The 54406-nt window shown below is 29.0% G+C and carries 56 protein-coding genes (1 of these 56 only partly in view); 9 read left to right on the top strand and 47 right to left on the bottom strand.

Annotation, left to right across the window (positions count from 1 at the left end):
- Window positions 1–518: 518 nt before the first annotated feature.
- From EG57_RS0210705 to EG57_RS0210680, 6 genes are all read right to left on the bottom strand, one after another.
- Window positions 519–755, bottom strand: a complete 237-nt coding sequence (locus EG57_RS0210705; protein ID WP_032077202.1) for a hypothetical protein — start codon at window positions 753–755, stop codon at window positions 519–521.
- A 460-nt stretch (window positions 756–1215) separates the two neighbouring features.
- Window positions 1216–1677: a hypothetical protein gene (locus EG57_RS0210700; protein ID WP_032077201.1), complete on the bottom strand. Its 462-nt coding sequence runs from the start codon at window positions 1675–1677 to the stop codon at window positions 1216–1218.
- Window positions 1678–2675: 998 nt separating this feature from the next.
- The gene (locus EG57_RS0210695) at window positions 2676–3497 is read right to left on the bottom strand and encodes a hypothetical protein (protein ID WP_032077200.1); all 822 of its coding nucleotides are present in this window, start codon (window positions 3495–3497) and stop codon (window positions 2676–2678) included.
- A gap of 734 nt (window positions 3498–4231) precedes the next feature.
- The gene (locus EG57_RS25415) at window positions 4232–5461 is read right to left on the bottom strand and encodes a GH25 family lysozyme (RefSeq protein WP_052037832.1); all 1230 of its coding nucleotides are present in this window, start codon (window positions 5459–5461) and stop codon (window positions 4232–4234) included.
- Between the two features lie 417 nt (window positions 5462–5878).
- Window positions 5879–6145 (bottom strand): hypothetical protein, encoded by a 267-nt coding sequence (locus EG57_RS0210685; RefSeq protein ID WP_032077199.1) that lies wholly within the window; start codon window positions 6143–6145, stop codon window positions 5879–5881.
- Between the two features lie 231 nt (window positions 6146–6376).
- Window positions 6377–7069, bottom strand: coding sequence for a hypothetical protein (locus EG57_RS0210680; protein WP_032077198.1), 693 nt, complete (start codon window positions 7067–7069; stop codon window positions 6377–6379).
- A gap of 961 nt (window positions 7070–8030) precedes the next feature.
- Between EG57_RS0210680 and EG57_RS0210675 the strand changes: the two genes are divergently transcribed.
- The 3 genes from EG57_RS0210675 to EG57_RS0210665 all read left to right on the top strand — a co-directional run bounded on the left by EG57_RS0210675 (window position 8031) and on the right by EG57_RS0210665 (window position 10315).
- Window positions 8031–8276, top strand: a complete 246-nt coding sequence (locus EG57_RS0210675; protein ID WP_242859836.1) for a hypothetical protein — start codon at window positions 8031–8033, stop codon at window positions 8274–8276.
- A 247-nt stretch (window positions 8277–8523) separates the two neighbouring features.
- Window positions 8524–8952, top strand: coding sequence for a hypothetical protein (locus EG57_RS0210670; RefSeq protein WP_032077196.1), 429 nt, complete (start codon window positions 8524–8526; stop codon window positions 8950–8952).
- 295 nt (window positions 8953–9247) lie between these two features.
- Window positions 9248–10315, top strand: coding sequence for a M20 family metallopeptidase (locus tag EG57_RS0210665; RefSeq protein ID WP_032077195.1), 1068 nt, complete (start codon window positions 9248–9250; stop codon window positions 10313–10315).
- 163 nt (window positions 10316–10478) lie between these two features.
- Here the strand turns inward: EG57_RS0210665 and EG57_RS0210660 are convergent, their stop codons facing one another.
- Window positions 10479–10691, bottom strand: a complete 213-nt coding sequence (locus EG57_RS0210660; RefSeq protein WP_032077194.1) for a zinc ribbon domain-containing protein — start codon at window positions 10689–10691, stop codon at window positions 10479–10481.
- A gap of 190 nt (window positions 10692–10881) precedes the next feature.
- Window positions 10882–11760: a triphosphoribosyl-dephospho-CoA synthase CitG gene (gene citG, locus EG57_RS0210655; RefSeq protein ID WP_032077193.1), complete on the bottom strand. Its 879-nt coding sequence runs from the start codon at window positions 11758–11760 to the stop codon at window positions 10882–10884.
- A 403-nt stretch (window positions 11761–12163) separates the two neighbouring features.
- On the opposite strand from citG, the gene EG57_RS0210650 reads away from it, so the two are divergent.
- From EG57_RS0210650 to EG57_RS0210640, 3 genes are all read left to right on the top strand, one after another.
- Window positions 12164–14467, top strand: coding sequence for a hydratase (locus EG57_RS0210650; protein WP_032077192.1), 2304 nt, complete (start codon window positions 12164–12166; stop codon window positions 14465–14467).
- A gap of 491 nt (window positions 14468–14958) precedes the next feature.
- Window positions 14959–15234, top strand: coding sequence for a Nif11 family protein (locus tag EG57_RS0210645; protein ID WP_032077191.1), 276 nt, complete (start codon window positions 14959–14961; stop codon window positions 15232–15234).
- 39 nt (window positions 15235–15273) lie between these two features.
- Window positions 15274–15840 carry an isochorismatase family protein gene (locus EG57_RS0210640; protein WP_032077190.1) on the top strand — a complete coding sequence of 189 codons (567 nt, stop codon included), beginning with the start codon at window positions 15274–15276 and terminating at the stop codon, window positions 15838–15840.
- Window positions 15841–16037: 197 nt separating this feature from the next.
- Here the strand turns inward: EG57_RS0210640 and EG57_RS0210635 are convergent, their stop codons facing one another.
- The 7 genes from EG57_RS0210635 to EG57_RS0210605 form a co-directional block, all read right to left on the bottom strand.
- Window positions 16038–17024 carry a sugar-binding transcriptional regulator gene (locus tag EG57_RS0210635; RefSeq protein WP_029162388.1) on the bottom strand — a complete coding sequence of 329 codons (987 nt, stop codon included), beginning with the start codon at window positions 17022–17024 and terminating at the stop codon, window positions 16038–16040.
- A 180-nt stretch (window positions 17025–17204) separates the two neighbouring features.
- Window positions 17205–18173, bottom strand: coding sequence for an aromatic acid exporter family protein (locus EG57_RS0210630; protein WP_029162389.1), 969 nt, complete (start codon window positions 18171–18173; stop codon window positions 17205–17207).
- Window positions 18174–18390: 217 nt separating this feature from the next.
- Entirely contained in the window at window positions 18391–19470 is a 1080-nt protein-coding gene (locus tag EG57_RS0210625; protein ID WP_032077188.1) for a methyl-accepting chemotaxis protein, read from the bottom strand.
- 118 nt (window positions 19471–19588) lie between these two features.
- Complete coding sequence (locus EG57_RS0210620) at window positions 19589–20287, bottom strand: RraA family protein (RefSeq protein WP_007063467.1); 699 nt, start codon at window positions 20285–20287, stop codon at window positions 19589–19591.
- Between the two features lie 52 nt (window positions 20288–20339).
- The gene (locus tag EG57_RS0210615; RefSeq protein WP_032077187.1) at window positions 20340–21323 is read right to left on the bottom strand and encodes a hydroxyacid dehydrogenase; all 984 of its coding nucleotides are present in this window, start codon (window positions 21321–21323) and stop codon (window positions 20340–20342) included.
- A 43-nt stretch (window positions 21324–21366) separates the two neighbouring features.
- The gene (locus tag EG57_RS0210610; protein ID WP_032077186.1) at window positions 21367–22506 is read right to left on the bottom strand and encodes an amidohydrolase family protein; all 1140 of its coding nucleotides are present in this window, start codon (window positions 22504–22506) and stop codon (window positions 21367–21369) included.
- Window positions 22507–22541: 35 nt separating this feature from the next.
- Window positions 22542–23954 carry a DASS family sodium-coupled anion symporter gene (locus tag EG57_RS0210605; RefSeq protein WP_032077185.1) on the bottom strand — a complete coding sequence of 471 codons (1413 nt, stop codon included), beginning with the start codon at window positions 23952–23954 and terminating at the stop codon, window positions 22542–22544.
- A gap of 478 nt (window positions 23955–24432) precedes the next feature.
- On the opposite strand from EG57_RS0210605, the gene EG57_RS0210600 reads away from it, so the two are divergent.
- On the top strand, window positions 24433–26310 hold the full coding sequence (locus tag EG57_RS0210600; RefSeq protein WP_032077184.1) for a sigma 54-interacting transcriptional regulator: 1878 nt from the start codon (window positions 24433–24435) through the stop codon (window positions 26308–26310).
- Between the two features lie 192 nt (window positions 26311–26502).
- Here the strand turns inward: EG57_RS0210600 and EG57_RS0210595 are convergent, their stop codons facing one another.
- The 12 genes from EG57_RS0210595 to EG57_RS27265 form a co-directional block, all read right to left on the bottom strand.
- On the bottom strand, window positions 26503–27384 hold the full coding sequence (locus tag EG57_RS0210595) for an AraC family transcriptional regulator (RefSeq protein ID WP_032077183.1): 882 nt from the start codon (window positions 27382–27384) through the stop codon (window positions 26503–26505).
- A 27-nt stretch (window positions 27385–27411) separates the two neighbouring features.
- Window positions 27412–28329: an alpha/beta fold hydrolase gene (locus tag EG57_RS0210590; RefSeq protein WP_032077182.1), complete on the bottom strand. Its 918-nt coding sequence runs from the start codon at window positions 28327–28329 to the stop codon at window positions 27412–27414.
- 218 nt (window positions 28330–28547) lie between these two features.
- Window positions 28548–29000 carry a peptide deformylase gene (gene def / locus EG57_RS0210585; protein WP_029162395.1) on the bottom strand — a complete coding sequence of 151 codons (453 nt, stop codon included), beginning with the start codon at window positions 28998–29000 and terminating at the stop codon, window positions 28548–28550.
- Window positions 29001–29014: 14 nt separating this feature from the next.
- Window positions 29015–29674 (bottom strand): PilZ domain-containing protein, encoded by a 660-nt coding sequence (locus EG57_RS0210580; RefSeq protein ID WP_242859835.1) that lies wholly within the window; start codon window positions 29672–29674, stop codon window positions 29015–29017.
- Between the two features lie 209 nt (window positions 29675–29883).
- Window positions 29884–30018, bottom strand: coding sequence for a hypothetical protein (locus tag EG57_RS27275; protein ID WP_278246459.1), 135 nt, complete (start codon window positions 30016–30018; stop codon window positions 29884–29886).
- Window positions 30019–30061: 43 nt separating this feature from the next.
- Entirely contained in the window at window positions 30062–30205 is a 144-nt protein-coding gene (locus tag EG57_RS26725; RefSeq protein WP_200880544.1) for a hypothetical protein, read from the bottom strand.
- A gap of 15 nt (window positions 30206–30220) precedes the next feature.
- On the bottom strand, window positions 30221–30379 hold the full coding sequence (locus EG57_RS26720; RefSeq protein ID WP_200880543.1) for a hypothetical protein: 159 nt from the start codon (window positions 30377–30379) through the stop codon (window positions 30221–30223).
- 13 nt (window positions 30380–30392) lie between these two features.
- A complete protein-coding gene (locus EG57_RS0210575; protein ID WP_032077181.1) occupies window positions 30393–30593 on the bottom strand; it encodes a small, acid-soluble spore protein, H family in 201 nt (66 codons plus the stop codon).
- Between the two features lie 120 nt (window positions 30594–30713).
- Complete coding sequence (locus EG57_RS0210570; RefSeq protein WP_029162398.1) at window positions 30714–30932, bottom strand: hypothetical protein; 219 nt, start codon at window positions 30930–30932, stop codon at window positions 30714–30716.
- A gap of 115 nt (window positions 30933–31047) precedes the next feature.
- Window positions 31048–31242: a hypothetical protein gene (locus tag EG57_RS0210565; protein ID WP_032077180.1), complete on the bottom strand. Its 195-nt coding sequence runs from the start codon at window positions 31240–31242 to the stop codon at window positions 31048–31050.
- Between the two features lie 14 nt (window positions 31243–31256).
- Window positions 31257–31391, bottom strand: a complete 135-nt coding sequence (locus EG57_RS27270; RefSeq protein WP_278246458.1) for a hypothetical protein — start codon at window positions 31389–31391, stop codon at window positions 31257–31259.
- Between the two features lie 27 nt (window positions 31392–31418).
- Window positions 31419–31547, bottom strand: coding sequence for a CPC_1213 family protein (locus EG57_RS27265; protein WP_278246457.1), 129 nt, complete (start codon window positions 31545–31547; stop codon window positions 31419–31421).
- Between the two features lie 256 nt (window positions 31548–31803).
- On the opposite strand from EG57_RS27265, the gene EG57_RS26715 reads away from it, so the two are divergent.
- Both EG57_RS26715 and EG57_RS0210555 read left to right on the top strand, forming a co-directional pair.
- Window positions 31804–32889, top strand: a complete 1086-nt coding sequence (locus EG57_RS26715; protein WP_032077179.1) for a putative NPN-dependent ornithine cyclodeaminase — start codon at window positions 31804–31806, stop codon at window positions 32887–32889.
- 32 nt (window positions 32890–32921) lie between these two features.
- The gene (locus EG57_RS0210555) at window positions 32922–33581 is read left to right on the top strand and encodes a DUF6483 family protein (protein WP_032077178.1); all 660 of its coding nucleotides are present in this window, start codon (window positions 32922–32924) and stop codon (window positions 33579–33581) included.
- Between the two features lie 92 nt (window positions 33582–33673).
- Here EG57_RS0210555 and EG57_RS0210550 read toward each other — a convergent pair whose 3' ends face one another.
- From EG57_RS0210550 to EG57_RS0210455, 20 genes are all read right to left on the bottom strand, one after another.
- The gene (locus EG57_RS0210550) at window positions 33674–35050 is read right to left on the bottom strand and encodes an APC family permease (protein WP_032077177.1); all 1377 of its coding nucleotides are present in this window, start codon (window positions 35048–35050) and stop codon (window positions 33674–33676) included.
- Window positions 35051–35542: 492 nt separating this feature from the next.
- Window positions 35543–37318 (bottom strand): aspartate--tRNA ligase, encoded by a 1776-nt coding sequence (aspS, locus tag EG57_RS0210545; protein ID WP_032077176.1) that lies wholly within the window; start codon window positions 37316–37318, stop codon window positions 35543–35545.
- Between the two features lie 45 nt (window positions 37319–37363).
- Window positions 37364–38611: a histidine--tRNA ligase gene (hisS, locus tag EG57_RS0210540; protein ID WP_032077175.1), complete on the bottom strand. Its 1248-nt coding sequence runs from the start codon at window positions 38609–38611 to the stop codon at window positions 37364–37366.
- A 24-nt stretch (window positions 38612–38635) separates the two neighbouring features.
- Window positions 38636–40066, bottom strand: coding sequence for a coproporphyrinogen III oxidase (locus EG57_RS0210535; RefSeq protein ID WP_032077174.1), 1431 nt, complete (start codon window positions 40064–40066; stop codon window positions 38636–38638).
- Between the two features lie 57 nt (window positions 40067–40123).
- The gene (locus EG57_RS0210530) at window positions 40124–40723 is read right to left on the bottom strand and encodes an MBL fold metallo-hydrolase (RefSeq protein ID WP_032077212.1); all 600 of its coding nucleotides are present in this window, start codon (window positions 40721–40723) and stop codon (window positions 40124–40126) included.
- Between the two features lie 29 nt (window positions 40724–40752).
- Complete coding sequence (gene dtd, locus EG57_RS0210525; protein ID WP_029162407.1) at window positions 40753–41202, bottom strand: D-aminoacyl-tRNA deacylase; 450 nt, start codon at window positions 41200–41202, stop codon at window positions 40753–40755.
- A 27-nt stretch (window positions 41203–41229) separates the two neighbouring features.
- Window positions 41230–43404 carry a RelA/SpoT family protein gene (locus EG57_RS0210520; RefSeq protein WP_032077173.1) on the bottom strand — a complete coding sequence of 725 codons (2175 nt, stop codon included), beginning with the start codon at window positions 43402–43404 and terminating at the stop codon, window positions 41230–41232.
- A 98-nt stretch (window positions 43405–43502) separates the two neighbouring features.
- Window positions 43503–44021 carry an adenine phosphoribosyltransferase gene (locus EG57_RS0210515; protein WP_032077172.1) on the bottom strand — a complete coding sequence of 173 codons (519 nt, stop codon included), beginning with the start codon at window positions 44019–44021 and terminating at the stop codon, window positions 43503–43505.
- A gap of 107 nt (window positions 44022–44128) precedes the next feature.
- The gene (locus tag EG57_RS0210510) at window positions 44129–45001 is read right to left on the bottom strand and encodes a DHH family phosphoesterase (protein WP_032077171.1); all 873 of its coding nucleotides are present in this window, start codon (window positions 44999–45001) and stop codon (window positions 44129–44131) included.
- Window positions 45002–45165: 164 nt separating this feature from the next.
- Window positions 45166–46050, bottom strand: coding sequence for a protein translocase subunit SecF (secF, locus tag EG57_RS0210505; RefSeq protein WP_032077170.1), 885 nt, complete (start codon window positions 46048–46050; stop codon window positions 45166–45168).
- A complete protein-coding gene (secD, locus tag EG57_RS0210500) occupies window positions 46043–47320 on the bottom strand; it encodes a protein translocase subunit SecD (RefSeq protein WP_032077169.1) in 1278 nt (425 codons plus the stop codon). The genes secF and secD overlap by 8 nt, the downstream gene beginning before the upstream one ends.
- 113 nt (window positions 47321–47433) lie before the next feature.
- On the bottom strand, window positions 47434–48798 hold the full coding sequence (gene scfB, locus EG57_RS0210495; RefSeq protein ID WP_032077168.1) for a thioether cross-link-forming SCIFF peptide maturase: 1365 nt from the start codon (window positions 48796–48798) through the stop codon (window positions 47434–47436).
- A gap of 220 nt (window positions 48799–49018) precedes the next feature.
- Window positions 49019–49156, bottom strand: coding sequence for a six-cysteine ranthipeptide SCIFF (scfA, locus tag EG57_RS0210490; RefSeq protein WP_007062455.1), 138 nt, complete (start codon window positions 49154–49156; stop codon window positions 49019–49021).
- A gap of 74 nt (window positions 49157–49230) precedes the next feature.
- Window positions 49231–49605, bottom strand: a complete 375-nt coding sequence (locus tag EG57_RS0210485; RefSeq protein ID WP_032077167.1) for a TIGR04086 family membrane protein — start codon at window positions 49603–49605, stop codon at window positions 49231–49233.
- Between the two features lie 70 nt (window positions 49606–49675).
- The gene (gene yajC / locus EG57_RS0210480) at window positions 49676–49996 is read right to left on the bottom strand and encodes a preprotein translocase subunit YajC (RefSeq protein WP_032077166.1); all 321 of its coding nucleotides are present in this window, start codon (window positions 49994–49996) and stop codon (window positions 49676–49678) included.
- 102 nt (window positions 49997–50098) lie between these two features.
- Window positions 50099–51229, bottom strand: coding sequence for a tRNA guanosine(34) transglycosylase Tgt (tgt, locus tag EG57_RS0210475; protein WP_032077165.1), 1131 nt, complete (start codon window positions 51227–51229; stop codon window positions 50099–50101).
- Window positions 51230–51241: 12 nt separating this feature from the next.
- Entirely contained in the window at window positions 51242–52267 is a 1026-nt protein-coding gene (queA, locus tag EG57_RS0210470) for a tRNA preQ1(34) S-adenosylmethionine ribosyltransferase-isomerase QueA (RefSeq protein ID WP_032077164.1), read from the bottom strand.
- A 19-nt stretch (window positions 52268–52286) separates the two neighbouring features.
- Entirely contained in the window at window positions 52287–53351 is a 1065-nt protein-coding gene (gene ruvB, locus EG57_RS0210465; protein WP_032077163.1) for a Holliday junction branch migration DNA helicase RuvB, read from the bottom strand.
- A 15-nt stretch (window positions 53352–53366) separates the two neighbouring features.
- Window positions 53367–53960: a Holliday junction branch migration protein RuvA gene (gene ruvA / locus EG57_RS0210460; protein WP_032077162.1), complete on the bottom strand. Its 594-nt coding sequence runs from the start codon at window positions 53958–53960 to the stop codon at window positions 53367–53369.
- 134 nt (window positions 53961–54094) lie between these two features.
- Window positions 54095–54406 carry the 3' portion of a hypothetical protein gene (locus EG57_RS0210455; RefSeq protein WP_032077161.1) on the bottom strand. 309 nt of this gene lie beyond the right edge of the window, so only the last 312 of its 621 coding nucleotides appear in the window; its start codon lies beyond the right edge, outside the window — the gene reads right to left on this strand; the stop codon is at window positions 54095–54097.

Raw genomic sequence — 54406 nt, 5'->3', positions numbered from 1 at the left:
AAACGATTATAATAAAGATGTCAATTGAAATATTTTCTAAAAATTAAACACTAGTGATAATATATATTAAAATTTTGCCTATACTCAGAAATTATATACTCTATGATATATTTTCACTAGTAAAATTTAATTTACTTTTAAAATCCTTATATTCATAAAACAAGTATTTACCTAACCTCCATACACTATTTTTGGTCCTCACGATGTCCTCCAACACATAAAAACATAGTAATTCATATCGGTAAATTATTACATGCTTTTTTCTATAATCCTTAATATTACTGAGTTTAAGAGTTAAGAGTTACTAAAAATTTACCTTCAATATTTTTTAGTAACTCTCATAATCTTTTTAAGCTTTTGTATGTACACTTGTAATCATTAGTACCGCTAGAATTACGCATATTTTTTAAGTAGTATACTATACAAATGATTTTCTATGTTTAATCACTCTTTTCTAAATAGCATAGTTTTCTGAAAAGAAAATAATTTTTCTACCCTTTCCAGTACGACACAAAAATCTATACCTTTACATTCCAATTCCATCTTGCATTTATTGTATCTATAAATTTATTGACTTGTTCTTCTGTTAAATCTTTCTCTCCAGTTACTACGTTAATGTATCCTTCAAGTTTCCAAGTTTCATCATAAGGTTTTTGAGGTACTTTCCATCTAACCGAAAATCTATAATTGTCTTCATTAATTTTTACTTGTAATGACAATATATCTCCATTAAGTATAAAATCTTTCATTTCCATCTTACAAATACCTCTTAATTGTTTATTTCACATAAGATTACGACTATAGTTCAATATTACCATTTATTAGTACAAAAATAAAGATTAAGTAAACTTCAGTCTTCATTTTATATAACTTTTCTATTTACAAATATATCTACAAATAGCCATTTATAAAGCTTCATGGATAATCGTAAATAGTAATATTTTATCATAATTCATATATCACCTTCTATATAAAACATAAGTAAGATAACAAAATTGTTTCTAGTCATATTTTATTACCACAATTTACTTGTTTACAACTCTATTTACTAAATTTATAATAAAACCACTAAGGAACTTTTATACCATCAATTAATATATCAACACAATAAGAAAGAGTAGAAATAATTGAGAACCATCCAAATCTCATTATCTACTCTTTTTTATTATATAATTTTTATAACATAGTCACATAAGATTTCTACCTAATACAAAGTTACTTTATCTTCAATTGATCTTTAATACCATCTTCTAACTGTTTTTGAATATCGTTCTGAGAAGATTGAATTTTACTGTTAACTTTATCTGTTATTTCTTTTTTTGCTTTTGATTTCTCATTATCAATAGCAGCACCAGTTTCTTTCTTTAAATTTTCTGTATAATCTTTCAGTTCCTTATCAGACCTACTACTTTCACTTTTCTCGTAATTTTGCAAGTCTTTAACAGTTTCAATACTTTTTGAATTAATATAATTTCTAATATCTTCCTTATATTTATTTAAATTGCTATTCACATCTGTATCAGCTTGTCCCAATAAATGTTGTTTTATAGATGAAATACCATTTTGAATTAAATTTATTATATTAGAATTTATTGATGTTGCATAAACTTGTCCTGCTCCTAAAAATATTCCACCTACTAATGCTGTAACTATACTTACCTTTTTAAACTTATTCATGCTCAATCTCCTCCCAATTATACTCAAATATGTTTAATGCTATTTTATATCCATTTAATGCTCCTATTTTAGAGTACAATAAAATATTATCATATGAATGTAAACTTAACAAATGTAATTGTTGGACAAGTAAGTAAATTCATCCTAACTAAGCAGAACATACACTAATTGTTACTTTAAAAACTATAGTATTAACTAAATCTTTATCTTCAATGATATTTATGCAATAATTTTTGAAAAATGTAGTTTAAAAAAGAAAGTATAAAAATTTTATAATAAAAAAGACTTAAATTAATAAATCTTTAGCTAATTGAAAACATCTCTTAATAAATTCTTGAAAATCCTTATTCATAAAATTATATCCGATTCTTTGTGTTTAAGTTAGATCATATAAGTTTTTCAATACAACTTAAAAAGCTATACCTTTTAGAAATGACTTTTTATTATGATTGATTTATATAATAAGAAAAATATGTCTTAATTGCTGTTGTATCCACTTGTAGAAGTGAATTTACCCACCCACACAAATTGGTATTCATCCTTAAATCTATTATATTAGATTGAATTATACTTATAGCTCCTTCGCCAATATAAGTATCTGCACCTCTTTGAAGTTCAAGGGCTACTAGATTACTAGTAAATATGCCTTTTTTATACTAGTCTTAATCTCTCTATTAAAAAAATCCAGTTTTATAACTATTCTGTCAATTCTATTAAGTACTCCATCAGTTACATCTACATTTAATATCAAATTATCTGTGTTAATATAAACATAACCATTAATCTAAGTCTTACCTGGTTTAACGGTTACTATCATATTTATTGCTATTTGTTACTACTTGTAAATTTGTATTTGATTAGGAAACATATCATTAGTAACTAAACTATTGAAAAACTCTGCAAAATCACTTGCTTTATATTTTCTATCACTATTATACTAAATCACTTTTTTTAAATTTAAAAAGAGCTTGAACTAAGTTCAAACTCTTTTAATAATTTTATCTTGATTGGCGAGTTATTGTAACTCTTTGATTGTCATCACTTATTAAAACAAGTAAATTTTCATTTGCTGTTTTTAAATCGTTCATAACATAATCTCTGTATTCTATTAGGTTATAAAGATTGTTTCCTATTTTTCTTGCCATATCTTTATCTTGAACTAAATTGCTTTTTAGAACAATTTCTTGTAAATAATTTTGTATATAAGCCTCTGACCCATTTTTATCATGAGGATTTTTCTTAATAGTTTCCAACACATTTTCTATATCTTTAATAGTTAAAATTCCATATATAGAATAATTTTTGTTTGGTGCATTTATATGTGCTAAACAAAACTCACCATCTCCATTAGTTAACATTACATATTTAGAAGAACCACTAATATTATCGGCAAAAACATCTACAAACCATGATTCTAAATATGCTCTATCTGTACTTTTAGGTATAGCTTTTGAAGCCAAACTTAATAAACTATAAGAAATATTATTGGCAACGTTTTTGCTTACTCCATTTTCAATTAATACACTTCTAATTCCATCTGAATTAGGTGATACATTTTTTCTTGCACAATCTCTAATATACTCTTCCACTTCATGAATTACACCACCAGGAAACTCATAATAAACTGAAAATTTTTGATTAATAGGTATTATAGAATTAACATTAACTTGAGATTTCAAGTTTTCTTTCACATCTATAGATCTTTGAACAGGCTGATTAGATTTCACTGATGCTGCTTTAACATTTCCTCCTAATACTACACTGCTTGACCCAATAATTGACAATGCCATTAAAGTAGCTATTATCTTTTTTGATTTCATAACCTTTATCCCCCTTCATATTTTGTAAAATATTGATATTTAATACAATTAAATGATAATGTATTTTTACATATTTGTCAAATTATACCCATTATGGTATAATTAAGAACAAATTTGTTGTAATATATTCATTTTTCAGAATAATTTAATATTCTTTTACATTTTTGTTTCAATAAAAAATATCAATTTAAAACATTGTTAAATCGCATAATTACTCTCCTTAATAAAGATTTTATTATACATTTTCACAAACACATTTATCATTAAAATTAAAATTGTTTTCTAATAATACTTCAAATTCAAATAAAAAATTACTTATTAACAATTTTTATTAAAATACTTTATACTATAATTTTTCACTATATTTCTAAATCACACTATATTTTCTTGGTTTTAATCATTCATTTCTTGCATTTTATTAATCTCATTAACATTTACAATATCATTAATTTCATCAAAAACAGGAAAAATATCAATACATCAGTGATTCATTATAGATTGGCTTTGTGGAACTTAGTCAAAGGTAAATCCTATCTAACACTGATTGCCGAAAAATGTTATACAGGTGAACAACATGCTAACACATTGTATAATGATCAAAAATACCTCTAATAACAATAAAAAAATAAAACAAAATCTCAGTTTCCAAAAAGATTTAGACAGTTAATATAAAAACATCCTTCAAAATTTTATTTTTTATAAGTTAAAAGAGAGCCTTTAAGACTCCCTTGCTTTTATAATATCTTTTTTATATTATTATTACCATTATTGTCATTTACAAAAACACTTATAGAACCTTTATTTATAGTTATATAATTGCCTCTATCTAAATGTATTCCCATACCACCATCTGTTCTTTTTTCTATATAAAAGTTCATATTAGGAATTTGATAATAATTTATCCCTTTTGGTATACTCTCTTCATACTTAACAGGTGAAGTTTTATTGGCTTTTATTAAAGTTCTATAATAATAATGACCTTTATTATCATTACAGATTATTTCAATTTCACCTTTTCTTATAGTTATATAATTTCCTCTATCCATATGAATTGAAAGTCCACCATCTTCTCTGTTTTCAAAATAAAAATTTGTTCCTGGTATTTGATAATAATTATTTCCATCGGGAACAGATTCATCATATTTAGAAGTAAGAAAATTATTTTCTTTTATGTCGATTAATACATTAGAATCACCATACCCATTATTATCATTCACATAAGCACTTATAGAACCTTTATTTATAGTTATATAATTGCCCCTATCTAAATGTATCCCCATCCCTTTATCCTCGCGTTTCTCAAAGTAAAATGGCATATTAGGAATTTGATAATATATAATACCTTCGGGAATAGTTTCATCATATTTAGGGGCAATTTTCTTTTTTCGATTAGTTTCCTGTCCAATAAAAATATTATCTATAAAATAATCTAAGTCCACATTTCCAACTATTCCATTTAGTTGCCCTTGATCTGTATATTGCCATGAAGCATTGTCTGGATATAAGTTTGGCTGCCTACCATAACTTGCAATCCATAAAGGTATACTAGGTATATTGTTTTCAAGATATGCATGAAAAAAGTTGTCACCTGTATATATACCAATTTCATGACCTTGATTTCTTACATAATCAATAAATGTGTTAGCGTAATTAATAGCAACTTGTTTATCCCATTTATCATCAATTTCTATATCTAACCACAAAACTGTATCACTCTCTAATCCAGCAATAGTTGATAAAAAATGTTGGGCTTCTGCAATAGGATTTGTTGAATTATATTGTGCAAAATGATAAAACCCTATCTTAAGACCAGCATCTTTTATTCTTGGATATCTATATTGTAATAAACTATCTACATGGCTTGTACCTTGGGAAGCCTTTTGTATTACAACCTCTATACCTGCATTTTTAACATCATTCCAGTCCTGGATATTATCACCTTCATAAATATCTATGCCTTTCATATAAATCACCTCCTATTTAATTTTATGTTGACAAGTCTTAAGTGTGCAATTTATTTGAACATTTTGTTTTGTATTGTATAAAAAAAGACTTAAATTAATAAGTCTTTTAGTCGTAAAAGTTGTATGTTTTCATAAATATCCATAATTTAATATAAATACTGATATATAAGTTCTCATATTAGATTATACTAAATATTATAATATAAAATATGGAAAGACACCCTTTCGAGTGCCTTTTTTGATACAATTTTTGTAATTTAAAATTTAATAATGAATTGGCTCATTTTCAGATCCTATATTATTAAATTTGTTTCCATCATAGTAAAAATAAAGTGTTTGTCTTTTTACAATATTTCCATATTTGTCTATTGCTCTTACAGTAGCAAAATATATATCTTTCCTATATCTTGAAACACTTTAAATATCTGGACTATGAAAATTATGATTGCTAACTCCTCCTATTCCAGTTTCTTGAAGATAGCGTGACTCAATTTTCATTATCTTGTATCTATATGTTGGTATTTCAGGTGTTGTATTCCACATAAGTACTCCGTTAGATGTAATATGAACATCTGAAAGAAAGTCACTTACATCCATTGTATAAGTACTTGTACTATTTAAGGATGCAGCTTTAGCCGTTCCTCCAAATATAAAGCTACTTGATCCAATGATTGATAATGCCATTAAATTAGCTATTATTTTTTTGATTTCATAATGTTTATCCTCTTCCACATTTTATAAAATAATTTAATCAATTTTGATATTTTGTTTCATATAAAAATATCAAAGAAAACATTATTAAATCACATAACTACTCCATTCAATATACATTTTCATAAACACGTTTACCATGAAAATTAAAGTTATCTTTAATGATTTAAATAGTATTATATTAAAATAATAATTACAATTAAATTATATTTGTACTAACTCAGGTGCTGCAACATACTCATTTCTATTTGACTGTAAGATATAAATTCCATCATCATTAATACGTTTTAAGCAATCAGGACCTGAATAACATAGTGCTTCTGCTACAGCATATACTGTACCTTGAGAACTCCAAATACCATTATCCAACAAAAATGTTGATAAATTAGTTTTAGAATATGGTTTACTTTGTGTATTTAAGTAATTAATTACTTTTTGTATATTGCTTCTAGATATATAGCGACGATAATTATAATATGAAACAGATGGATTTCTAGGTACAATAGTATATTTATTTTCATAATCTATAGGTGATTTTAGAAATGATATTCCATAATCTGACACTTGAGCTGTGAATGCACTAATTCCATAAAGAACTATAATACGTGAAATAGTATTAGCAACTGTAGTAGTAGCATAGCCTTTTGCTACTATATAGTCAGCTAAACCTTTACTAGAAGTTGTACCTGATAAGTAAGCAGTATATATACTTATACAAGCATCCTTATCTAATGTACAATAAATTGAATACGAGTCAGAAACATTTTGTGTCATTGAAATGCTTTGATGTTTTGTAACTTTATTAACTTCTGATGCTTGTACACTGTTAAATATTGCTCCACTTGATCCAATAATTGATAAGGCCATTAAACTAGCTACTATTTTTTTTGATTTCATAATATTTATCCCCCTTTATGTTTTGTAAAATATTTGTATTAAATATAATTAAATGTTAATACATTTCTACTTATTTGTCAAATTGTACTATTTTTGGTATTATTATTAATTTATTTGATGCAATATATTCATTTTTCAAAATAATTTAACTAATTTTGCATTTTCGTTTTATCATAAAAATATTAAAATAAAATGTTATTAGGTCACGTAATTACTGAACTTAATAAATATTTCACTATACATTTTAAGAAATACATTTATCATTAAAATTAAAGTTATTTTAAATAATATTTCAAATTTAATTAAAAATTACTTATTTAATAATTTTTGCCAAAATATCTTTTACTATAATTTTTATATTGTATAATTAAATCTAATAATCTTTAATTAAATAAGTATCTATCTGGATTTTTAAAGTAGACTTTTTAATAATTACTTCCGTATAAATAAATCTTTTATCAATATATTTTTTTAGTTTTCGTACGTTTTATTCTAAATTTTAAAAGCTCTTTTTTCATAAAATTACTTTCTACTGCTGAATTAAACTTATTAGTTTTTACATATGAAATTCCTTCTGCTATTGTCTAAGAAGTAAATGATTCACACAAAATTATAGATTTTTTCTCTTCATTTAGCTGGAAGATAAGCACTGCTACGCACTTAGATAAGTTCTTCTAAGAACAACTTGATTCATCTTATGAGATTCTTTATTATTGATAATAATTATATAACTCCTAAAAATAAATATAGGTACTGTAAGATTATCCTTAATCTCACAGCACCTTTAGTTCTCTTATGTCCTAATTTATTTTATTTTCATACTTAATTTAATTTTTCTATAATGTAAGATGTATTTTTAACAAATTAACTTACAATTCTACTAATTTATTGTATAGTATTTATAAGTATAGTATAATTTAATCATAAATTGAATTTAATAAAATTCTATGATTTAGTAATAATGTTAAAAGGAGTGAATATCATAATGAATAATTTCCAAAATATGAGTATTCCTGAATTAGGAAAAGAACTTGAAAACATTAAAGATGATCTTGAAGATACAAAAGAAGAAAGATCACTTGTACTAGGTCAGACAGGTATTCATTTATCAGGTACTACAGTGAAGAAATTCGAAGAAGAGATAAACGAACTAAACCAACGTATTAATGAATTAGAAGAATTGTTGCAAAAAAAACGTTCTCTTTAAAAAGTATAGAATAATTTTCTATACTTTTTTTATTGATAATTTAATTCTTAGCTTACATGTTGTTTTTTATATATCAGGCTACAATCCACACTTATAAAGTGTTTTTTTATTTTCATTTTCTATTTTCATCACCTTATCATTTTCAGATTTGTTTATGCCCATATTATACACTACATATAAGTACTAAGAATATACTACATATATATATCATAGTTATTAATATAAATTCTTCAGGGAGGTATAATATTTGGAAAACTTAAATTTGAGCTATACTATGAAAAAGAAAACAGAAAAACTTTTAAAATTGAAAAATGAGTTGGATAACAAAAAGGGAAAGCTTATCCTTTCATCTGGATTTACAGGAATGCTTGTAGTATATGTTGGTTTATCTAATGATAGATATTTTGATTATGCAGCAGCAGCATTTAATCCTTCCATTCCACAAATATATGGATTGGAATTTTTTGATTTAGTACTATTGATTTTAACATTAACTAGCGGATTTATTCTATATAATGAATTAAACAAATTCAATAAACTTAAATCCTCTTATGAATCTCTAAAACAAAATATCAAAGAATCCATTAATAGCGATTTTTGTAATTGCTCTACTACTTGCCATTGTAAAGACAATTATATTATATTCATGGAAAGTAAAGGAATAGACTTGATATAGATATATATTTGAATTTATTTGATTCTTTTATAATCATGATAAAATTAAGAAATAAGTTTTAATATTTATTTGTATTGGTTAAATAGGTTATTAATTCATCTTATTTCCATCCAATTCATAAATAAATCAATTATATGTAATTCATTGAAAAATTTTCACATCATGGGAATCCTTGATTTACCAAGGTTTTTGAATAAACTCTTTAAGCCTCCTTAATAAAAAATTTATTATAATATAATTGGTACATTTATTGCTTTACTACATTTAAGTAAAATATAACTAGGAGGTCTTACAAATGGATTGCATAGAAATTATAAATGAACTTATAAAAATTGATAGTTCAAATTTAAAGGGAGCAAATAAAGCTATAAATTTTTGTAAAGATATATTGACGTCTAATGGGCTAAAACCTAAAATAATAGAAAATAACGGATTTAAAACTTTAATATGCAATATTGGTTCTGGAAATAAAAAGGTCATATTAAATGGTCATTTAGATGTTGTTCCTGGAACTCCTGATCAATTTATACCTTATATGAAAAATGGGAAGCTCTATGGCAGAGGCAGTGCTGACATGAAAGCTGGAGCTGCTGCTATGCTTAACACAATTTTAAATCTTAAGGATAGAAATCTACCTTGTAATATTGAACTGCAATTAGTTACAGATGAGGAAACTGGGGGCTTTAACTGCTCAGAATATTTATCTAATAATGGTTTTACAGCAGATTTCGTTATATGTGGCGAACCTACTCAATTAGGTATTGGCATACAATCTAAAGGTATATTACAATTTTATTTAGAATTTGCAGGAAAATCCGCTCACGGCAGTAGACCATGGCTTGGTGATAACGCTATAATAAAAGCTTATGAAGCCTTTAAATTAATTGAAAATCTACCTTTTGCTAAAGAAAAATCAGAACTTTATGATCACCCTTCCATTAATTTATCAAAAATTGAAGGTGGAGATGTTTACAATAAAGTACCTGATTACTGCAAAATGTATCTTGACATAAGGTTTCTTCCTGAACAAAATCCTAAAGAAATAATAAGACAAATTGAAGAAACTACTGGAACACATGTAAACATTCATTCAACAGGAGATGCTGTAAAAACCAAAGTTGATGATATATATGTAAAGAAATTAGAAAAATCAATTTCCAAAATATCTAATAATAAACCCGAAGTATTTGGACAACATGGTTCAGCTGATACTAGATTTTATTCTAAGCACAATATACCTGCTATAGAATTTGGACCTGCAGGACAAAATTGGCATGGCAAAGATGAATTCTTAATAGTGGACTCTCTCTATGCATATGAGAAAATGCTTATGGACTTTATCTTGAATTTAGGCTCTATTTAATAATTGAACTTTCTTTAGAGGACAGTGAATGAAGAAAACTCACCTTCATTGTCCTCTGTCAATTGTCCTATCAAAAAAATTTAGTATCTATAGAAATTCAGTTAATTACTCTATTTTTAGTTACAAATAAAAAAGCCTACTTAAAATTATATATACTAATAAATTAGTTACCTATAAGAAAATCTAAAACATTCCATCCAGCTGCAGATTGTGCTTTATATAATTCAGTATATCCACACTTTGTACAACTAATAGTGATAAACTTTTTATTCTGTATGTCAAATATTTTCGAGAAATTTCCACCTGTTGCTTGAAATTGGTCTGATTCATATTCCCTATTGCCACATTTTGGACAAATATATTGTTTCTTTTCCATCTCAAAACCTCCTTTTTATTTATTATAATCATACATTAATTATACCATGTACTAATCAATTCACTACAGCTTTTATACCAACATATGCCTTATCTAAATTTCCTATACATAATTCTTCATACTAATACCCTCTATCAAGTATCAGTATTAATCAATAACATTAATGATTTAACAATTCATCAATACTATACTAGTTAATAATTCCCTCCATAAATCCAAGAAAAATACTTACTGCAAGAAGGTCTGCCGAACCACCTGGACTTATATTTTTTTTCACGAACTCTATATTCATAATTTCTAATTTTTTTCTCGCATCAATTTGATTCATTCCACCAGATTTTATAAAGTCTCCTGACACCTTTTTAGTATAAATAAGACTTTCAATTCCTCCTCTAATAACTACATTAGTATCTTCACTTTCCATCATAATACTCATCAAAACTTGTAAAAATAAATCATTAATAGAAAGTTGTCCACTTTTACACCATTTTCTAATAATTGGTATCGCCTGATTTTGAATAGTTTTAAAACCACCTTCAACCTCACCACGTATTCCTTTGAATCCATATTCTTTAAATAAACGTTCACCATGAGTTAAGTTGTTCTTTTCATTAATTGCTTTAAAATCTTTAACCGTTAAATCCTTGGCAATATTTTTTACTTCATCACAAATTTCTTCTATAAAAAATTTTTCTTTTCTATTCTTTCTATATAAATTACCTACTGCTGCACAAAGAACTCCTAATGAAAATATTATTCCTTTATGAGTATTAACACCTTTTGTAGCTTCAAACATAGCTTTCTCACATTTAATGCCTGGAGCCCTCAAGTTATCCATGAGCTTTGTACTGTCTAGCTCATTAAAAGAAATACCCTCAAAAGCACATTCATAAAAACCATTATAAAGTGCAGAACTACTTGCCATGAAGGTAAAAAAATCCATGTCCTTATGCGAACCTGTATTCTCACGATCTACTAATCCAGGTTTAGGCGTTGTGCTAACCTCATAAAGTATTGACCTTTGTGCTAAAGAAGCTATATAATGTGCAAATTCATTATTTTGTTTCAATATTTTATTCCTCATCTTTCATTGTTTGTTCTAATTAAAATTTACATTTTTTACAAATTCAATCGTACAATCCACCATAAAAAAACGCCTTTCTATTGTAAGTATATTATACTACACAATAAATTTTAAACAATAATAGCTATCAGAAAGCCTGATTCCATTTTAAAAACAGTTTTCTGGAAAAATCAAAAGCAAATTTAATAAAAAACTTGTGCTTTATTTTACCATCCAATGGTAATCACTTCAACATTTGTTTATTATGTTTACAAACGTTAAACATTTGTAAAACCAACAAACAAATTTTGAATATTACTTTTTTATATGTTATAATTTGAATTATAATACTCAAAAACTTTCAATTAGCAATATTTATCTAAATTTTATAATATTACAGGAGGTACCCATGATTAATCTATACGGCGAAGGAGCATATTTATTAAACGGTAATGATTTAATTTTTAATAGCAAAGAATCTGATGAATGTATTAAATCTAAGCTAGGTGAAAAATATCTTAATAAAGAAGAAGCTAAGAAAAATACAATAGCTTATGGTATTTTACAAAATCACAATAAATCAGGAAATCCTGATAAATTACAATTAAAATTTGATGCTTTGACATCTCATGATATAACTTTTGTAGGTATTGTTCAAACAGCAAGAGCTTCAGGCCTTGAAAAATTTCCAATACCTTATGTATTAACAAACTGCCACAACAGTCTTTGTGCAGTTGGAGGAACAATTAATGAAGATGACCATTTATTTGGATTATCAGCAGCTAAAAAATATGGCGGAATTTTTGTTCCACCACATATTGCAGTTATCCACCAATATATGCGAGAAATGATGGCTGGATGTGGAAAAATGATTCTAGGTTCAGATAGCCATACTCGTTATGGTGCATTAGGAACTATGGCAATAGGTGAAGGTGGTGGAGAATTAGTTAAACAGCTGTTATCCACCACATATGATGTAGATTATCCTGAAGTTGTTGGTGTTTACCTTACTGGAACTCCGAATCCAGGTATTGGACCACAAGACGTTGCTCTTAGCATAATTGGTGCTGTATTTAAAAGCGGCTTCGTTAAAAATATGGTTATGGAATTTGTTGGACCTGGAATTAAAAACTTAAGTGTTGAATATAGAACTGGTATAGACGTAATGACTACTGAAACTACATGCCTTACATCTATTTGGTGTACAGATGATAAAGTAAAGGATTATCTTGAAGTTCATCAAAGGGGAAATGATTACTCAGAACTCAACCCAAGTGAAGTTGCGTATTATGATAAGATGATAACTGTTGACTTATCTAAAATACAATCAATGATAGCACTTCCATTCCATCCAAGTAATGTTTATACAATTAATGAACTTAATACTAACATGATGGATATTTTAGATAAAGTAGAAAAAGAAGGACAAAAACTCTTCAAAGGAACTGACTTAAAATTCTCATTAAAAGATAAAGTTATAAATGGAAGGCTATTTTCTGAACAAGGATCAATTGCTGGATGTGCAGGTGGAAATTATGAAAATATTTGTGCAGCAGCAAATATACTCGACGGAAAATCTATTGGAAATGCCGAATTTACCTTGAGTGTTTATCCATCAAGTATGCCAGTGTATCAAAGCCTTGTGGATAACGGAATTGCTTCAAAACTTATACCAACAGGAACTGTTTTAAAAACAGCTTTCTGCGGACCATGTTTTGGTGGCGGAGATACTCCTGCAAACAATTCTTTATCAGTTAGACATACTACAAGAAACTTCCCTAATAGAGAAGGTTCAAAGCCAGGCGATGGACAAATAGCTTCAGTTGCATTAATGGATGCTCGTTCAATTGCAGCAACAGCAGTTAACAAAGGTCTTATTACAGCAGCCACTGAACTTGAAGGAATTAACCTTAAAATTCCAAAATATTACTTCAACAAGACTATATATGATAACAGAGTATTACAATCTTATAATAAAGGAAATGATGATACGGAATTAAGATTTGGTCCAAACATAGCAGATTGGCCAAAGATGGAGCCATTAACAGACAACATGCTTCTTCAAATAGCTTCAGTATTATTAGATCCAGTAACTACAACAGATGAGCTTATTCCTTCAGGAGATACTTCAAGCTATCGTTCAAATCCTCATAAGTTAGCAAGCTTTACACTTTGTAGAAAAGACCCAAACTATGTAGGTCTCTCAAAAGAAATTCAATCTGCTGAAATTAATAGATTGGAAGGAACTACTCCTGAGGAAAATAACGAAGCTTTAAAAGAAGCCTATGAAAAGCTTGCAATTAAATTCAATAACTTTGATAAAAAGAACACACTTATTGGAAGCATGATTTATGCAAATAAACCAGGAGATGGTTCTGCAAGAGAACAAGCAGCAAGCTGCCAAAAGGTCTTAGGTGGATTTGCAAATATAGCAAAAGAATATGCTACTAAAAGATATCGTTCAAATCTTATTAACTGGGGAATACTACCATTACTTATAGATGGTGAACCAGATTTTAAATGTGGAGACTTCATTTATCTTACAGATGTAGTGAATTCAATTAGAGAAAGAAAACCTAAAATCAAGGGTTATATCGTAAATAATGAAATGAAAGAAATATCCTTGAGTGTTGGTCAACTTACAGACAATGAAATAGAAATCTTATTATCTGGCTGCTTGATTAATTTTAACAAGACCAAAATGAACAAATAATATGCAATGCCAACATATCAAGGTAGTTCAAAACTGAATGATTAGTTTTGAACTACCTTAATTGTCTTTTTATTTTTTAATATACTCAACTTTTTCAGAGGACAAAGGACAATTGACAGAGGACAGTAAAGGAGGATTTTTCTCCGCTATGCTACGAAAAATCTTTAATTTAAAAGAAGCTCAAGTTCTTTTGTTTCTTAAGTGTACTCTTTAAGTAAGCAATTATCTGAAGATCATAGATTTAGCTTCCTGCTTAAGCGATGTTTTGCATTAGCAAAACAAGCTTTAAAAATAAATTAGTTTTCTGACGTAAGGAAGAAGACTCACCTTCATTGTCCTCTGTCCTCTAAAAATTTGTGTCACATTCTGCTTAGTATATTAACTTAAAATTTTGTATGTGCAAAATTGAGTTAATGTATTAATTAATTTTGTTAAATCTTGCTATAGTGCTATAATAATATTATTAATTTAGAGTATGAGGAGATGTAATTATGAACGATATAAATAAAGAATTAGAACTGCTTCATTCTGATGCTAAAAGAGATCCTTTGTTAAGAGAAAAGCTTCTTGCAACACGTTCAGCAGATGATCCTATGGATGAATTTTGCAAAATAGCCTGTGCAGCAGGACATAACATAACTGTTGGTGAACTTTTTGCAATTGGACAAGAATTTAGTGACAACCAATGCAAAAGCACAAATGGTGGAAATCCATACCCATATGACTCTTTTGATGACACATATGAAACTTTTCTAGCTTCTCTATAAACTTCACATTAAATTTATACGGAGTTGGAGGTACTTATTATGCATGAAAAATCATTATTAATAATTGATTGTCAAAATGATTTTATAACTGGCACTCTTGCATGCCAAAATTCAGAAAAAGCCGTATCAAATATTATAGACTATATTAATAAAAATCCAGAATTAAAAGTATTTTATTCCTGTGATTGGCATAAAATTACTAATAAATCATTCCAGAAAAATGGTGGAACATGGCCTATTCATTGCGTTGAAGACACAGAAGGCGCTTCACTTTCTAAGAAATTTACTCTTGGAATAAAAGATAAAAACAAATCCCCCAAAAATGCTGAAATTGTTTTTAAAAAAGGTATAAATGATGACGTTGAAGAGTATTCAGCCTACAATGCATTAAACATAAAGAATGAAAAACTATGCGATACACTTGATAATGAAATTGTAATCTGCGGAATTGCCAGTGAATACTGTGTTAAAGAAACAATACTTGATCTTCAGAAAAATGGATTTAATATTACTATTCTTGCAAATGGCCTTGGATACGTTGATAAATCCAATCATTCAACCACTTTAAAGGAGTTTGAAAAAAGCGGCACACATATTATTTATTAATAGTCTATACCATATATTCATAAGCATTCTGCTTCTTTAATTTATCTGCCTTTATAGTGACATAGAGAAATTTACGTATATAATATGTTGTTTTTACATTCAACATAGGCTTCACTTATAAAAAGCAATATGTAATTTTTCTAATACATAAAAAATTACATATTGCTTTTTAACCAACTTTATTCTATTTAGATTTTTTAATCAAACTTAATATTACACTTTTTTAAAATACTAATAGCCATGCTTGTATCTGTAATAAGGGTATTAATAAGGTTACCTTTTAACGCACCAATTGTAGCATCTGTCTTATGTTTTCCCACTACTATTCCTATACGGTATCTAACCTTTAATATAGATTCCATGTCAATTCCTACAACTTTTTTATTAATATCTATATCACACACACTACCATCTTTATCAATAATACGCCCATAAATACTTCCTACTGCATTTATATTTTCTAGATCGCATTTGTCCATATATTTTCCCCATATGTTACTATATAAAGATGTACATGTTTCTCCACCTATACCAGTAAGAATAATATTTGCTTTTTTACCATATTCAAGGGCATCCTTAATAACAGGCTCATCAATTATTTTTTCTCTTATATAATCATTTTCAATATACAAGGGTGCAAGTAAAAATTTATATTTACCATTATACGCTGCCGCTAAATTTTTAATAAGCTCTGGTGAATCTAAAATAGGATTATCTTTAGCCACACTACCAACTATCTGCAAAGCAGTAATATTCATGAACTGACTATTATTAGCGCTAATCTGATTTATTATATTATAAATAGTCTTTCCCCATAAAACACCTATTATTGAATCTGGCGTAATTATTCTATTTAGATACTCTGCACCTAACTTACCTAGCTGTCGTAAAGTATCTTCGTATGGTATATACTGATTATTCAGAATAATAACATTCTGCAAAGCAAAATTTTCTTTAAATATATTTTCTAACTTTGTATTCCTATTATTAGAAGTATGCACAGTTATTTCTACTATATTTTTGTTTCTTGCATCTTGAATCCATTTTGAAACCTTAAATCTCGTTGTTGAAAAATAGTCTGCAATTTCAGATTGAGTTTTATTTTCATTGTAGTACATATGTGCAACCTTGGATAAAACCTCATTTTTTTCTTCTTCATTCATTTTATCATAATCATTAAACATTATTATCCCTCTTCTATGAACTAATTCGTAATATATTTTATCATTTTTAAGATAAATTTAAAAGCATTTATATCTTTAAGCACAATTTCTCTTAATTTATCCATATATTAATGGTAAATAAATAAAAAATCTATATAAGATTAGTTGTAAGGAATATCAATCTAAATAGATAAATTTCTATTATTCAATAATATGTTTATAATTTTTTATAAAACTTTTCTTTACCCTCAAAAGTGATTCCATATCATTTAAAAATTGAAAAAGCATTGCTCTATTTTCAAATTCCTCTCTTGTTTTAGGAAGTTCTTGAACCTTAAACATATTTATAATTTCATTTAATTCTCTTAAGAGTTCTTCAGCAGTATTAAATTCTTCAAAATCAGATGCAACCTTTTCTGTAAATGCTGCAACCGTTTCCGTCTGCTCAAAAGTCATATAAAATTTAATAAAATTATTTTTCATATATTTTAATGTTTCATATTGAAGAGTTCTCATTTCCATATATTGAACATAATATTTTACATCATTAATGATATAATTGTTTAAATGTCTGTATGCACTCCTTGTCCCTTCTTTTAATATTATTTCTAATTCATTGAATAATCCATCTTCTATATGAATACTTTGATTTCTCAAATTCTCTGCCATATTAAATAAAATTTTGCGCATATACTCTTCAATATTTTTCTGAGTTTCTTTTATTTCATTTTCTATTTTAGGCATATAAATATTAAGAAATATACCTATTCCAGCACCAACAGTCATAAGTAAAAATTCATTTTTTATCCAGAACATAGATATTGACTCTGCAGCTAGCAAATGTGTAACTAAAACTGAACTTACAACAATTCCATCTGTGATTTTCAAAATAACAGTAAGTGGAATAAAAATAATTAAATATATTCCAAAAGTTAAAGGCTTAAATCCAAAAATTAAAAATAATATACTTGAAATTAGCAAAGCCAAAAGGGTAGATTCAATTCTTTGAAGTGCTAATTTTATAGATGTTTTTTTAGTATTTTGAATACTTAAAATAGTTATAATACCCGCAGCTGCAGCATATTTTAATCCCAAACATTCTGCAATAATAATAGCAAGTGATGAACCAATTGCCGTTTTTAATGTTCTCAACCCAACAAATTTCTTCATATGATTAACCTCGTTAATTGTAAAGTTTTTATCAATTACAGCTTTATTTATACTTAATCCTAACATTTATCTTTTGCTACATCAACTACAAACAGATATTATTACGATAAAATTCTCCCTTATGAGGTAATTTAGATTTTAAAATTGCATAATTAAAGTTATTTTAATTAAGAAAAGAAATCATACTTACAATTAGTATAATTTCTTTTCTTAATTATTAATTTTTATCCACTAAAGTCATTAATTCATATCCGATATCTCTAAGATTATCTATCATTGAGGCAATATTTTGATTTGCTTTTGCCTGTTCTTGTGTAATTATATTATTTTGCTCAATATTACTAGATACAGCACCAACGGAACTTTCAAACTGTTTAAGCATATCGCTTATTCTTTCAGCAGATATATTACTTTCTTTAGCAAGCTTACGAACTTCGGATGCAACTACTGAAAATCCTCTACCAAATTCACCAGCTCTTGATGCTTCAATGGCTGCATTTAACCCAAGGATGTTAGTTTTCTTCGCAACTTGTTGAATTATATTTAGTATTTCTGATGTATTATTAACATCTTCAAAAGCTTTAGTTACAACATTAGCCGTTTCCTGACTCGTAGCTGCAAGCTCTTCTGAAGAAGAAGCTAATTCTTCAATCGTTGAAGCTGACTGCTCAATAGACTCATATAATTTTGAAGCTTGCATCTGAACTGCATCTTTCCATTCTTTTTCTCTTAAATATTCATTATCTTGAGCTTGTACAATTTTTAATGCTTCATCTATAGCTCTTTTTATAGATAAAGTATTTATATCTAACTTTTGAACCTTAACTCCATATTTATCAGCTAGTTTTAAATCAAAAGAAGCTGAAACAAATGAAGTAAATCCTTGTTTTTTTAGTTGTGAAACTACTCTTTCTAAGTCTTTTGCTTCATAAGAATGCATATGTATTAATGTATTACCAAATGTATAATCACAAATTCCTTCACCTATTAAAGAAGGAGAACCAATCACAGCAATTTTTTTACTTTCAATGGTTACTGCTTTTTGAAGCGCATCTAAAATATCATTAATAGAACAAGTTATATAAACTACAGGTTTACCAGAAAAATGCTCTATTTGCCGTGCTGTTTCACCTCTACTGATAAAAACATCCACATTGGAATTTTCCTTCACAAAATTTTCTGCTTCTTTCGAACTATTAATCAATTCAATTGGTATATCTAAGTTCATTTCTTTAATTGATTGAGATGCCATTTTTGCTGTTTCTTTGTTTACTAATACAAATAAAATTTTACCCATTTATAATCACCTTACCTAAATAATTTTTATTTACATATGCAAAAATAAGTTCACTTATTCACTACTTTATATAAATTAGAAAGCAGCGAATAAAGTGAACTTATCCTAAAAAATTCTATTAAGGTCTATATACATCATCTATAATTTCAAAACCTTTTTTCTCAAGTAGATCATCTACCCATTGTCTATTAACTGTTCCTGATGCTGAAGCTGCAACCTTTGCTGCATCTCCTGCTGCAATAGTCTGTGCTTTATCTAATATTAATGCTGCATCATTCTTAGGAATTACAATTACTCCATCATGGTCTCCAAGAATTATATCTCCTGGGTTAACAGCTATACGTCCACAAGCAATTGGTACATTTAGTTCACCAGGACCTTCTTTGTAAGGACCACCTGGAGTTGTTCCTGTTGCATAAATTGGCATTTCACATTGTGATATTACATCAATATCACGTATAGGTCCATCAATTACAATACCTTTAATCTTTTTGTATTCAGAAAGATATTTATACATGATTTCACCCATTATTGATTGGCTTCTATCACCTTCATTTGAAACTACTATTACATCTCCTTCTTCAGCTATATTAAGTGCTTTATGTAAAGTAAGGTTATCACCAGGACGAGACTTTACAGTTAAAGCTACTCCACACATTTTTTTTGTTGGACTTGACATTAGCTTTATATCAGAATGAAGTGCACATAGACGTCCCATTGCATCTGCAACATTTGCTGCTGGCAATTCACTAAATGCTTTTACTAATTCCTTATCTGGAAGTTCTCTTTTTAAAAATATTCTATTTCCTACTGGCATATTAATCTTCTCCTTTTTCTTATAAAATTATTTTATATAATAAATTTTCAAATTAGTCTTCAAAAGTTTCTGCTGTATCCCAATCTATTGCTTTAACAGGCCATGTTGGTTGTTTACCTTCGTATACTTCATGGATACCAATAGCAGAATGAAGTGATGCTCTGTCAGTTGCTTCTTTAGTAGCTGCACCAATATGTGGAGATACAACTACATTTTCTAAATATAAAATAGGGTTTTTAGGATCAACTGGTTCTTGTTGAAGAACATCCAATCCTGCACCAGCAATAACTTTGTTTTTACACGCTTCATAAAGCTCAGCTTCATTTACAATGGCGCCTCTAGCAGCATTAATAAGGAATGCTGTTGGCTTCATCATTTCAAACTGCTTCTTTCCAACAAACTCTCTAGTTACTTTAGTAGTTGGACAATGAACAGAAACAAAATCACTTTCCTTGTAAATTCTTTCAATATCTCTTACTACTTCTACACCTTCTGGGAAATCAGCTCTCTTCTTATATGGATCATAAGCAAGAACCTTCATATTAAAACCATGCATACATTTATTAGCTACAATTGAACCTATATTACCACATCCGATAATACCAACAGTCTTTCCAGCTAACTCACATTTAGGTGTTCTTAATTTAGCCTTATAATAGTCATTAATAAAATCTCTTCTTACTACTGTATAATTTCTTGAGCAATAAAGCATGTACATCATTGTAACTTCTGCAACAGACATACTATTTGCTGTTGGACAGTAAAGAACTTGTACATTATGGTCTTTTGCTGCTTGTAGATCAACAGTATCAAATCCAGCTCCGTGTCTTACAATAACTTTTAGTTTATCAGCTGCTTCAAATACTTCTCTAGTAATCTTAGAAAGACGAACTACCATAGCATCTATACCTTTAATATCTTTAATAATATCTTCAGTTTCCATACCACTTCCTGTAATAAGCTCATGACCTCTGCTTTCTAAGTAATCTCTACCTTCTTGCATAATTTCTTGTGGTAATAATATTTTATATCCCATTTTAATATCCTCCTGTAATTCTAAAATTTAGTCTTTTATTATTTTAGTTTTCATAAATATAGTCTGGTGCACAATACATAATATAACCATCTTTAATAGTCATTTCTGGTTTAAGCAATTTATTAGCTAAGAACTTAGAACCTTTCCAATCCTTATACAATTGCTCTTTATCCATAATGTCAAAAATAGCAACATCTGCATATGCTCCTTCTGACAACGAGCCAATTTCATTTTCCATACCCATAAGCTTTGCTGGTCTTTCTGTTGTCATCCTAATAATTTCATTTAAACTGATACCCATGCACAAGTATCTGGACATTAGGTTTGGAAGTGAAAAAATAGGTCTTCTATACATACTGCCTAAAACTAAATCTGTGCTGCACATATCGGCTACAAATCCTTGCTCCTTAGCCTTTGTCATTACTTCAAAATCACCATGTTTTCTGCCTTCAGCAGTATCAAATATAATTCCTCTTTTTCTAGCTTCTAGTACACAATCATATAGTTTTCCATTCTCATCTATAATTGTGTTTTTTACTCCTTGATAAACATGTTGAAATATGTCACCTGGTCTAAGTATTTTTAATACTTCAGAAGTTGGAACAGGAATATTTGTACAATGTACTTCTACTGGACATCCTATCTTATTTGCGATGTCAACTGTGGCAATTAACGGCTTAATTCCAAGCCCTTCTGCTAATTCTTCGCTTTGTCTAATTTTCAATCCTAAAATGTTATCTCTATTCTCTTTGTACATTCTGTCCATTTTTTCAGCATTAAAATATTTAGGATTAATACATTCATGATAGCTGGTAGTAACAAGACCAGCAGAACACACCTGTAAAAAGCTCTTTATCCTAACTTTGCTGCGGGCAATAACTGCCTGTCTGAAGATTGGATAATTGGCAACACCAGCTGAAAAATCAATGGCACTTGTTACTCCTGTTGGAATATAGGTAGTATCTGGATACATACCTATTTCCGTACCATCTTGAAACATATGTGCATGAGAATCAATAAGCCCAGGAAATACATATTTTCCTTTTGCATCGATTACATGTTTTGCTTCTTCTCCCTTTTCATACTTGGTTATTCTGCCTCCATATATTGCTACTGGCTTTATTTCATCTACATTATTTTTAGGATCAATCACATGTCCATTTATAATCAATAAATCTAACATTTCTTTTCTCCTTTATATTTAAAATTAAATTATATTTACCAAATTCCAAGTACCTTCCAATAAGGTAAACCTATAAACAAGAATACGACCAATGCTACACCAACCATTATTGTTCCTACTCTCCAGAAATCCTTTTGAGTACAATATCCTGTTGCAAAAGTATAAATTCCTGCACCATTTCCATAATGAGTCAACAATGATCCATAACCTGCAAAGAATGCAAGCAGCAATGCCACTACCATAATTGGTGCTTTTGTAGTTAATACTAAAGCAAATAATACAGGATAGAATGATGCAACAAATGCACTGTTTGACACAAAGAAATACCTAACAACCAAGCTAATCAAAAGTACAACAACTATAACTACCATTCCGTTTAACTGTGACAACTTTAAGTATCCTTCCAATACTTTTGCAAGCCAAGTATAAAATCCCTTTGATGCTAATGCACCAGCAACACCATAAAATGCACCATACCAAACAAAGGTATTCCATGCACCCTTTTGAGATATAACATCATTCCAATTTAAAATTCCAAACAAAAGAGTAAGTGCTAGAAATACAAATGCTACAATCTGCATGCTTAAATTTACTACTGTAATCTTTGCTCCAAACATCCATCCTAAAATAGCTAATACAAATAAAACAGCCAATATTTTTTCTTCTGTTTTCATAGGTCCCATTTCTTCAAGACCTTTTTTCATTACTGGTTTAATATCTCCAAGTTCTTTCAAATCTGGTTTATAAAATTTATATACTACAATAGGTCCAAGTGCTAAAACGATTCCAGCAGGAACAACTGATGCCTTAAACCACGTCATCCAATCTATATTTACCCCAAGCATTTTATGTGCAAGAGATACTGTAATTGCATTTGTTGCCATACCTGTCAAAAACAACACAGCTGTTGACATGGATACTACATACATAAGCATTGTCAAATATGCACCCAACTTACGAGGATCTTTTTCTGGTGTAGACCCTACACTTTCAGCAATATTTCTAAATACTGGATAATCAATTGATGTACGTGACATATTTGAACCTGTGGCAGGACTTAATATTAGATCTACTGCTGCCATCATATATCCTAATCCTAATGAAGTTTTTCCAAATCTTATAAGTAAATTGTATGCCATCCTTTTACCAAGACCTGTCTTAACAAATGCAGCACATACAATGGTTACAGTTACAATAAACCATGCCATATCTGATCCATAACCAGAGTATACTATCTTAACATCTATAAACATTGATAAAATACCTATAATGATCAATGTAATAACTGGTTCTGAAAATGGCTTAATTATTAAACCTAAAAGTAATGCTATATACAAAGCTACAATATGCCATGTTTCTGCCTTTAATCCTTTTGGTGTCGGTATAAACCAAAATAATAACGGTATTAGAACAACTGGTAATAATTTTAATAGAGTTTTCTTATCCAAATTTTTTCCCCCTAACATATTTGTTTTTTACATTTTTCCTTGTTTCAATTCAACTAGTTATACTTCATACCAATCCTATGTTTAAATTTCTTAGTTATAGGGTTCTACTATTAATAAATTTAATGTTATTATAATAAAATCCTTAGATAATTTACTTTTTCTTTTGGCGCCTAGAATTTTCATTAATGAAATTTACATTTAATATTATTAGCAAGTTTGATGCCAAATTGTTTATAAAAGCTTAAAATGTATAAAAAAAATTTTTTTACGGTTATTTTGTAGATAAAGCTCGCTTAATTTATGTATTCGTTTAACTTAAAATTACAAAATATTACATTTATGCAACTGTAACTTTACTTTATTAAAGATTTGCATTAAAATAATTTTTATATACATTTTCAATATGAAATAAAATGAAATACTTTTTATTTCACAGCATTTCATATTGAAACAGTAAAATAATTGAGGTGATATTCAAATGAATAATGATATTGTAATTTTATCTTCCTCTACAGATTTCACCAAAAAATATTGCAATCTATTAAAAAAGAAAAATCTAGATTATCCTATTTTTGAAGCCACAGGAGATAAAACACTTGAAATAGGAATGCATTGCATTGCACAAGGAACTAAGGTTATCATTACAAGAGGAAAAAACTTAAATATTTTAAGAAAAAATACAAATGCTGCTTTAATTGATGTGCGTTATACCTATGAGGATGTTCATTTCTCATTAAAAAAAGCAAAGCAGTATTCAAACAAAATAGCCTACTTCGGATTTGATTTAGCCTATGAAACAGCATTAAAGTTTAAAAATATTTCAGGGGAAGATTTTTTGCTTGTAAAGCCAGATTCTGTAGAAAACATTGATAAAATGGTAAAAAAACTTTCCAATCATGGTATCGATATATTTATAGGAGGTATTACAGTAGCAAGAGCTGCTAAAAAATATGGCGTTAAAAATATAATGATACAAGTTGATAATGCATCTCTTGAAATAGCGTTAAATGACGCAATATCCGTTCTTAATTTTGAACTGGAACGAAGAAAAAGTTACGAGACAATAAAACAAATTTTAAACTCCACCGGAGAAGGTATAATAGGCATAGACCAATATTGCGAAATAACTTATATAAATAACAGAGCTAAAAAACTGCTAACTGATAAAAATAATAATCTTTTAATAGACCAAATACTTAATCTTTCAAATCTTAAAGATACTGTTAAATATGGAAGTGCTGCTTATAATGAGTTATTAGAAATAGGGAATAATTCCTTAATTTTAAGCAGTCGTCCCATAAAAATTGATGACAATATTTTTGGAGCTGTTGCAACTATCCAAAAATCTGATTACATTCAAACAGCTGAAAAAGAAATACGTAAAAAATTAAATACAAAAGGACATATTGCTAAGAAAACATTTAATGACATAATTGGGAAAAGCCAGATATTATCTATTGCAATAAAAAAAGCTAAAAAGTTCGCAAAATCAGACAGCACTATATTGATAACAGGGAAATCAGGAACAGGTAAGGAAATTTTTGCGCAAAGTATTCATAACTACAGTGAAAGACGTAATGAACCTTTTGTTGCCATAAACTGTGCTGCTCTACCTAAAAGTATATTAGAAAGTGAACTTTTTGGTTACGTCAAGGGAGCCTTTACTGGAGCAAGACCAGAAGGAAAAGCAGGTATATTTGAATTAGCACATAATGGTACTGTATTTTTAGATGAACTTGGAGAAATGTCAGAAGATATACAAATAAAGCTTCTAAGAGTTATTCAAGAAAAAGAAATTATCAGAATTGGTGATGATAAGGTCATACCTATTGATGTAAGAATAATTAGCGCTACTAATAAAAATTTGTTACAAAGAATTGAAGAAAACAAATTTCGAGAAGACTTATATTATAGATTATGCGTTTTAGAATTGGAGCTTCCAACTTTAGAAGAACGAAAAGAAGATATTCCTCTTCTTGTGAAACATTTTATTTTAAAAAATGCTCCTGACATTAAAATTACATCTGAAGCATATAAGCTTTTACAAAAAATACCCTATCAAGGCAATATAAGACACCTTAATAACATTATTGAAAGACTCATTGCACTATGTGATAACAACATTATTGATGAATATCTAGTTTCTGAAGTTTTAAACTTAAAACCAAACAATTCAGAAAAAATTTTTCTTCATCCACATTCTGAAGAAAAAAATGATAACACATCAGAAATTATAAAAATTGAAAATCAGTTAATAAAAGATTCTCTTAAAAAGCATAATGGCAATAAAACTAAAGTAGCCAAGGAGCTTGGGATGAGTTATACAACCCTGTGGCGCAGGCTAAAAAAAATGTAGCATAAAAATAATTTATGAGGTATAAAACTTTCTATATTTCAAAGTTTTATACCTCATATTCACCATAACTATCTTTACCAGTTTAATATCCTTTTAAATCATTTTAATTTTTGTACCTCTATCTTCCATTTTATAACACTAAAAATTTATACACTAAATATATTACCCTTTATTCCTAAAATGAGAAAGTTATTAATTAGTTGTTTTTCTTTTTACTGGAATCCACACTTCACATTTGTATTCATCATGTTTTTCATCATTCCAAAAGTTTTTTTCAATGCATGGACCTTCCACTTGTTCAAATCCAGAGGATGGAAACCATTCAAAATATATACGCCTCCATACACCTTGTATAATTAAATTATCTGGTACATTTCCATATCCTTCGAATACTGCCCATGTAAATTTAGGCACTTCAAGCATGGTAAATTCATCTGGTATCTCTTCTTCAGTAATTTCATATCCCATTATATATTTTCTTGTGCCATCTTCTTTAAAGTCATAATGAAAACCGTCTAGCAAACTACCTTCAGGCTTACCTAGTACTTGATTAATTTTATCATGCGTTCCATCTTGAAAAATCTTATTGATAAATTGTGGTATCTCCCTATAGGCTATATCATCAACCTTAGTTGTTATAAATCCTGCACCAAATGCTTTAAAGCTTTCCTTTTCAACTATTCTATAAGTAATTTCAAATTCTCCTTTTATTGATACTTGAAAGGATATCTTTGGAAAAGCTTTAATTTTTCCGTTAACCTTTTTTAAAGCTGATGGTGATATTCCATGTAATCTTTTAAAAGCTTTAGTAAATGCTTCTGGACTTTCATAACCATATTTTAATGCTATATCAATTACCCTTTGATCTGTTGCAGCTAATTCTTCTGCTGCAAGAGTTAATCTTCGATTCTTTATATACTGAGTCACTGTAAGCCCTGTTAATGCATGAAAAATACGCTGGAAATGGTATCTTGATGAACATGCAGCTTTTGATATGTCATCTATACTAAGTGCTGAATCCAAATTTTTTTCAATATATTCAATTGCATTATTAAGCAATATGATTGTTTCCATACTTACCATCTCATTTCAAAATCATTATTAAATAGATTCTTGCGTATTATTATATACATAATTTGTTATAACTTCACAATACTTATCAGGTTCTTCAATTCTAACATAATGACCTGAAAAATCAAATGTAACTACTTGCTTATCTCTTACCCTATTTCTAAATTCCTCTATTTGTATATTACAAGTTATTGTGTCATGTTTACCTTTAATTAATAAAGAAGGCTTATTTACATTTGATAGTTCATTAAATACATCATTATATACTCGCCAATCTTTCATCAATTTGATTCTTGTATTAGTAGATTTACGCCACAAGTTTCCAGCATCTTTAGTGGATATAGCTATTTTCTCAATTATTTGCTTATCTTTTCCAAACCACATGATATTATTGCAATTTTGTCCAAGTTCATCTAACGCCTTCATAAGAAGCTTATGAACCTCTTTATAATCTGTAATTTCCTTTAAAGCTTTAAAATATCCTTTCCCCAGCACCTCACTTCCTAATTTAATCAACTCCTTGGCTGCCGAATTTAACATAGAACGCTCTGAAAGTGAAAAATCAAAGGATGGACATTCATATATCATACATTCAATAGAATCAGGGTATAGATTAGCATAAAGAACAGCAAGGTATCCGCCAAATGAATGACTAAGCAGTGACCATTTATTTATATGTAACTTTTTTCTTAGTTCTTCAAAGTCTTCAATGATATCTTCTAATGAAATATGCTCTTCCTCTAAAATCTCCTGAGACCTCCATACTCCCCTTTGATCTGGAGCTACAATTTTAAATTTTTTTGATAATCGATGTCCCTGATATTTAATAAAATCTGCAGTACCGATTCCGCCAGGACCACCATGAATAAATAAAAGCACTGGAGATGAATCTTCTCCTAAAACCTCAGTATAAATATTTTTTTCTCTAATTTTATAATATTCTCCCATCTAATATTTCCTCTCTATAATAATCTTAATTATTTTATAATTTATTATCAGCCTAGAGTATATCAGAAGATAGAATTTCATATCTATCTTTTTGTGCTTTAGTTTGTCCAAAATTAAATTAAAAAAAGTCCTGTTAAGTAACTATAGCCAAAAATACTACTATCACCATACTTAACAAGACAATTTTATTTTTCTATATTTGTTTAATTATATTTATTTTACTCTATATACTCAGTAACTAAATCAGTAAAAAGTATACCCTCTAAATGGTCTATTTCATGACAGAAACATTTTGCCAAACTTCCTGTTCCTGTTAGAATAATTTCTTCACCATTTTCATTCAATGCTTGTACCTTTACCTTTGCCGGCCTTTTTAACTTTCCCCAAGTATTTGGACTACTTAGGCAGCCTTCTATAACTTCCTGAGTTCCTTCTTGTTCAATTATCTTTGGATTAACTAACTTTATAAGTCCTTCACCCATGTCTATTACAACTAGCCTCTTTAATATACCAACTTGTGGACCTGCTAATCCTCCACCATTTTCTGTGTTATACATAGTATCTGCCATATCATTTAATATCTGTCTTATCTTGTCATCTACTACTTCAACTTCTCTGCTCTTTTTTCTTAGTATTTCATCTCCAAAAAGTCTAATTTGTCTTAATGCCATTTTTAACTACACCTCTATTTTTTTAATTTAAGATTTCTATTAACATAATCATTAATTATCTTTAAATTACTTTGATCAATTAATTTAAATTTTAAAGCAGTTTTATAATTAGAACCATTATCATTTTCTTCAACTCTAATAACAGTACACAAAGCATTTATTTTTTCATCTAAATGTAAAGTTACAATAGCTTCCTTTGAATCAAAATTACTTTCATAAGTAACTAAACAGACCCCTCCTGTACTTAAATCTATGGTAAATGATTTTTTTAATTTCGCATAATAACTTGCTGAAATTTCATTAAGATTACTAATTTCAGCTTTACTTGGCAAAAAATAATATTCTATATCTTTAATTACTTTAAGTCTTGGATGCTCTCTTCTCTCTATTTTATTTATCAGTGTTGGTGCTTCTAGTAATATTATATTATAATTGCTATCAAGTTTACTACCAATAACCTTCGAAGTACATCGCAGAGCTTCACTTTCACTAGCTAAAATATAACTTGCTTGTTCATTTACTTCAAAGGGAACATAGTTATCTTGCAGGGTAGATACTCTTATGGCCAAACATTCATCATATTTCTTTAAAATTATTCCATCATAAAATTCTTTTTTAATAATAAACTGCATTTGTTCAAACAAACTCAAGTTTTTTAATACTAACTTATCCATCCTATCCCCCTATTTCGTCAATACTAAATCACTAATATCGCACAAAAATCAAAATTTTCACGTTTCTACACATTATTATATTTTTAGTAATTTTGTTTACATAAATTTAAATTTTATTTCCTATTCTATATAATAATAGAAATTCATTAAATTATCAATAAATAAAATATAGGCGATATATTGTACCGCCTTTTCTTAAATATACTCTCCTAATCCGGATTTACATTATCATTTTTGTTTTGCTTTTTTCTCTCATTTTCCTTATATGAATTTTTACCATTATCCTCTACATGTATACCTTGAGCTGATTTTTGTTTACTTGTTAATTTGCCTTTTATACTCATTAAAATTCACCTTATCCTTTTATTTTTATATAATAAAAATTATTTAAAACCTTTTTGTTATATCCTTCTGTATTCTCTTTAAATCCTTTTGTCTTAGCCTGGTTTCAAGCCTTATTTCATCCCAATCAATACCTTTTATCATCATTTGTTTTGCTCTTTCCTTAGCATGCTGCAATTCACCTCTCATGCTTTTGTCTCCCTTCTATCTTTCACCTTCCATTTTTTCCTTTGCCTTCATAACATCGTGTTCATTAAGTTCTGTTCTGCTTTTTATTTCTCCAATTCCTACACCTTTATCCAATAAATCTTTTGCTTGTTCCATAGCTTTTTCGTGTGTTCCTTTATTTTTAGATCTCACCATAATTGATCCACTCCTACCTTTTTATATTTATTACCTTTCCTGTATCTACTAAATCTTCTGCAGGAACATACTTTTTTTCCTTAGATTCTAATATTTTTATTTTAACCATTTTTGCTCCTGTATCTATTGCATCTATCCATACAGGATGGCTTCTATATAATACTTCTATATTCGCTGGTGAATCTATTATTTCTTTTACTTTCTCAATTTCCATAACTACCTCCATTTTTTATATAATTGTATAAGTTTATATATAGTTTGAGTATCTTATAAAAATTTATACAAAAAAAATAAGCAGCTGATCTATACCAGCTACTTTTACCAATCATATGAATTAATCATTATAGAATATAACTACATCATCACATATATAGTATTTTTCTTCATCTTCAACTATTTCTTCATCTTTAACTACTTCTCCATCTTCACCCATATTAATTACGTCACCCTCTTTAAAGCAACTAACTTTTTCCTTTGGCAAATTGAAAATTTCTCCGTTATCATCTTTACATATGGCATAATCATTTACATAACAAACAATAGTAAATTTCATAATTTTATACCTACCTCAAAATTATAGTAATCCTTATATATATAATATGACATAAGTAAAAAAATATCAATTGTTTAATAATGAGAGTTTATATAAAATGCTAGGAAAATAATAACTACTTAATATCTTCATACTTGGATAAAAGCTGTTGAAGCTTTTTAGCCTGAATAGCTGACTCTTCTGCAAACTCTTTAAAAGTGGATACTACCTCAGGATCATCTAATTTATGAGAAAACATTTGATAATCCCTTACGCTTTCCTGCACATCTAAAATTCTTTTCTTTATAATATCTTTAGTGTCTAATTTCATAACTTACATACCTCCTAAGATTCATTAAATTTATCTTTGGTATTTTTACCATTTTTCTCACTTGCTTTAAATTCAGCACTTCTTGAATGATATTTAGCACTATTAGGGTCTTTCGACCATTTTTTAGGTTGTTTATTTCTATTTTCCATATGTATTCTCCTTACATTTTTTATTTTTTAATCTTCCCTATTCAATCCAAACTTTGCTCTTGCACTTTCTTCTTGAGGATCATGCTTTATATTCTTTTTCTTAAACTTACCATCTTCTTTTTTATTGTTATTAGTATTTTTCATCTTATTTTCCATTGTATTCTCTCCTTTCTTTCCTTAGTTTTTCCTTGTAGATACTTTTTATGCTAAATAAAAAATCATTAAAAATTATTTTTTATCTTGACAATTTCTATTTACATTATTAGCATTAGATTTATACATTTGATATAATATATTTATTGAAATTTTTTACCATTATGAATAACATCAATAATTATATTTACTACATACATTCAATTAGGTTTCAATTTAATTATTTTAGTATAATTACAATATAAGAGGAGGTATTTTTATGAGTTTTAAACTACCTAAATATCAAGCACCCGACTTTGAAAAGGAGCCTTTTGTTTCAGCACCAAATGTAACTTTTGAAAAAGTAACTATTGAAGGCGTTGCTCCTTTTAATTATCATGCAACTTCTATTTATCCTGAATATTTTAAAATTAATGGGAAATGGATTTTAGCTTCAGAAAGTCGTATGGATTGTGTAGTTGTTTTAAATGATAATGAAACATTAGAAGTTAAAGAATTTAGGAATTTACATATTGGTGACAATGCTATATTAGGAAGAACTGAGTGTTCAGAAGACGGTATTTATATTCATGTAAATTGTTTTAAAGCAAATGTAGACAATAATCAAACTTTTTCTTTCAGATCTGGAAGAACAAGAGAAAGTTCATATTCAAAAGATTATGATAGTTTATATGAATTACTTAGACATGAAAGAGAACATGGATATATATTATGGGTTTTAGGACCTGCTGTAGTTTTTGATCATGATTCAAAAAATGCAATGGCCTCACTTATAAATGCTGGTTTTATCCATGCACTTTTTGCTGGAAATGCCCTTGCAACCCATGATTTGGAAGGATCTATTTTGAAAACAGCCCTTGGTCAAGACATATACACACAATTTTCAACTCCTAATGGACACTATAATCATATAGATATTATTAACGGTGCAAGACGTGCTGGTTCTTTAGAAAAATTTGTTCATGAACAAGGTATAACTGATGGAGTTATTCATTCTTGCATAAAGAATAAAGTTCCTTTTGTGCTAGCAGGTTCCATAAGAGATGATGGTCCCCTTCCTCCTGTTTTTTCGGATGTATATAAAGCTCAAGATGCCATGAGACAACATTGTAAAAAAGCTACTACAGTAATATGTATGGCTACCCAGCTTCACACCATTGCTACTGGGAACATGACTCCTATGTACAAAGTAGAAGGTGATACCATACGGCCTGTGTATATATACACTGTAGATATATCAGAATTTGGAGTAAATAAACTAAGAGATAGAGGGAGTTTAGAAGTTACTTCAATAGTTACAAATGTTCAAGATTTTGTTGTAAACATTGCCAATAATTTATTATAACATAATGCCATTTACTTGATGGAGGTATAAAAATGCTAAAAAGAAATTTAACATCAGAATTAGTAGCAAAATTTAAAGAATTCATGGATAAAATATTAAAATTAAGAAAAGAAGGTAAAAATCAAGAAGCATTAACTACAATTGATGATACTTTTAAAGAAATTTTCAGACTTAGCTCAAAATTTTTCAATTCATTTTCTGATGAAAATTTATTGGATATGATAAAAACAGATGGCACTATAAATGCAGATAAATGTATTATGATGGCAAAACTTTTAGAAGAAGAAGCTCTCATTTTTGAGGATGAAAATAACCTTGATGAAGCCTTTTATATGAATTTAAAATCCTTGAATCTATTTTTAGAAGCTTATGTAAATAAAAATGATAATTGTGATTTACAAAATTATTTTTCTGATATAGAACCCATTATAGAAAAAGTATCTTCATATAAAATACCTGTTTCTATACAAAATAAGCTTATGGATTATTACCTTAAAACAAACAGCTATGATAAAGCTGAAGATATATTTTATGATATTTTAGAAAATAATAATTTTGATGAGAACATAATAAAGAAAGGTCTTGATTTTTATGAAGGTCTTCTTCTTAAGGATGATAATGATTTAAATGAAAATAATCTTCCTCGCGAAGAAATAAATGAATCCATAAAATTTTTAAAAAACAAACTGTAAAATCATAGTATGCCTATTTAAATAGCTTATTTATAAATTCATCTTTAACACATCATGAACTTTATAAATAAGCTTACTTTTAAATCTTTTTTCTACTTAACACGATGAAGTTTTCCTTTATATGAATTTCTTTTCGTTATTCCATACACTATACCAATGGCCATCCAGCTAAATCCCACTATTTTTGAAACCTTAGACATATTTATCCATATATAGAAGCAAATCAAAATTCCTAGTAAAGGAAATATTAAATTCCATATAAAATTCAAACCTGTTCTCTCTCTTTTTTTAATATAGAAGTGAACTATTACTGATAAGTTTACAAGCATAAATCCTATAAATGCTCCAAAACATACTAAATCAGAAGCTGTTTCCAAGCTTAAAATCCAAGCTCCTACTATACTTATAATACTCATTATTATGATATTATAAACTGGTGTTTTATGTTTAGTATCAAGATGAGCAAATATTTTTTTAGGTATAGCGTTATCCCTTCCCATACCATAAAGCAACCTTGCTGCTCCTGCTTGTGCAGCTACTCCTCCAGCTACTAATGCAACTATAAATGCCACTGAACAAAATACAACAAGTAAATGTCCTCCAATTTTTCCTATAATGTAAATAAAAGCTGAATCTATATTAGGATAAGTAGTATAATCAGGCCATACCAATGCTCCTACATAAGCTTGTAATATAAATATGGCTCCACCTATTAAACAAGTCGCTATAGCAGCTCTTCCTATATCCTTAGAAGGATTTACAGATTCCTCAGCTAAAGTGGTTACAGCATCAAATCCCAAAAATGATAATGCAGCTGTTCCTACTCCTGAGATTATACAACTAAAGGTAGCTGTGCTAGAATTGTATATGGCCTTTGTATAAAATAGTGTACCTGTTCCAGTTCCACCGTTTACAGCATGTACTGCAAAAGCCACAAAAGTAATAAGACATGCAAAACTGAAAATTGCTACAATTGTATCTACTTTAGCGGTTACCTGAACTCCTAAATAGTTAACTGTAGCTATAAAAGCTGAAAATATAATAACCCAAATCCAATTAGGAATACTAGGTATTAACGCATTAGCATAAATAGCAGCAACTATATTTATCTGAAGTGGTAACAATACATAATCTAAAAACATCATCCATCCTGTTATAAATCCTATACGCCGGTTTATAACTCTTTCAACATAAGTATAGCTTGACCCTGCCACGGGAAAGGCTCCAGCCATCTTACCATAGCTATATGCAGTAAATATCATGGCAATCATTCCTATAAAATACGCTAACGCCATATGTCCACCAGTTTTATGATTTATTACTCCATAAAGTGCAAATGGTGCTATAGGGTTAAGGAATACTATGCCAAATAAAAGAATGTCTTTAAATGTCAATACTCTTTTTAATTCCTGTTTATATCCTAAATTGTCTGCTTGAATATGTCTCTGCTCTTGTGCGGTCTCACTCATGTTTTTACCTCCTAAAAAACATTTCAAATTGAAATATTTTTTTCTATTTTTTAAATATTGTTAATATTTATTACAGCATAATAGACACCTCCGACCTAGACCTAAATTAAATTTTTAACATATATTATGAATAATTTACAATAATGTTATTAAATTTACTTATATCTAAATTATTCTATATAATATAATATGATATTATAATTTAATGTTTTTTGCAACTTTGGAATTAACTGAAAATTCAGAGTTTTTCAACCAAATAAACTGCTGTTACTTAACTTTCACCATTCAACCTCTTCATTAAGCATAAAATCAGAATTTATCCTACCTAAATACTTTACTTTTGAAATTCAATCTATCAGAAATTTTATATAAAATTAAAAAAAACTATAAAATTTAGGTTTATTATCCTAAATTTTATAGCTATATATTACTTATTTTCTATGATAAAGTTATGTTAAAAAAATAATTTATTAAAAAATCATTTTTTAAAATTTAATTGTTAATATTTACACCAAGTTCCTTTAATTGCATTTCATCTACTACATTTGGAGCTTCCGTTAAAGGACAAAATGCATTTTGATTTTTAGGGAATGCAATTACATCCTTTATATTTTCTGTACCTGCAAGGAACATGATCATTCTATCAAGGCCATATGCAAGTCCTCCATGTGGTGGTGCACCAAATTTAAATGCTTCAAGTAAGAATCCAAAGCTATCCCAAGCACGTTCTTCTGTAAATCCTAAAACTTTAAGCATTTTTTCCTGTAATTTTATATCATGTATTCTTATACTTCCTCCACCTAATTCTTCTCCATTTAGTACGATGTCATAAGCCTTAGCTCTAACTTTTCCTGGATCACTTTCCAAGTACTGAATGTCATCATCCATAGGTGCTGTGAATGGATGGTGCTCTGCCTGGAATCTTTGTTCTTCTTCATTGTATGAGAATAATGGGAACTCAGTTACCCAAACAAATCTATACTCATTGTTATTTTGCAATATTCCTGTTTCCTTTGCCATATGAAGTCTTAAAGCTCCTAAGCTTTGGAATACAACACTATTTTTATCTGCTACTATAAGTACTAAATCACCAACTTCAGCTTGTATTTTATCAAGTACCGCTTTAGTCTGTTCTTCATTCATAAATTTAGCTATAGAAGATTTTATTTCATCTTCCTTATATGCTACCCAAACTAGTCCCTTAGCTCCATAAGTTTTTACGAAATCAACTAATTTATCAATTTGTTTTCTTCCCATAGCAGCACAATTTTGAACTTTTATAGCTCTTACTGATCCACCATTTGCTAGTGCATCCTGGAATACTTTAAAATCTATATCTTTTACAGTTTCACTTATGTCATTTATTTCCATGCCAAATCTTAAATCTGGCTTGTCACTTCCGTATTTTTCCATAGCTACCTTATAAGGCATTCTTTCTATTGGAAGCTTAACATCAACTCCTGAAATTTCTTTAAATACCTTTTGAACTAATCTTTCATTTAGCTCCATAACATCATTTTCTTCTACAAAAGATAGTTCCATATCTATTTGAGTGAATTCTGGTTGTCTATTTGCTCTTAAATCTTCATCTCTGAAGCATTTTGCTATTTGGAAATATCTATCATAACCTGAAACCATTAAAAGTTGTTTAAAAAGTTGTGGTGATTGAGGTAATGCATAAAACTTTCCTGGGAAATTTCTACTTGGAACAAGATAATCTCTAGCTCCTTCTGGTGTACTCTTTCCTAATATAGGAGTCTCCATTTCAAGAAATCCATTTTCATCTAGAAAATCTCTAACTACTTTAGCCGCTTTATGTCTTATCATAAATATTCTTTGCATATCAGGTCTTCTAAGATCAAGATATCTATATTTTAATCTTATATTTTCAGCTGCATCTAAATTTTCTTTTATGTATATAGGAGGTGTTTCTGATTCTGATAAAATCTTAATGCTTTCTCCCTTTAATTCCACCATACCTGTAGGAAGATCTTTATTAGCAGCTTCTCTTTTAACTAAAGTTCCTGTTACAGCTATACAATACTCTGATCTAACAGTATTTGCTTTTTCAAAAGCTTCCTTATTTATTTCTTCTCCAAAAACTACTTGAAGTATTCCTGATCTATCTCTTAAATCAACAAATTCAAGTCCGCCTAAATTTCTTCTTCTTTGAACCCATCCCATAACAGTATATTTGTTACCTACATGAGTTTCTCTTAATTCACCACACATAATGGTTCTCTTAAGTCCTCTTAATGCTTCTCCCATTTTTTCTCCTCCAGTATTCCTTGTATTTGGTTAGTTAAAATTAAGTTATTTTATTATCTTAACAATGCTATCTAAATTTTTTAAATCGACTTCAAACTGCTGTCCATCTTCCATTCTCTTCAATTTTGCTGTACCAGCTTGTAATTCATTTTCGCCTAGCACAACTGTAAATTTAACACCTATTTTGTTTGCATACTTCATGGAAGCTTTTACACTTCTATTCATATGATCAGAATCACATTTTAATCCTTTTGCTCTTAAATCATTTACTATTTTAAAAGCTTCTATTTTGGCATCGCCGCCCATGGTACTTACATACAAATCCATATAATCAGATCTAGGTATTTCTATTCCTTCTGATTCCAAAGTCATAATAAGTCTTTCTAAACCCGTAGCAAATCCAAAAGCAGGCATATCTGGTCCACCTAACTCTTCAATGAGCTTATCATATCTTCCACCACCACAAACTGTTAAATCGTTATATATTATTTCAAAAACAGTCTTTGTATAATAATCCAATCCTCTTACTATATAAGGATCGATTGTATACTTAATTCCAATGGCATCTAGATATTTTTTCAATTCTTCAAAGTGATTTTTACAATCATCACATATATAATCTAATATAGTTGGTGCATTTTTAGCTATCTTTTTACACTTTTCCTCTTTGCAATCAAGTATTCTCATTGGATTTCTTTCAAATCTTGATTTACAAGTAGGGCATAGATTATCATAATTTTCTTTTAGAAAGCTTTTTAATGCATCATTAAATTTCTTTCTACAATCTGGACATCCTAAACTGTTTATATTTAAGCTTAAATTCTTAAGTCCTAATTCATCTAATGCTCTCATTGCTATACTTATACCTTCAGCATCTATTGATGCTTCTTGTGACCCAAATATCTCTACTCCATATTGATGAAATTGTCTTAATCTACCTTTTTGAACATTTTCATATCTAAAAGCAGGAACAAAGTAATAAAGCTTTGTTGGCTGTGCTTCATTATAAAGACTGCTTTCAATAAACGCTCTTACTGATGGTGCCGTTCCTTCAGGCTTTAAAGTAATACTTCTTCCGCCCTTATCTTCAAATGTATACATTTCTTTTTGAACAACATCAGTAGTTTCACCTACTCCTCTTGTAAACAGTTCTGTATTCTCAAACATAGGAGTTCTTATTTCTTTTATTCCATATTGCTCTGAAAGTTCTCTAAATTTATTTTCAACGTAATGCCATTTGTAAGCATCCTTTGGCAGCATATCCTTAGTACCCTTTGGTGCTTGTATATTCATTCTAATACCTCCCTTTATTTCAACTTATTTATATCGTGTATTTAAAAGTTTAATTTTCTTGTTCACCATTTCCTCTGTTCTATTTATGTATTCCCTTACATCCTTAACATTTGCATGTCTTTCTATTCTATTTTCATCCAAAAATACAACTTTAGTGGCAGCATCTGCTCCACAGGCAATAATAGTTTGAACTTCTTCAATAATTTGAATGTTATATAATCCTTCTTTAGAAGGATTTGCATATCCTATATTCTCCATATTACCAACCATGTTTTTCTGTCTATACATATAATATGGTTTAATATTTAATTTTTCAGCTAACTTAACTGTCTCCTCATACATTAAATTTAATTCTTCTTGCTCTGGAATAGAAAATTCTATATTATTCACTATATTTTCATGGAGCTTAGAAGCTCTTTTTACAGACATACCATGTACAGTTATACTATCAGGAGAAAGTTTTGATATCTCCTCACAAGTCTTCTTTACATGCTTTAATACTTCACCAGGAAGCCCTACTATAATATCCATATTTATATGATTAAAACCAAACTCTCTTGCCATTCTAAATTTATCTATTACATCTTGAACAGTATGTTTTCTGCCTATAAGCTTTAAAGTATCATCATTCATAGTTTGAGGATTTATACTAATTCTGTGAACATTATATTTTTTCATAGTATTCAGCTTGCTTGAAGTTATACTATCTGGTCTACCACATTCTACTGTAAATTCTTCTATACTATTTTTGCGTATAAAACTATTATATATATGTTCCATAATTTTTTCAAATTGTTCATCATTAATTGAAGTAGGCGTTCCTCCTCCAAAATATACACATTGAATTTTAAGTCCTTTTGTTCTTATGTATTCTGCTGTCTTTTCTATTTCATAACACAAACTTTTTAAATATGGTTCCACTATATTTTTGCATCCCTTGATAGGATTGGAAGTGAATGAACAATAAAGACACCTTGTTGGACAAAATGGCATACCAACATATACACTAATGGTATTTTTATCCTTGTTAACCAAACTTTTTTCTGATTTTGCTATATTAATGCAAAGTTCTGCCTTGTTTTTCTTTACAAGAGAATGTTCACTAAAATAATTAATTATATATTCATCATCTTTCCCTTGGTCTATCAGCTCTAAAGCTATCTTGCTTGGTCTTATACCTATTAAAGTTCCCCAAGGAAGTTCTTTTCCAGTTTTTTTATGTAAATATTTAAAAATTGCCTTTTTAATTCCTGATTTTACAGTTTCTCCATTTAAAAATTTAAATGTTTTTATTTCATCTTGTTGTAAAATATTAATGCTGTTTTGTTGGATTTCTATGCAAATATCCCACTGATCTTCTACAAAACTTATTTCTAAAAATTTATAAAACATGCTGATCATATGGTATACATCATATCTATAATCCATGTTATTCAATTTTACTTTAATTTTCATTACTACATATTCTCCTCTTTAAAAATGGAGAATTAAAAATTCTCCACCAAGTAAACTCTATAAAAATGGATTGTGTAATCTTTCTTTTCCTATAGTACTTTCTGGTCCATGACCCGGAAAAACTTTAATTTCATCACCTAATACCATAAGTTTTTCTTTAATGCTCTTTATTATTGCATCAAAATTTCCTCCTTGAAAATCTGTTCTTCCTATAGAACCTGCAAATAATGTATCTCCTGTAAACACTGAATCTTTAATTAAGAAACAAACTCCTCCTGGCGTATGTCCTGGCGTATGAATACATTTTATATCCATATTTCCAACCTTAAAAATATCTCCCTCTTTTATATATTGATCTATATTATTAACAATGTCTCCATACATAAATGCACCTTTACTTATTAGCTCATAATCTTCACTACTTATGCATAAAGGTGAATTAAAATCTTTTTTTAACCTTAGTGCAGCACCAGTATGATCTGCATGACCATGAGTAAGCAATATATATTTAACCTGAACATTTTCTTTTTTTATCGCTTTTATTAAATCTTCTTCATCTCCACCTGGGTCCATTACAACACAATCTTTAGTTTCTTCATCTATTACTATATAACAGTTTGCCGCATAAACTCCCGCAGGAATTCTTTTTATTTTCATTGACATTGATATAACCTCCTTCTTTACATTTAAAAAGTTTTATTACTATCTATCATTAACGTAACGGGACCATCATTTTCTATACTTACTAACATGTCTGCACCAAATCTTCCTGTCTCCACCTTAGGTACAGTTTCTCTACATTGTCTCACAAATTCCTCATACATTTTTTCTGCCTCATCGCCACCTAATGCTTCTATAAAACTTGGTCTTCTGCCTTTTCTACAATCTCCATATAAAGTAAATTGTGATATTATTAATAATTCTCCTCCTACATCTAGAAGAGACTTATTCAATTTTCCATTCTCATCTTCAAATATCCTCAAATTTAAAATTTTGTCTTTTAAATAAGTTATATGTTCCTGTGTATCTTCCCTTGATATCCCAAGTAAAACATTTAAACCTTTATTTATTTCTCCAACTACTTCTCCATTTATTTCTACCTTAGAATACTTAACCCTCTGTACTACAGCACGCATTAAAATCACTCCTTAAGCATTATAAATTTAATTTTTAGTTCTATAAACATCAATAACATTTCTGATTCTCTTTATCTTTTTCATAACAAGCTTTAAATCATCTATACTAGATATTTTTAACTTTATATTTATAGTGGCAATTCCATTTTTAGGAGGCTTTGCATTTACAGCATATAAATAAGTATTGCTATTACTTATAATTTCCATAGCCTCTGCCAATATTCCTTCTCTATCCTCTGCACTAATTTCAATTTCAGCTATATATTCAGCTCCCTTAGGTCTTCCCCAACTTACTTCAACCAACTTATTATCTTCATTTTTTAATAAAAAGTCCACATTCTTACAGTCTTTTCTGTGAATTGAGACACCTCTCCCCTTAGTTATATAACCAACTATCTCATCACCTGGAACTGGATTGCAGCATTTTGCAAATCTTACAAGTAAGTTACTTTCACCTTTTACTATTATGCCTGGCTGATCTTTCTTTGGTTTATTTTGCTTACTATTTTTATTTAATTGTTCTTCTACTGCTTTCCAATCGTCAACTTCATGTTTATTGTTTTTTAAGTAAAGCTCTTTTAACTTCAAAACCACATTAGATTGAATAATAGCTCCAACCCCTACCGCTGCATACAAATCATCTATAGAATTCATATTATATCTTTTAAGTGTAGTTTCTAGTATTTCACCTTTAGCAAATTCTCCAAAATTATATCCTTGTTTCTTAGTTTCTTTTTCAAGTAAATCCTTACCTTTTACTATATTTTCTTCTCTTTTTGCTTTTTTGAACCAAGCTCTTATTTTACTCTTAGCTTGATTACTTTTGACAATACTGAGCCAATCTATACTTGGACCTTTTGGTGTAGTTGATGCCAATACTTCAACAATTTCTCCTGTCTTTAAATGATAATCAAGAGGAACCATTTTTCCACTTACTTTTGCTCCTATACACCTATTTCCTATGTCTGTATGAATTTTATAAGCAAAGTCTATTGGGGTTGCCTCATAAGGTAAGTTTATCACAGTACCTTTTGGAGTAAATACAAATACCTCATCAGAAAACAAGTCTATTTTAAACCCTTCCATAAATTCTTCCGCATCTGAAGTTTCTCTCTGCCATTCCAATATTTCTCTAAGCCATGTAAGTTTTTTATCTATATCATCTGCTGTTTCTACTCCTTCTTTATACTTCCAATGAGCAGCTATACCATATTCAGCAGTTTTATGCATTGCAAAGGTTCTAATTTGTATTTCAAATGGTTTTCCTTGAGGTCCTATAACTGTAGAATGAAGTGATTGATACATATTGGGTTTAGGCATAGCAATATAATCCTTAAATCTGCCTGGTATAGGCTTATATATAGTATGTACTATTCCTAATGCAGCATAACAATCCTTTACAGTTTCTACAAGTATTCTAACTGCTGTCAAATCAAAAATTTGATCTATAGTCTTATTTTTATTAACCATCTTTCTATATATACTATAAAAATGTTTCGGTCTTCCATCTATCTCTGATGATATTCCAGCCCTATCTAAATTGTTTTCAAGCTGCTGTATTACTTCACCTATATATTCTTCTCTTTCTTCTCTTTTTTCTGAAATCTTTCTTACTATAAAATAATATTCATTAGGATTTATATATCTAAATGCTAAATCTTCCAATTCCCATTTTATTTTTGACATACCTAATCTATGAGCAAGTGGAGCATATATATCAAAGGTTTCCTTAGCTTTTTCCTTTTGTTTTTCTACAGGCATATACTTTAAAGTTCTCATATTATGCATTCTATCTGCCAATTTTATAAGTATGACTCTTATATCCTTTGCCATAGCAAGAAGCATCTTTCTAACATTATCTGCCTGCTGTTCTTCTTTTGTTTTATACTGTATTTTCCCAAGTTTAGTTACACCATCAACTAAATTTGCAACTTCTACACTAAACTCATTACAAATATCTTCATAAGTATATTCCGTATCTTCTATTACATCGTGGAGTAGTCCTGCTGTTATGGTACTAGTATCCATGCCCATCTCAGCTAATATGCATGCTACTTCTACAGGGTGCATTATATACGGTTCTCCGGATTCTCTTTTTTGTTTTTTATGTGCCTCATCAGCTAAATTATAAGCCTTTTCTACCATTTTTTTATCTACATTAATGCAATTTTTGTCTATTTTTCCTATTAATTTTTTTAGCATGCTACTACTCCTACTCCTCTAAAATCAATGGCTGGTTAAAAACCAGCCATTATTTTTTATTAATATTATATTATATACTGTAGAAAGTTGCAATTTATTTAAACATTGTATTTAATTAAAGACATTATATCGTATTTTTTTAACTTTTCTCTTCCATTTAAATCAGTTAATTCCATGACAAAATCCACAGTTACAACTTCTCCACCTAGTTGTTCTACCAATTTAGCAACAGAACCAATAGTTCCTCCTGTAGCTAATAAGTCATCTACTATGGCAATTCTTTGATTTTTCTTTATGCTATCTTTATGTATCTCTAATTCGTCGCTGCCATATTCTAAATCATAATTTACACTAATAGTGTCATATGGAAGTTTTCCTTTTTTTCTTATAGGTACAAATCCAGCTCCTAAGGCATATGCTACTGGTGCTCCAAATAGAAACCCTCTGGCTTCAGGGCCAACCACCACATCAATTTTCTTGTCCTTTAAATACTCTACAATTTTATCCACAGTGTATTTAAATGCATCTTTATCCTGCAATAAAGTAGTTACATCTTTAAAACTTATTCCTTCTTTTGGAAAACCATCTATTACTCTTACCTTTTCCTTCAAGTCCACGTATATTCTCCCCCTTAATGATAAATACAATTATATTATATACCTTAATTTGTAATTTTCATATTATTTATTAATTATTGACATATATCAAAAATTTTAAATACCTTTCAAGAAATGCACAACTCATTTCCTTTAGTTTCATTTTTTAAATATTTTGCTATCTGCTCAGCTCTATCCATACTAGCAGTGGTAAACAATTCTACCGCTATTCTTGCATTATCTACATTTCTAATACTCTTTGATACTGGTACAATATTATATGCTAATTTACATATGCTTTCTTTATTTATATTTACAATATTATGGATTTTGATTAAAGCTTTAAGCCCATAATTATTGGTATAATTCAAATGATACATTCCTTGACTAACCATAATTTTATTTTCACCAGTCAAGTTTATATTTCTCGAAATTATACCTATCATAACTAAATCTAAATATTTACTTATACACTTCATTTGATAATACATGGATATAGATTGTGCTAATTTAAATGCTATTCCTACTGCTGTTAAATCTTTAAAAGTATATTTACAGCCTTCTTGATTTGGATTTACAATAATAGTCTCAGGAAGTACCTTAGAACATTCATGATAATCAGTTATTATTACATCTATTCCTAGATCCTTACAGAGTTCAACTTGTGAAACAGAATTCACTCCACACCCTACTGTAATAATAAGCTTTGCTCCTAAAAATTTTACATGGTTTTTTATAATATCAGAATCTATACCAAAATATTCATCCATATTTTCAGGGACAACATATTCCACATCTGCATTTAAATACTTTAAAACTAGCAACAACAAAGAAACAGCTGTTATACCATCTAAGTCATAGTAGCCATAAATAACTATCTTTTCTCTTTCATTTACTGCCTTTATAATTCTTTTTAATGCTTCTTTCATCCCTTTTAACAAAAAAGGATCCTGAGCATCTGAAACTCTAGAATACTGCATATTTCTTTCTTGTATCTCCATAATAAAATCCTCCAAATTTATCGAAAGCATATATATTATAATTGATATTGTCGCATTTTACAAATACTTTATAAAGAGATTATTAACAATAAAAAAATCTAGAGTTACATATACTCTAGATTTTTTATTTTATCATAACAAACTAATATTTTAAAGAAATTTCTCTATTTTGCTGTCTTTAATTTTTTTGCAGCTGAATTTCTATTCTTACCCATATGTTTCTTTAATATTACCCAGAATGGAGTAGCTATAAATATTGATGAATAACATCCTGATGTAATACCTACTAAAAGTGGCTTTGAGAAGTTTCTTATACCTGGTACAAATATATAAATAGCTAACAGCATTATTAAAACTGTAAGTACTGTATTTATAGATCTTGCCAATGTTTGAGTTATACTGGCATTACTAAGTTCTACAACACTTGATCCTCTCATGTACTTATGATTTTCTCTTATTCTATCAAAAACAACTATTGTATCATTTATAGAATAACCTATAACTGTTAACATAGCAGCAACAAACATTGAATCTATAGGTATTCTAAACACTGCATAAAATGAAAACATAATTAAAACATCGTGAATAAGCGAAAGAATTGCTGCTAATCCAAATGTAAATTCAAATCTAAATGCTACATATATAAGCATTGCTACCGCTGATAAAGCAATAGCCTGATAAGCCTTCATTCTAGTTTCTGCACCTATTGAAGCACCTATATTTTCTTGATTTGTAACGCTGCTGTCTTTATATTTAGCCTTAACAGCCTTAACAATTTCAGCTATATTTTCATTATTTAACTTAGCACTTTTTATTTCTATAGAAGTATTATTAACCTTATTAGATTGAAACTCCGAATCATACTTTTTTACTATGCTATCTATATCAGCTTTATCAAAAGTTTTTCCTATATTTATTTCAAGAACAGTACCACCTTTAAAATCCAATCCAAATTCCAAACCTTTAGTAGCAGCTGTAAAAAGTCCTATGAATATTATAATTGAAGATATGGCAAACCATATTTTAGTTTTTTCTATAATTTTAAACATGCTGTTTTGCCCCCCTTCTGAAGTCATGTACTCCAAAGGTTCCTATGGTCCATTTATGATAGAACCATCCCATACCTGCCGCAAGTTTTATTAAAGTTCTTGTTACAGTTGTTGCTGTAAATAAACTTAATGCAACACCTATAACTAGTGTTAAAGCAAATCCTTTTACTGTACCAGAACCCAATCCATAAAGAACTATTCCTGCAACTATAGTAGTTACATGTGAGTCTATTACTGAGGTCATAGCTCTATGGAAACCTGCATCTATAGATGATTTTATTGATTTTCCGCCTTTTAATTCTTCCTTCATTCTTTCAAATATGAGCACATTAGCATCTACCGCCATACCTACTGTAAGTAGGAAACCTGCTATACCTGATAATGTCAAGGTTACACCTACTGTAGCAAAAGCTAAAAGTAATAAATAAATATATACTATCAATGCTAACCCTGCAATGAATCCTGGAACTCTGTAATATAATATCATAAATAATATTACTAATCCTATACCAATTTTACCAGCTAAAATACTTAAAGGAAGAGAATTAGCTCCAAGAGATGCTCCTACTACCTTAGATTCAACTGCTTTAACACTAACAGGTAGTGCACCAGATTTAATTAAGTTAGCCTGTCTCTTAGCTTCTTCCAAACTTCTGCTTCCTGTAATTTCTGCTTTACCATTAGTTATCTGCACATTAACTGTTGGATCTGTAAGAAGCTGCTCATCCAAATAAATTGATATTTTTTGTCCCAAAAACTTCTGAGTAGCATCTGCGAACTTTTTAGTTCCTGCAGAATTAAATTCAACTCCTACTGCCGGCTTTTGAGAGTCTTGGCTTATATAAGATGTAGCATCCTTAACATCCTTACCTGTAAGTATCGTTTGTTTATCTGGACCTACAAATTTAAGTTCACCAGTTTTAGCTACACCATCTATTACAGATTTGGCATCATATTTTCCTGGCACTTCTATTCTTATTCTTTTCTGACCTTCTCTAACAACAGTTGTTTCACTAACTCCCATTTTGTTAACTCTCATAGATAAAAGTTCTACAGTTTTGTCAAAGGTTGCTTGATCAACTTTACTAGCTTGAATTTCTTCCAAGACTGAAACTCCACCTTGAAGATCAAGTCCTCTATTTATAACTTCGCCAAATGACTTAAGCCTGTAGTCACCAACTGTAGCCCCGTAGACTCCTGAGTAAGCAAAAAAACCTATAAGAAGTAAACATATAACAAACAGCACAGTGCTTTTTGCTTTATTTTTCATTTTTATCCTCCTTTGTTAATAATTAACTTTTATAATTTACATCTATTTACATTAGCCATTATATTACTTAAAAAATATACCGTCAATATTTATAAATGTAAACTTTTAAAAAACTATTCCATCATTTTTGTTTTCAATGCTATAGCACATTCAATTCTCTTTTTTTGCATCTTACATCCTAATGAATATGGTGTATGCATATCACCATTAAAATTGTAATTATTAGCTTGACATCCACCACTGCAATAAAATCTAGCCCAACATTTTTTACATTCAGGCTTAGTATATATATGAGCATTTTTAAATTTGTCTACTATGTCTGTATTTAATTCTTCATCACTTGATAAATTCCCCAATTTAAAATCTTCATTTCCAATAAATTGATGGCAAGGATATATATCTCCTTCTGGAGTTATAGCCACATATTCATGTCCCGCTCCACAACCTGATATTCTTTTGTATACACAAGGACCACCTTGTAAATCTATATTAAAATGATAGAATCTAAAATCTTTACCTTCCTTATGACGTTTAATCATTTCAAAATATAATTTATCATATTGTTCAAATATTGTAGGTAAATCTTCTTCTCTAAGAGAAAGTGGATGATCATTTGGAAGTACTACAGGTTCTATTGATATTTCATCAAACCCCTGATCTGCCATGAATTTTACATCTTCAAAAAAGTCTGTATTCCATCTTGTAAATGTTCCTCTTGCATAATACTGCTTTGACTTGTCTCTCATTTGAACCATCTTTTTTATTTTAGGCAATATGCTGTCATAGGAACCCGTTCCATCTACTCTTACTCTGACTTTATCATTTACTTCTTTTCTTCCATCTATGCTTAAAATAATATTTCCCATGTTTTTATCAAGGTACTCCATTATTTCATCATTTAGTAGTGTAGCATTAGTAGTCATAGTAAATCTTATATTTTTATTATGAATTTTTTCCTGCTCTTTTGTATATTCCATTACTTCTTTTATAACATTTAATGCCATAAGTGGTTCTCCACCAAACCAATCCACTTCTATGTTTTTTCTTGGCCCTGATTTTTTAATAACAAAGTCAATAGCCTTTTTAGCAATTTCAGCAGACATCAACTCTCTGCATCCTTTGTAATCTCCCTCATCTGCAAAACAATATTTACATCTTAAATTGCAGTCATGGGCTACATTTAAACATAAAGCTTTTATGTAAGATGGAGCCTTATTAGAATTTAATGCTATATCTTCGTATAAATCCTTAGAATATAATACTTCTTGTTCTATAAGTTCTTTTATCTCATTATAAGCTTCTTCTATCTCTTCCTGCTTATAAACATTTTTTAATCTATTTATAACAATTTGTTTTTCTTCTAACTTTTTATCATCTAAAATGTCATAAACTAATTTGTCTACTATATGTACTGTTCCAGAGTTTACATCTATTACATAATGTTCTCCCCCCTGGACAAACTTGTGAATATCTGCCAACTTCTATTCCTCCTAAAATAAATATCAAAAAATTAAACTTTATCCAATAAATAACATTCACAGTACTGGTTTCCCTACAGATAACCAATAAATATCATGTATTAGATAAGTTTCACTAAAATCCAGATAGTTTTAAAACACTAACTAAATTAAGTTATACTTGATTAAAATCTCCACGTAAATTTAAAGCAGTAACATAACGTTACTGCCTAAATTTATGTTAATTTTCACAAGCTAAATTAGCAACTGTGCAAGAAGTCTTACATGCAGATTGGCATGAGTTAGCACATTCTTTACATCCTGGCTTTTTTAGGCTGTCTTTTATATTTGATTTGTTTACAGTTCTTATATGTTTCATTTAAATTCCTCCATTCATAAACTTTTCCGTTTGATTATAACATAAACAATAAATAAAATAAAGTTATTAGTAAATTAAAGATTTCTTGCAACTATTCCAGATGCTGCCCCCACTACCAAGGCTAGTAAAAATCTAGCGACTCTATTATATCCTATTACAGCAGAATTTCCTGATATAACAGAAACTACATAAATTACCATTAAGTATAAGAGAGTTACCATGATTCCTACTAAAAATCCTCTACTATTTGTCTTTCTTACTGCATAGATAGTACCATAAATTATACTTAAAAGTGTAGTAATTAAATAAAATGTAGAACTAGTTGTTTCACTTATTTCTGTAAATGTCATTATAACTGCAAATATAAGAAGCAAAACCACTGTTATAATAAATCCTCTTAATACGCCTTCCGCGGCTACAATATAGCTTGTATTCTTTTCTTTTTCCAACTTAAAACACCTCCTACCTAATAGTATCTATGTAGAAAGAAGGTGTTTTATGATTAAAATTTAAACATCCTTATTGGTTGTCTGTGCTTTTTTCTTCTTTTTTATCATCCTTGCTGTTATACTCTTCAATTGCAGCTAATAAATTTAGCACTCCAGTTTTATCAATCTTTATTCTCACTTTGTCTGGGCCTGTTTGAATAGTTACAAATCTGCCTTGCATATTTATAACTTTGCCAATTATACCACCCTTAGTCATAATTTCATCATTAACTTTTAAGTTATCTAGCATCTCCCTATATTCTTTTTTTCTTTTTCTTTCAGGTACTAGTATAACTAAGTAAACTACTACAAGCATAAATATAAGTGGAGAATATTGAATCAAAGTTTTCACAAAAATCACCTCCCTCATCATTTAGTTAACAATTAAACTTTTATTTTGTTTATTGAATTCGTAATTTAAAAATATTACGAATATAGTTAACTCTTAACTCTTTTAAGCTCTTCCATTCCACTGTTTAAGTTTTTCACTTTTGTATTCTGCAAAATAATTACCATCAATAGCATCTCTTATTTCTTGCATCATATTATTGTAGAAATAAAGGTTATGAAGTACACAAAGTCTCATTGCTAATATTTCCTTAGCTTTAAATAAATGCCTTATATATGCTCTTGAATAGTTTTTACAAGCTGGACATTGACAACCTTCATCTATTGGCTTGGAATCCAACTCATATTTTGCATTAAATAAATTTATTTTTCCTTCTTTAGTAAATACATGACCATGTCTTCCATTTCTAGCAGGAAGAACACAATCAAAAAAGTCTACTCCCCTATCTACAGCTTCTAATATATTGCTTGGTATTCCAACTCCCATAAGATAAATAGGCTTATCTTCTGGTAAATATGGAACTACTGCATCTATCACCCTGTACATTTCCTCATGAGATTCTCCTACTGCTAAACCTCCAATTGCATAACCATCCAAATTCATTTTACTTATAGTTTTAGCATGTTCAATTCTTATATCTTCAAAAATCCCTCCTTGATTTATACCAAAGAGCATTTGTTTATCATTTATTGTATCTGGAAGAGAATTTAATCTATCCATTTCATCTTTGCACCTTTGCAACCATCTTGTAGTTCTAGCTACAGATTGCTCTACATAATCTCTTGGTGAAGGATTGTGTATGCATTCATCAAAAGCCATAGCTATAGTAGATGCTAAATTACTTTGAATTCTCATACTTTCTTCCGGTCCCATGAATATCTTTCTTCCATCTATATGAGAATTAAAATAAACTCCTTCTTCCTTTATTTTTCTCATTTTTGCTAAAGAGAAAACCTGGAATCCACCTGAATCAGTTAAAATAGGCCTATCCCAATTCATAAATTTGTGTAATCCGCCCATTTTTTTTACAACTTCATCACCAGGTCTTAAATGAAGATGATATGTATTTGAAAGTTCTACCTGACATCCTATTTCCTTTAAATCCATGCTAGATACTCCACCTTTTATAGCAGCTAAAGTACCTACATTCATAAACACAGGTGTTTGTATTACACCATGAGCAGTTGTAAACTCACCTCTTCTAGCCTTCCCACTCTTTTTAAGTAATTTGTACATTAAAACACTCCTTTATTTTATAAACATTGCATCGCCGAAGCTAAAAAATCTATATCGTTCTTTTACTGCTGTATTGTAGGCATTCATTATTTTTTCTCTTCCAGCCAAAGCACTTACTAACATTATTAATGTAGACTCTGGAAGGTGGAAATTAGTTATAAGCCTATCTACCACTTTATACTTATATCCTGGATATATAAATATATCTGTCCATCCTGATTGTTCTCTTACTTCTCCTTTGTCATCTCCTATAGTTTCTAATGTTCTACAAGAAGTAGTCCCTACTGCAATTACTTTTTTTTCACTTTTCTTTGCTTTATTTATTATATCTGCAGTTTCCTTTGACATAGTGTAATATTCTGAATGCATATTATGATCTTGTATATTTTCAACTTTAACTGGTCTAAAAGTTCCTAGCCCCACATGTAAAGTTAAAAATGCTATATTCACACCTTTTTCTTCTATTTTTTTTAACAGCTCTTCTGTAAAATGTAATCCTGCTGTAGGTGCCGCTGCTGATCCCTGCTCTTTTGAATAGACAGTCTGATACATTTCTTTATCTTCAAGCTTTTCTTTTATGTAAGGCGGAAGAGGCATCTGTCCTAGTTTGTCTAATACTTCTTCAAATATTCCTTCATACTCAAATTGTACAATTCTGTTTCCGTCTTCTTCAACACTAACTACTTCTGCCTTTAATTCTCCATCACCAAATACAAATCGTGTTCCAACTTGTGCTCTTTTTCCTGGCTTAACAAGAGTTTCCCACTTATCTTTATCTATTCTCTTAAGTAATAGAAACTCTATTTTTCCTCCTGTATTCTCTTTACTTCCAATAAGTCTTGCAGGAAGTACTCTGGTATCATTTAATACCAAACAATCTCCTGGTTCCAAATAATCAATTATATCTTTAAATATTTTATGTTCTATTTCACCAGTATTTTTATCTAATAACATCAATCTTGCTTCATCTCTTTTTTCCAATGGGCATTGTGCTATTAATTCTTCTGGTAAATAAAAATCAAAATCTGTAACCTTCAAAATATCTACTCTCCATTTCTTATGTTCTTTCCTTAAATATTGATTGTTGTTGTACTGTTTTTTTCCCTGGTTTACTCAATTTTTTACTTCTATTCAAATGCTTATATGCACTATCTGATGCAACTCTTCCTCTAGGTGTCCTTATTATAAATCCCTTTTGAAGAAGATAAGGCTCATAGACATCCTGAATAGTATCAAGTTCTTCTCCTATAAAATATGCCAAAGTTTCTAAGCCTACTGGACCACCTTTGAAATTATCTATTATGGCTATTAATATTTTGTTATCTATACTATCAAATCCTTCTTCATCTACATCTAAAAGTTTTAACGCGGCTTTAGTGATTTCCAAATCTACTAGTCCATTTCCTTTAACATCTGAGTAGTCCCTAACTCTTTTTAAAAGTCTGTTAGCTATTCTAGGAGTTCCTCTTGATCTACCTCCTATTTCTAGTGCTGCATTTTCTTCTATTTCCACACCAAGTATTTTAGCAGACCTTACTATAATTTCTTTTAATTCATCATCCTCATAAAACTCCATTGGACACATTACTCCAAATCTATCCCTTAGGGGAGATGTCAAAAGACCAACTCTAGTAGTAGCTCCTATCAAGGTAAATCTAGGTAAATCTAATCTAATAGACTTAGCAGCAGCACCTTTTCCTATAACTATATCTAAAGCATAGTCTTCCATTGCTGGATAAAGTATTTCTTCTACATTTCTGCTTAATCTGTGAATTTCATCTATAAATAACACATCATAATCATTGAGGCTTGTAAGTATTGCAGCTAAATCACCAGCTCTTTCTATAGCAGGACCTGATGTAACCTTTAAATTCCCTCCCATTTCTATTGCTATTATATTAGCTAATGTGGTTTTACCCAATCCTGGAGGACCATATAATAATACATGATCTAAGGCTTCTTTTCTTTTTTTTGCTGCTTCTATAAAAATTTTTAATTTTTCTTTTACCTTTTTTTGTCCAATATATTCATTAATTCTTTTAGGTCTTAAACTATATTCATTCTCTGTATCTCCAACTATATTTAAAGGTGTAACAATTCTATCTTCTTCATTTTCATTCATAAAATTATCACCTTCCTAACCCATTAAAAATTTTAATGCATTTCTTATTATATTTTCTACAGAATCCTTTTTATCCATAGTATTAATAGCTTTTTTAGCTTCTTTTTCAGAATATCCTAATGATACGAGTGCTTCCAATGCTTCTGAACTATTACCTGCAGTTTCATCTATTTCAATAGTATCTCCTTGTGACATATCAACATCTTCTGGTTTTACCTTATCCTTAAGCTCAAGTATAATTCTTTGTGACATTTTCTTTCCTATACCTGGTGCTCTAATAATAAGTTTTTCATCACCAGATAAAATTGCATACTTTAAATTGTTAACGCTACTTATAGATAAAAGCGATAATGCCGCCTTTGCACCTACACCATTTATAGTCAAAAGCAAATTAAACATACTCAATTCTTCTTTAGTCAAAAAACCATAAAGACCTATAAAATCTTCCCTAACTATTTGCTGAAGATAGAGCATTATTTCTTCATTTACTTTGGGAATTTTAGCTAGAGTACTTCCTGAAGTATATATTTTATAGCCAATGCCATTATTTTCAACTACTATGTAATCTTTATTCATTCCTGCATAGGTTCCACGTATATACTCATACATCAAAGATGTCCTCCAATTTCTTAAATTTTAAATCAAAACTTTAGTGTAAACTTAACATATATTACTTTACCATTATACTTAATTTAATTCAAGAAACAAAGAATATTCTACACTATAAAACGCCTTAAAGACTATTACTCATAGTCTTCAAGGCGTGCCTCTGCATCTTCTCTTGTATTACACTGGAAATACTTATTCCCCTTTGTTAAAAGTTCTATGTCTGCTTTTTTTAATCTATCAGTTTTTATATCTGTTACATCTCTTTTTTCATCTTCTATAAACATATTTCCATCTTTATCAGTTTTATATATAGCAATAAATCCATCTTTTATACCAACCACATACTTATTTGGAGCATATCTATCAAATTCTTTCACAAACACTACTTCTGAAGGTTTCATACTTTCTAAGCTATATCCTTGTCCTTTATATACTTGATTTAACTC

This window comes from Clostridium drakei, assembly GCF_000633595.2.
GTDB lineage: Bacteria > Bacillota > Clostridia > Clostridiales > Clostridiaceae > Clostridium_AM > Clostridium_AM drakei.
This window is presented reverse-complemented; position numbering and strand designations above follow the sequence as displayed.

Excerpts from the sequence above, each read along its gene's own strand:
- EG57_RS0210705 (WP_032077202.1), bottom strand. The coding sequence starts at position 755 with ATGGAAATGAAAGATTTTATACTTAATGGAGATATATTGTCATTACAA.
- EG57_RS0210700 (WP_032077201.1), bottom strand. The coding sequence starts at position 1,677 with ATGAATAAGTTTAAAAAGGTAAGTATAGTTACAGCATTAGTAGGTGGA.
- EG57_RS0210695 (WP_032077200.1), bottom strand. The coding sequence starts at position 3,497 with ATGAAATCAAAAAAGATAATAGCTACTTTAATGGCATTGTCAATTATT.
- EG57_RS25415 (WP_052037832.1), bottom strand. The coding sequence starts at position 5,461 with ATGAAAGGCATAGATATTTATGAAGGTGATAATATCCAGGACTGGAAT.
- EG57_RS0210685 (WP_032077199.1), bottom strand. The coding sequence starts at position 6,145 with ATGGCATTATCAATCATTGGATCAAGTAGCTTTATATTTGGAGGAACG.
- EG57_RS0210680 (WP_032077198.1), bottom strand. The coding sequence starts at position 7,069 with ATGAAATCAAAAAAAATAGTAGCTAGTTTAATGGCCTTATCAATTATT.
- EG57_RS0210675 (WP_242859836.1), top strand. The coding sequence starts at position 8,031 with ATGTTAAAAGGAGTGAATATCATAATGAATAATTTCCAAAATATGAGT.
- EG57_RS0210665 (WP_032077195.1), top strand. The coding sequence starts at position 9,248 with ATGGATTGCATAGAAATTATAAATGAACTTATAAAAATTGATAGTTCA.
- EG57_RS0210660 (WP_032077194.1), bottom strand. The coding sequence starts at position 10,691 with ATGGAAAAGAAACAATATATTTGTCCAAAATGTGGCAATAGGGAATAT.
- EG57_RS0210650 (WP_032077192.1), top strand. The coding sequence starts at position 12,164 with ATGATTAATCTATACGGCGAAGGAGCATATTTATTAAACGGTAATGAT.
- EG57_RS0210645 (WP_032077191.1), top strand. The coding sequence starts at position 14,959 with ATGAACGATATAAATAAAGAATTAGAACTGCTTCATTCTGATGCTAAA.
- EG57_RS0210640 (WP_032077190.1), top strand. The coding sequence starts at position 15,274 with ATGCATGAAAAATCATTATTAATAATTGATTGTCAAAATGATTTTATA.
- EG57_RS0210635 (WP_029162388.1), bottom strand. The coding sequence starts at position 17,024 with ATGTTTAATGATTATGATAAAATGAATGAAGAAGAAAAAAATGAGGTT.
- EG57_RS0210630 (WP_029162389.1), bottom strand. The coding sequence starts at position 18,173 with ATGAAGAAATTTGTTGGGTTGAGAACATTAAAAACGGCAATTGGTTCA.
- EG57_RS0210625 (WP_032077188.1), bottom strand. The coding sequence starts at position 19,470 with ATGGGTAAAATTTTATTTGTATTAGTAAACAAAGAAACAGCAAAAATG.
- EG57_RS0210620 (WP_007063467.1), bottom strand. The coding sequence starts at position 20,287 with ATGCCAGTAGGAAATAGAATATTTTTAAAAAGAGAACTTCCAGATAAG.
- EG57_RS0210615 (WP_032077187.1), bottom strand. The coding sequence starts at position 21,323 with ATGGGATATAAAATATTATTACCACAAGAAATTATGCAAGAAGGTAGA.
- EG57_RS0210610 (WP_032077186.1), bottom strand. The coding sequence starts at position 22,506 with ATGTTAGATTTATTGATTATAAATGGACATGTGATTGATCCTAAAAAT.
- EG57_RS0210600 (WP_032077184.1), top strand. The coding sequence starts at position 24,433 with ATGAATAATGATATTGTAATTTTATCTTCCTCTACAGATTTCACCAAA.
- EG57_RS0210595 (WP_032077183.1), bottom strand. The coding sequence starts at position 27,384 with ATGGAAACAATCATATTGCTTAATAATGCAATTGAATATATTGAAAAA.
- EG57_RS0210590 (WP_032077182.1), bottom strand. The coding sequence starts at position 28,329 with ATGGGAGAATATTATAAAATTAGAGAAAAAAATATTTATACTGAGGTT.
- def (WP_029162395.1), bottom strand. The coding sequence starts at position 29,000 with ATGGCATTAAGACAAATTAGACTTTTTGGAGATGAAATACTAAGAAAA.
- EG57_RS0210580 (WP_242859835.1), bottom strand. The coding sequence starts at position 29,674 with ATGGATAAGTTAGTATTAAAAAACTTGAGTTTGTTTGAACAAATGCAG.
- EG57_RS27275 (WP_278246459.1), bottom strand. The coding sequence starts at position 30,018 with ATGAGTATAAAAGGCAAATTAACAAGTAAACAAAAATCAGCTCAAGGT.
- EG57_RS26725 (WP_200880544.1), bottom strand. The coding sequence starts at position 30,205 with ATGAGAGGTGAATTGCAGCATGCTAAGGAAAGAGCAAAACAAATGATG.
- EG57_RS26720 (WP_200880543.1), bottom strand. The coding sequence starts at position 30,379 with ATGGTGAGATCTAAAAATAAAGGAACACACGAAAAAGCTATGGAACAA.
- EG57_RS0210575 (WP_032077181.1), bottom strand. The coding sequence starts at position 30,593 with ATGGAAATTGAGAAAGTAAAAGAAATAATAGATTCACCAGCGAATATA.
- EG57_RS0210570 (WP_029162398.1), bottom strand. The coding sequence starts at position 30,932 with ATGAAATTTACTATTGTTTGTTATGTAAATGATTATGCCATATGTAAA.
- EG57_RS0210565 (WP_032077180.1), bottom strand. The coding sequence starts at position 31,242 with ATGAAATTAGACACTAAAGATATTATAAAGAAAAGAATTTTAGATGTG.
- EG57_RS27270 (WP_278246458.1), bottom strand. The coding sequence starts at position 31,391 with ATGGAAAATAGAAATAAACAACCTAAAAAATGGTCGAAAGACCCTAAT.
- EG57_RS27265 (WP_278246457.1), bottom strand. The coding sequence starts at position 31,547 with ATGGAAAATAAGATGAAAAATACTAATAACAATAAAAAAGAAGATGGT.
- EG57_RS26715 (WP_032077179.1), top strand. The coding sequence starts at position 31,804 with ATGAGTTTTAAACTACCTAAATATCAAGCACCCGACTTTGAAAAGGAG.
- EG57_RS0210555 (WP_032077178.1), top strand. The coding sequence starts at position 32,922 with ATGCTAAAAAGAAATTTAACATCAGAATTAGTAGCAAAATTTAAAGAA.
- EG57_RS0210550 (WP_032077177.1), bottom strand. The coding sequence starts at position 35,050 with ATGAGTGAGACCGCACAAGAGCAGAGACATATTCAAGCAGACAATTTA.
- aspS (WP_032077176.1), bottom strand. The coding sequence starts at position 37,318 with ATGGGAGAAGCATTAAGAGGACTTAAGAGAACCATTATGTGTGGTGAA.
- hisS (WP_032077175.1), bottom strand. The coding sequence starts at position 38,611 with ATGAATATACAAGCACCAAAGGGTACTAAGGATATGCTGCCAAAGGAT.
- EG57_RS0210535 (WP_032077174.1), bottom strand. The coding sequence starts at position 40,066 with ATGAAAATTAAAGTAAAATTGAATAACATGGATTATAGATATGATGTA.
- EG57_RS0210530 (WP_032077212.1), bottom strand. The coding sequence starts at position 40,723 with ATGAAAATAAAAAGAATTCCTGCGGGAGTTTATGCGGCAAACTGTTAT.
- dtd (WP_029162407.1), bottom strand. The coding sequence starts at position 41,202 with ATGCGTGCTGTAGTACAGAGGGTTAAGTATTCTAAGGTAGAAATAAAT.
- EG57_RS0210520 (WP_032077173.1), bottom strand. The coding sequence starts at position 43,404 with ATGCTAAAAAAATTAATAGGAAAAATAGACAAAAATTGCATTAATGTA.
- EG57_RS0210510 (WP_032077171.1), bottom strand. The coding sequence starts at position 45,001 with ATGGAGATACAAGAAAGAAATATGCAGTATTCTAGAGTTTCAGATGCT.
- secF (WP_032077170.1), bottom strand. The coding sequence starts at position 46,050 with ATGTTTAAAATTATAGAAAAAACTAAAATATGGTTTGCCATATCTTCA.
- secD (WP_032077169.1), bottom strand. The coding sequence starts at position 47,320 with ATGAAAAATAAAGCAAAAAGCACTGTGCTGTTTGTTATATGTTTACTT.
- scfA (WP_007062455.1), bottom strand. The coding sequence starts at position 49,156 with ATGAAACATATAAGAACTGTAAACAAATCAAATATAAAAGACAGCCTA.
- tgt (WP_032077165.1), bottom strand. The coding sequence starts at position 51,229 with ATGTACAAATTACTTAAAAAGAGTGGGAAGGCTAGAAGAGGTGAGTTT.
- ruvB (WP_032077163.1), bottom strand. The coding sequence starts at position 53,351 with ATGAATGAAAATGAAGAAGATAGAATTGTTACACCTTTAAATATAGTT.
- ruvA (WP_032077162.1), bottom strand. The coding sequence starts at position 53,960 with ATGTATGAGTATATACGTGGAACCTATGCAGGAATGAATAAAGATTAC.